The organism is Agathobaculum hominis (assembly GCF_014288055.1).
In the GTDB taxonomy this organism is placed as follows: Bacteria; Bacillota; Clostridia; order Oscillospirales; family Butyricicoccaceae; genus Agathobaculum; species Agathobaculum hominis.
Window position 1 is genome coordinate 1 of the sequence record NZ_JACOPK010000007.1, and the last position, 56,562, is coordinate 56,562.

Annotated in this window: 55 protein-coding genes, 1 tRNA gene and 3 riboswitches (1 of these 59 only partly in view); of the genes, 17 read left to right on the forward strand and 39 right to left on the reverse strand. The window is 56.9% G+C overall.

The features are described from left to right. The coding region (locus H8S02_RS08275; protein ID WP_186968681.1) for an electron transfer flavoprotein subunit alpha/FixB family protein at positions 1–417 on the forward strand (417 nt) is incomplete at its 5' end. A 182-nt stretch (positions 418–599) separates the two neighbouring features. Here the strand turns inward: H8S02_RS08275 and glgX are convergent. The 3 genes from glgX to typA form a co-directional block, all read right to left on the reverse strand. Continuing rightward, a complete protein-coding gene (glgX, locus tag H8S02_RS08280) occupies positions 600–2,675 on the reverse strand; it encodes a glycogen debranching protein GlgX (RefSeq protein WP_186970245.1) in 2,076 nt (691 codons plus the stop codon). Positions 2,676–2,828: 153 nt separating this feature from the next. Further along, positions 2,829–3,215, reverse strand: coding sequence for a RidA family protein (locus tag H8S02_RS08285; RefSeq protein ID WP_118684924.1), 387 nt, complete (start codon positions 3,213–3,215; stop codon positions 2,829–2,831). A gap of 68 nt (positions 3,216–3,283) precedes the next feature. Next, on the reverse strand, positions 3,284–5,110 hold the full coding sequence (gene typA / locus H8S02_RS08290; RefSeq protein WP_186970133.1) for a translational GTPase TypA: 1,827 nt from the start codon (positions 5,108–5,110) through the stop codon (positions 3,284–3,286). Between the two features lie 248 nt (positions 5,111–5,358). On the opposite strand from typA, the gene rfbA reads away from it, so the two are divergent. Both rfbA and H8S02_RS08300 read left to right on the forward strand, forming a co-directional pair. Beyond that, on the forward strand, positions 5,359–6,216 hold the full coding sequence (gene rfbA, locus H8S02_RS08295; RefSeq protein ID WP_186970134.1) for a glucose-1-phosphate thymidylyltransferase RfbA: 858 nt from the start codon (positions 5,359–5,361) through the stop codon (positions 6,214–6,216). Between the two features lie 36 nt (positions 6,217–6,252). Next, a complete protein-coding gene (locus tag H8S02_RS08300) occupies positions 6,253–6,705 on the forward strand; it encodes a YjbQ family protein (RefSeq protein ID WP_118684930.1) in 453 nt (150 codons plus the stop codon). A gap of 91 nt (positions 6,706–6,796) precedes the next feature. Here H8S02_RS08300 and acpP read toward each other — a convergent pair whose 3' ends face one another. The 10 genes from acpP to H8S02_RS08350 are packed head-to-tail and all read right to left on the reverse strand — an operon-like array spanning position 6,797 to position 15,089. Continuing rightward, positions 6,797–7,021, reverse strand: a complete 225-nt coding sequence (acpP, locus tag H8S02_RS08305) for an acyl carrier protein (RefSeq protein WP_118684932.1) — start codon at positions 7,019–7,021, stop codon at positions 6,797–6,799. Between the two features lie 5 nt (positions 7,022–7,026). Next, positions 7,027–7,818, reverse strand: coding sequence for an acetyl-CoA carboxylase carboxyl transferase subunit alpha (accA, locus tag H8S02_RS08310; protein WP_186970135.1), 792 nt, complete (start codon positions 7,816–7,818; stop codon positions 7,027–7,029). A 19-nt stretch (positions 7,819–7,837) separates the two neighbouring features. Further along, a complete protein-coding gene (gene accD, locus H8S02_RS08315) occupies positions 7,838–8,716 on the reverse strand; it encodes an acetyl-CoA carboxylase, carboxyltransferase subunit beta (protein WP_186970136.1) in 879 nt (292 codons plus the stop codon). Positions 8,717–8,774: 58 nt separating this feature from the next. Then, positions 8,775–10,121 carry an acetyl-CoA carboxylase biotin carboxylase subunit gene (gene accC, locus H8S02_RS08320; RefSeq protein WP_186970137.1) on the reverse strand — a complete coding sequence of 449 codons (1,347 nt, stop codon included), beginning with the start codon at positions 10,119–10,121 and terminating at the stop codon, positions 8,775–8,777. 15 nt (positions 10,122–10,136) lie between these two features. Next, a complete protein-coding gene (gene fabZ / locus H8S02_RS08325) occupies positions 10,137–10,562 on the reverse strand; it encodes a 3-hydroxyacyl-ACP dehydratase FabZ (RefSeq protein ID WP_118684938.1) in 426 nt (141 codons plus the stop codon). A 49-nt stretch (positions 10,563–10,611) separates the two neighbouring features. Next, entirely contained in the window at positions 10,612–11,082 is a 471-nt protein-coding gene (accB, locus tag H8S02_RS08330) for an acetyl-CoA carboxylase biotin carboxyl carrier protein (RefSeq protein WP_186970138.1), read from the reverse strand. Positions 11,083–11,091: 9 nt separating this feature from the next. Continuing rightward, the gene (gene fabF / locus H8S02_RS08335) at positions 11,092–12,321 is read right to left on the reverse strand and encodes a beta-ketoacyl-ACP synthase II (protein WP_186970139.1); all 1,230 of its coding nucleotides are present in this window, start codon (positions 12,319–12,321) and stop codon (positions 11,092–11,094) included. Between the two features lie 57 nt (positions 12,322–12,378). Then, positions 12,379–13,107 (reverse strand): 3-oxoacyl-[acyl-carrier-protein] reductase, encoded by a 729-nt coding sequence (gene fabG / locus H8S02_RS08340; protein WP_186970140.1) that lies wholly within the window; start codon positions 13,105–13,107, stop codon positions 12,379–12,381. A gap of 25 nt (positions 13,108–13,132) precedes the next feature. Beyond that, positions 13,133–14,080 (reverse strand): enoyl-[acyl-carrier-protein] reductase FabK, encoded by a 948-nt coding sequence (gene fabK / locus H8S02_RS08345; RefSeq protein ID WP_118722365.1) that lies wholly within the window; start codon positions 14,078–14,080, stop codon positions 13,133–13,135. 19 nt (positions 14,081–14,099) lie between these two features. Beyond that, positions 14,100–15,089: a beta-ketoacyl-ACP synthase III gene (locus H8S02_RS08350; RefSeq protein ID WP_243030896.1), complete on the reverse strand. Its 990-nt coding sequence runs from the start codon at positions 15,087–15,089 to the stop codon at positions 14,100–14,102. A gap of 201 nt (positions 15,090–15,290) precedes the next feature. Here H8S02_RS08350 and fabD point away from each other — a divergent pair, with 201 nt between their 5' ends. After that, positions 15,291–16,211 (forward strand): ACP S-malonyltransferase, encoded by a 921-nt coding sequence (gene fabD, locus H8S02_RS08355; protein WP_186970141.1) that lies wholly within the window; start codon positions 15,291–15,293, stop codon positions 16,209–16,211. A 50-nt stretch (positions 16,212–16,261) separates the two neighbouring features. Here fabD and H8S02_RS08360 read toward each other — a convergent pair whose 3' ends face one another. The 3 genes from H8S02_RS08360 to H8S02_RS08370 form a co-directional block, all read right to left on the reverse strand. Continuing rightward, positions 16,262–17,038 (reverse strand): sulfite exporter TauE/SafE family protein, encoded by a 777-nt coding sequence (locus tag H8S02_RS08360; RefSeq protein WP_186970142.1) that lies wholly within the window; start codon positions 17,036–17,038, stop codon positions 16,262–16,264. A gap of 1 nt (position 17,039) precedes the next feature. Next, complete coding sequence (locus H8S02_RS08365) at positions 17,040–17,474, reverse strand: MarR family winged helix-turn-helix transcriptional regulator (RefSeq protein ID WP_186970143.1); 435 nt, start codon at positions 17,472–17,474, stop codon at positions 17,040–17,042. 122 nt (positions 17,475–17,596) lie between these two features. Then, positions 17,597–17,672 (reverse strand) — tRNA-Ala (locus H8S02_RS08370). A gap of 152 nt (positions 17,673–17,824) precedes the next feature. Here H8S02_RS08370 and H8S02_RS08375 point away from each other — a divergent pair. Together H8S02_RS08375 and H8S02_RS08380 are read left to right on the forward strand one after the other, a co-directional pair. After that, complete coding sequence (locus tag H8S02_RS08375; protein ID WP_118684956.1) at positions 17,825–19,237, forward strand: glycine--tRNA ligase; 1,413 nt, start codon at positions 17,825–17,827, stop codon at positions 19,235–19,237. A 126-nt stretch (positions 19,238–19,363) separates the two neighbouring features. Further along, entirely contained in the window at positions 19,364–19,531 is a 168-nt protein-coding gene (locus tag H8S02_RS08380) for a DUF1540 domain-containing protein (protein WP_118684958.1), read from the forward strand. Between the two features lie 54 nt (positions 19,532–19,585). Here the strand turns inward: H8S02_RS08380 and H8S02_RS08385 are convergent, their stop codons facing one another. Together H8S02_RS08385 and H8S02_RS08390 are read right to left on the reverse strand one after the other, a co-directional pair. Continuing rightward, positions 19,586–20,887, reverse strand: coding sequence for a sedoheptulokinase (locus H8S02_RS08385; RefSeq protein WP_186970144.1), 1,302 nt, complete (start codon positions 20,885–20,887; stop codon positions 19,586–19,588). A 62-nt stretch (positions 20,888–20,949) separates the two neighbouring features. Beyond that, the gene (locus H8S02_RS08390; protein WP_186970145.1) at positions 20,950–21,840 is read right to left on the reverse strand and encodes a LysR family transcriptional regulator; all 891 of its coding nucleotides are present in this window, start codon (positions 21,838–21,840) and stop codon (positions 20,950–20,952) included. A gap of 143 nt (positions 21,841–21,983) precedes the next feature. On the opposite strand from H8S02_RS08390, the gene H8S02_RS08395 reads away from it, so the two are divergent. From H8S02_RS08395 to H8S02_RS08405, 3 genes are all read left to right on the forward strand, one after another. Continuing rightward, entirely contained in the window at positions 21,984–23,318 is a 1,335-nt protein-coding gene (locus H8S02_RS08395) for a sodium-dependent transporter (RefSeq protein WP_186970146.1), read from the forward strand. Positions 23,319–23,469: 151 nt separating this feature from the next. Continuing rightward, the gene (locus tag H8S02_RS08400; protein ID WP_186970147.1) at positions 23,470–24,672 is read left to right on the forward strand and encodes a class I SAM-dependent methyltransferase; all 1,203 of its coding nucleotides are present in this window, start codon (positions 23,470–23,472) and stop codon (positions 24,670–24,672) included. Positions 24,673–24,761: 89 nt separating this feature from the next. Continuing rightward, positions 24,762–25,691, forward strand: a complete 930-nt coding sequence (locus tag H8S02_RS08405) for a hypothetical protein (RefSeq protein ID WP_186970148.1) — start codon at positions 24,762–24,764, stop codon at positions 25,689–25,691. A gap of 157 nt (positions 25,692–25,848) precedes the next feature. Here the strand turns inward: H8S02_RS08405 and H8S02_RS08410 are convergent, their stop codons facing one another. The 12 genes from H8S02_RS08410 to nrdD all read right to left on the reverse strand — a co-directional run bounded on the left by H8S02_RS08410 (position 25,849) and on the right by nrdD (position 36,563). After that, complete coding sequence (locus tag H8S02_RS08410; protein ID WP_186970149.1) at positions 25,849–26,877, reverse strand: ABC transporter substrate-binding protein; 1,029 nt, start codon at positions 26,875–26,877, stop codon at positions 25,849–25,851. 98 nt (positions 26,878–26,975) lie between these two features. Next, complete coding sequence (locus tag H8S02_RS08415; protein ID WP_186970150.1) at positions 26,976–27,731, reverse strand: ABC transporter permease; 756 nt, start codon at positions 27,729–27,731, stop codon at positions 26,976–26,978. Next, the gene (locus H8S02_RS08420; protein ID WP_186970151.1) at positions 27,728–28,483 is read right to left on the reverse strand and encodes an ABC transporter ATP-binding protein; all 756 of its coding nucleotides are present in this window, start codon (positions 28,481–28,483) and stop codon (positions 27,728–27,730) included. Before H8S02_RS08420 ends, H8S02_RS08415 begins: the two co-directional genes overlap by 4 nt. After that, positions 28,484–29,155 carry a thiaminase II gene (tenA, locus tag H8S02_RS08425; protein ID WP_243166462.1) on the reverse strand — a complete coding sequence of 224 codons (672 nt, stop codon included), beginning with the start codon at positions 29,153–29,155 and terminating at the stop codon, positions 28,484–28,486. It abuts the gene before it with no gap. A 79-nt stretch (positions 29,156–29,234) separates the two neighbouring features. After that, complete coding sequence (gene thiM, locus H8S02_RS08430; RefSeq protein ID WP_186970153.1) at positions 29,235–30,035, reverse strand: hydroxyethylthiazole kinase; 801 nt, start codon at positions 30,033–30,035, stop codon at positions 29,235–29,237. A gap of 17 nt (positions 30,036–30,052) precedes the next feature. After that, positions 30,053–30,562 carry an energy coupling factor transporter S component ThiW gene (thiW, locus tag H8S02_RS08435; protein ID WP_186970154.1) on the reverse strand — a complete coding sequence of 170 codons (510 nt, stop codon included), beginning with the start codon at positions 30,560–30,562 and terminating at the stop codon, positions 30,053–30,055. Beyond that, positions 30,559–31,359 (reverse strand): bifunctional hydroxymethylpyrimidine kinase/phosphomethylpyrimidine kinase, encoded by an 801-nt coding sequence (gene thiD / locus H8S02_RS08440; RefSeq protein WP_186970155.1) that lies wholly within the window; start codon positions 31,357–31,359, stop codon positions 30,559–30,561. Before thiD ends, thiW begins: the two co-directional genes overlap by 4 nt. Positions 31,360–31,458: 99 nt before the next feature. Beyond that, a riboswitch (TPP riboswitch) is annotated at positions 31,459–31,560 on the reverse strand. A 76-nt stretch (positions 31,561–31,636) separates the two neighbouring features. Beyond that, positions 31,637–32,836, reverse strand: coding sequence for a cation:proton antiporter (locus tag H8S02_RS08445; RefSeq protein ID WP_186970156.1), 1,200 nt, complete (start codon positions 32,834–32,836; stop codon positions 31,637–31,639). A 46-nt stretch (positions 32,837–32,882) separates the two neighbouring features. After that, positions 32,883–32,956, reverse strand: a riboswitch (Fluoride riboswitch). Between the two features lie 199 nt (positions 32,957–33,155). Next, positions 33,156–33,305: a hypothetical protein gene (locus H8S02_RS08450; protein WP_186970157.1), complete on the reverse strand. Its 150-nt coding sequence runs from the start codon at positions 33,303–33,305 to the stop codon at positions 33,156–33,158. Positions 33,306–33,405: 100 nt separating this feature from the next. Then, entirely contained in the window at positions 33,406–33,918 is a 513-nt protein-coding gene (locus H8S02_RS08455) for a dCTP deaminase/dUTPase family protein (RefSeq protein WP_186970158.1), read from the reverse strand. Between the two features lie 17 nt (positions 33,919–33,935). Then, positions 33,936–34,436, reverse strand: coding sequence for an anaerobic ribonucleoside-triphosphate reductase activating protein (gene nrdG, locus H8S02_RS08460; protein ID WP_118684984.1), 501 nt, complete (start codon positions 34,434–34,436; stop codon positions 33,936–33,938). Positions 34,437–34,442: 6 nt separating this feature from the next. Continuing rightward, positions 34,443–36,563, reverse strand: coding sequence for an anaerobic ribonucleoside-triphosphate reductase (nrdD, locus tag H8S02_RS08465; RefSeq protein WP_186970246.1), 2,121 nt, complete (start codon positions 36,561–36,563; stop codon positions 34,443–34,445). A 383-nt stretch (positions 36,564–36,946) separates the two neighbouring features. On the opposite strand from nrdD, the gene H8S02_RS08470 reads away from it, so the two are divergent. From H8S02_RS08470 to H8S02_RS08490, 5 genes are all read left to right on the forward strand, one after another. After that, positions 36,947–37,204, forward strand: coding sequence for a TM1266 family iron-only hydrogenase system putative regulator (locus H8S02_RS08470; protein ID WP_118684988.1), 258 nt, complete (start codon positions 36,947–36,949; stop codon positions 37,202–37,204). Then, the gene (hydE, locus tag H8S02_RS08475) at positions 37,197–38,246 is read left to right on the forward strand and encodes a [FeFe] hydrogenase H-cluster radical SAM maturase HydE (RefSeq protein ID WP_186970159.1); all 1,050 of its coding nucleotides are present in this window, start codon (positions 37,197–37,199) and stop codon (positions 38,244–38,246) included. The genes H8S02_RS08470 and hydE overlap by 8 nt, the downstream gene beginning before the upstream one ends. 32 nt (positions 38,247–38,278) lie before the next feature. Next, positions 38,279–39,727: a [FeFe] hydrogenase H-cluster radical SAM maturase HydG gene (hydG, locus tag H8S02_RS08480; protein WP_118722374.1), complete on the forward strand. Its 1,449-nt coding sequence runs from the start codon at positions 38,279–38,281 to the stop codon at positions 39,725–39,727. 13 nt (positions 39,728–39,740) lie between these two features. Next, positions 39,741–40,955: a [FeFe] hydrogenase H-cluster maturation GTPase HydF gene (gene hydF / locus H8S02_RS08485; protein ID WP_186970160.1), complete on the forward strand. Its 1,215-nt coding sequence runs from the start codon at positions 39,741–39,743 to the stop codon at positions 40,953–40,955. Positions 40,956–41,111: 156 nt separating this feature from the next. Next, entirely contained in the window at positions 41,112–41,690 is a 579-nt protein-coding gene (locus tag H8S02_RS08490; protein WP_279287291.1) for a Crp/Fnr family transcriptional regulator, read from the forward strand. Here the strand turns inward: H8S02_RS08490 and H8S02_RS08495 are convergent. The 8 genes from H8S02_RS08495 to H8S02_RS08530 all read right to left on the reverse strand — a co-directional run bounded on the left by H8S02_RS08495 (position 41,665) and on the right by H8S02_RS08530 (position 50,996). Beyond that, positions 41,665–41,910 carry a hypothetical protein gene (locus H8S02_RS08495; RefSeq protein WP_186970162.1) on the reverse strand — a complete coding sequence of 82 codons (246 nt, stop codon included), beginning with the start codon at positions 41,908–41,910 and terminating at the stop codon, positions 41,665–41,667. The two genes, H8S02_RS08490 and H8S02_RS08495, sit on opposite strands and share 26 nt — an antisense overlap. Before the next feature lie 13 nt (positions 41,911–41,923). Continuing rightward, on the reverse strand, positions 41,924–43,549 hold the full coding sequence (gene groL / locus H8S02_RS08500) for a chaperonin GroEL (RefSeq protein ID WP_186970163.1): 1,626 nt from the start codon (positions 43,547–43,549) through the stop codon (positions 41,924–41,926). Positions 43,550–43,571: 22 nt separating this feature from the next. Next, positions 43,572–43,856, reverse strand: a complete 285-nt coding sequence (locus H8S02_RS08505; RefSeq protein ID WP_118685000.1) for a co-chaperone GroES — start codon at positions 43,854–43,856, stop codon at positions 43,572–43,574. Between the two features lie 197 nt (positions 43,857–44,053). Continuing rightward, a complete protein-coding gene (locus tag H8S02_RS08510) occupies positions 44,054–45,196 on the reverse strand; it encodes a THUMP domain-containing class I SAM-dependent RNA methyltransferase (RefSeq protein WP_186970164.1) in 1,143 nt (380 codons plus the stop codon). Positions 45,197–45,308: 112 nt separating this feature from the next. Beyond that, positions 45,309–46,841: an oligosaccharide flippase family protein gene (locus H8S02_RS08515; protein WP_186970165.1), complete on the reverse strand. Its 1,533-nt coding sequence runs from the start codon at positions 46,839–46,841 to the stop codon at positions 45,309–45,311. A 108-nt stretch (positions 46,842–46,949) separates the two neighbouring features. Then, a complete protein-coding gene (tgt, locus tag H8S02_RS08520; protein WP_186970166.1) occupies positions 46,950–48,092 on the reverse strand; it encodes a tRNA guanosine(34) transglycosylase Tgt in 1,143 nt (380 codons plus the stop codon). A 42-nt stretch (positions 48,093–48,134) separates the two neighbouring features. Beyond that, positions 48,135–49,160, reverse strand: a complete 1,026-nt coding sequence (gene queA, locus H8S02_RS08525) for a tRNA preQ1(34) S-adenosylmethionine ribosyltransferase-isomerase QueA (RefSeq protein ID WP_186970167.1) — start codon at positions 49,158–49,160, stop codon at positions 48,135–48,137. Between the two features lie 63 nt (positions 49,161–49,223). After that, positions 49,224–50,996: a SpoIID/LytB domain-containing protein gene (locus H8S02_RS08530; RefSeq protein ID WP_186970168.1), complete on the reverse strand. Its 1,773-nt coding sequence runs from the start codon at positions 50,994–50,996 to the stop codon at positions 49,224–49,226. 94 nt (positions 50,997–51,090) lie between these two features. Beyond that, a riboswitch (Lysine riboswitch) is annotated at positions 51,091–51,274 on the forward strand. A 191-nt stretch (positions 51,275–51,465) separates the two neighbouring features. Here H8S02_RS08530 and asd point away from each other — a divergent pair. Genes asd through dapB form a run of 3 tightly spaced genes read left to right on the forward strand, consistent with a single transcriptional unit; the run spans position 51,466 to position 54,251 of the window. Beyond that, positions 51,466–52,548, forward strand: coding sequence for an aspartate-semialdehyde dehydrogenase (gene asd / locus H8S02_RS08535; protein ID WP_186970169.1), 1,083 nt, complete (start codon positions 51,466–51,468; stop codon positions 52,546–52,548). 17 nt (positions 52,549–52,565) lie between these two features. Further along, entirely contained in the window at positions 52,566–53,456 is an 891-nt protein-coding gene (dapA, locus tag H8S02_RS08540; protein WP_186970170.1) for a 4-hydroxy-tetrahydrodipicolinate synthase, read from the forward strand. Between the two features lie 33 nt (positions 53,457–53,489). After that, entirely contained in the window at positions 53,490–54,251 is a 762-nt protein-coding gene (gene dapB / locus H8S02_RS08545; protein ID WP_186970171.1) for a 4-hydroxy-tetrahydrodipicolinate reductase, read from the forward strand. Positions 54,252–54,350: 99 nt separating this feature from the next. On the opposite strand, the gene H8S02_RS08550 is transcribed toward dapB, so the two are convergent. Further along, a protein-coding gene (locus H8S02_RS08550) for a homocysteine S-methyltransferase family protein (protein ID WP_186970172.1) crosses the window boundary here: on the reverse strand, positions 54,351–56,562 show its 3' portion. The gene runs 164 nt beyond the window's last position; only the last 2,212 of its 2,376 coding nucleotides appear in the window; its start codon lies off the right edge, out of view; the stop codon is at positions 54,351–54,353.

Below are 56,562 nucleotides of genomic sequence, written 5' to 3' on the forward strand. Positions count from 1 at the left end.
GTCGTTAAGGAAGCTAAGGAGCTGGTCGACCTGACCGGCGCTGAGGTAGTCGTATCCGTAGGCCGCGGCATCTCCAAGGACGTTGACACCGGCATCAAGCTGGCTGAAGAGCTGGCTGGTCTGTTCGGCGGCGTTGTTGGCGGTTCCCGTGCTGCAATCGACTCCGGCTGGCTGTCTGCTGACCATCAGGTTGGTCAGACCGGCAAGACCGTACATCCGAAGCTGTACGTTGCTCTGGGTATCTCCGGCGCGATCCAGCACAAGGCTGGCATGCAGGATTCCGAGTGCATCGTAGCAGTCAACAAGTCTGACTCCGCTCCGATCTTCGACGTAGCTGATTACGGCATCTGCGGCGACCTGTTCAAGGTTGTTCCGATGATGATCGACGCGATCAAGGCTGCTAAGGAAGCTAAGTAAGCTAAGTAATTTAGCTGTACTTTTAGACAATGAAAGACCGCAGAGATTCTCTGCGGTCTTTTTATCTGTATCTGAATTGCAGAGTAGCAGCAATGCCCAAAATGTAGAACCGCACCCCATTTCATGGCGGCAGGTGTTCCCTGCTGCCTGAGAGATGGGGTGCGGTTTTGTATCAGCTTTAGTTATACTGCGCTGTCCATTTCTGCCGTCACAACAGCGACCGAGCGTGCGCCGAGTGTAAAGCATTGCCCGTCAAAGGGTATGTCGGGCGTAAAGGCGTTCTGCGCAAATGTGTGCAGTGTCAGAACCCAGTGCATACCTTCGGGAGGCTTCGGCACCTGCTGTTCGTGCGTTTCCCAGTGCGAATTGATTGCAATCAATACTAAATCATCAGCTGTATCATCCGCATTTCGGCCGGAAAAGAGTACACCGATCTGTCTGGTATCGTCATTCATTTCGTTATTCCATGCCACGCCCAGATTGTGCAGCGAAACATCTGGCCAGCCGCAGCGCGCTGGTGGTGTCGAACCACGCAGCACCGGATGCGCATGGCGCAGTGCGATCAGACTGCGGACATACTGGAACATATCGCGGTTCGTCTCAAGCAGTGACCAGTCAAGCCACGAAATTTCATTATCCTGACAGTAGGAGTTATTGTTTCCGTACTGCGTATTCCCGAATTCATCGCCCGCCAGAAACATTGCCGCGCCGCGGCTGCAAAGCAGCACGGTAAAGGCGTTTTTTCGCAAACGGTCACGAAGCGCATTGATCTTTGGATCATCGGTCTCCCCTTCTGCACCGCAGTTCCAGCTGTGATTATCGTTCGCGCCATCCGTATTGGCCCAGCCGTTGGCTTCGTTGTGCTTTTCATTATAAGCATACAGATCGTGGAGTGTGAAACCGTCGTGGCAGGTAATGAAGTTCACAGAAGCGTTCTGTCGCTTATCCGGCGGATACAGATCAGGAGAGCCACAGATGCGCTGTACGGCGGCGTATGCAAGGTGGTCATCGCCCTTGAGAAAGCGGCGCAGATCGTCGCGGTATTTTCCATTCCACTCTGCCCAGCGATTCCATGACGGGAACGAACCGACCTGATACATGCCGCCGGCATCCCATGCCTCTGCAATCAGCTTGACGCGGCCGAGAATGGGGTCGAATGCCAGACTTTCCAGCAGCGGCGGTTCGGAAAGCGGACCGCCGTCTTCATCGCGTCCGAGAATGCTTGCAAGATCAAAGCGAAAGCCGTCTACGCGGTATTCCACGACCCAGTACCGCAGACAGTCGAGGATAAACTGCCGTACCATCGGCTGATTGCAGTTGAGGGTATTGCCGACGCCGGAGAAATTATAGTATTTGCCGTCCGGAGTGAGCATGTAGTAGATATTATTATCCATGCCCTTGAAGGAGAAGCATGGCCCGTGTTCGTTTCCCTCGGCAGTATGATTGAATACGACATCAAGAATCACCTCGATGCCATTGGCATTGAGCGTACGGATCATGGTCTTCAGCTCAGTTCCCTCGCGGTTGTATTCCAGAGCTGCTGTATAGCCTGTGTTCGGCGCGAAGTAGCACACTGTATTGTAGCCCCAGTAATTGAGAAGCTGCTTTCCGTCGATCACCCGTTCATCCGCCAGTTCATCGAACTCGAATACCGGCATCAGCTCGACTGTATTGATACCGAGCTCCTTCAGATACGGCAGCTTTTCCATCAGTCCAGCAAAGGTGCCGGGATGTTCGACCTGAGAGCTTTCATGCATGGTAAAGCCGCGGACGTGCATTTCATAGATGATCATATCCTGAAACGGGACATGTGCATCTTCAAAATCCCCCCAGTCAAACACATCCTCGACCACGCGCGCATGATAGGAGCTGTCGGATGCTGGGCGGACGCCCCATCGGCTCTGACCAGTCACAGCACGCGCGTACGGGTCAAGCAGAAATCTGCTCTTGTCGAACAGCAGACCACGTGCCGGATCGTACGGCCCGTCCATACGGTAGGCATATTCGAATTCCGTGATGTCGAGACCGAACACGATCATTGACCACGTGTTACCGATGCGGAACTGCTCGGGAAACGGCAGCACGGCATAGGGCTGCTGCTCGGTGCGGCGGAACAGGCACAGCTCACAGCCTGTTGCTCCGACAGAATGAATGGTAAAGCTGATGCCACCGGGCACGATCGTTGCTCCGTTGGTCAGGAACAGTCCCGGACGTACAGAAAAGCCGTTGATGACATTAGTGGCATTCATTTCGCGCATGCCGCAGTGCAGTGTTTTTCCGCAGCAGGGCTCTGAATTTATCATAGTCCTTCCTCCTCCCCTGTTTCAGGAAAGCAAAAAGCCGCAGCAGAGATGCGCTGCGGCTTTTGAAACAGGTAATGTGGGTTCTGCCTCGGGGACAGATGCAGATCCTTAGCCCTGAACAGCTACGACCTCAACCTCGACCTTGGCGCCGAGCGGCAGAGCCGCAACCTGTACGCAGGAGCGAGCAGGAGCCTGTTCGGTGAAATACTTAGCGTAAACGCCGTTGAATGCTGCAAAATCGTTGATGTCAGACAGGAAACAGGTGGTCTTGACAACGCGGTCGAAGGATACGCCGCCCTGCGCCAGAACGTACTGAAGGTTCTTCATGACCTGCTCAGTCTGCTCCTCGATGGTAGCAGCCTCGATCTTGCCGGTAGCCGGGTCGATCGGAATCTGACCGGAGGTGTAGATGAAGCCGTTAGAAGCGATTGCCTGAGAGTACGGGCCTACTGCTGCCGGTGCGAGGTCGGTGTGAAGGACTTCCTTGATAGCCATGATAATGGTTCTCCTTTTATATCTTTTATTTTTGAAACTAATTTAGAAATGTGTATCCACGCAGCAGCTTACTTCTTGCCGCCCTTGGTCTTTTTCAGACGCTCGGTGTTGGACAGAACGCGCTTGCGCATACGGATGCTCTCCGGGGTGATCTCGAGCAGCTCGTCGTCCGAAATGAACTCAAGCGCAGCCTCGATGGACATCTGACGCGGCGGAATAAGGCGCAGCGCATCATCCGAACCGGCAGCACGCATATTGGTCAGCTGCTTCTTCTTGCATACGTTTACAGCCATATCCTCACCGCGCGGGTTCTCACCGACGATCATGCCTTCGTATACCATCGTGCCGGGGCCGATGAACAGCGGGCCGCGCTCCTGCGCGTTGAACAGACCATAGCCAACTGCCTCACCGGTCTCAAAGGCAATCAGCGAACCGGTAGTACGCTTCTGGATGTCGCCCTTGTACGGCTGATAGCCGTTAAAGACAGAGGACATAACGCCCTCGCCCTTGGTATCGGTCAGGAATTCGGTTCGATAACCGAACAGGCCGCGCGCCGGGATAATGAACTCGAGACGCATACGGTCAGCACCCTTCGGATTCATGGAGACCAGCTCGCCCTTGCGGGAGCCCATCTTCTCCATGATGGAGCCGACAGCGTCAGCCGGGACATCGGCGATCATGCGCTCCATCGGCTCGCAGGTCTTGCCGTCGATCTCCTTGAGCAGAGCCTTCGGTGCGCCGACCTGGAACTCATAGCCCTCACGGCGCAGGTTCTCGATCAGGATAGACAGATGCATCTCACCGCGGCCGCATACGCGGAATGCGTCGGTGGTATCGGTTTCGTTAACGCGCAGGGATACGTCCTTGAGCAGCTCACGGAACAGACGCTCGCGCAGATGACGGGAGGTGACAAACTTGCCTTCGCGGCCGGCGAACGGAGAGTCATTGACCATGAAGGTCATCTCGACCGTCGGCTCGGAGATCTTAACGAACGGCAGAGCCTCAACGTGCTCCGGGTCGCACAGGGTCTCGCCGATGGTGACGCCTTCGATGCCGGAGAAGCAGACGATCTCGCCGGCCTGTGCCTGTTCGATCGGCTGACGGCCCAGCTCCTCGATGGAGTACAGGGTAACGAGCTTTGCGTTATACGGCTTGGTGTTGCCATGGTAGTCGCAGACCGTGACCTGCTGACCGACCTTCATCGAGCCGCGCTCGATACGGCCGATGCCGATGCGGCCGACATATTCGTTGTAGTCGATAGAGGAAACGAGCATCTGGGTCGGTCCCTCGGTGTCAACGTGCGGCGCCGGGATATGCTCGAGGATCTGCTCGAACAGCGGGGTCAGATCCTTGCCCTCTACGTTCGGAGACATGGATGCAGTGCCGGCACGGCCGGAGCAGTATACGATCGGGCTGTCAAGCTGCTCGTCGGTTGCATCGAGGTTGAGCAGCAGCTCGAGAACCTCGTCGCCGATTTCGTTCAGACGGGCGTCCGGACGGTCGATCTTGTTGATCGCGATGATGATCTTGTGGCCGAATTCAAGTGCCTTCTGAAGAACGAAACGGGTCTGCGGCATCGGGCCCTCTGCTGCATCGACCAGCAGGACAACGCCGTCTACCATCTTGAGGATACGCTCTACCTCGCCGGAAAAGTCCGCATGGCCCGGGGTGTCGACGATATTGATCTTGACGCCCTTGTAGTGTACCGAGGTGTTCTTGGCCAGAATGGTAATGCCGCGCTCACGCTCGATGTCGCCGGAGTCCATGACGCGTTCCTCTACCACCTGATTTTCGCGGAAAGCACCAGCCTGCTTGAGCATCTGGTCAACCAGAGTGGTCTTGCCGTGGTCAACGTGCGCGATGATGGCGATGTTGCGTAAATCGTTTCGGATCATATATATTCCTCCATTATTAAAGGTCATTTTCGTACATCGTCTATTATACTTGTTTTTCTGCTGGTTTTCTACCTGTTTTATCGTCAAAATTATGATAATTTCTGCGTGAAATTCTGTAAACTTTTGCGTGCCACCTTTTGCACATTGTTTTTCATTTCCGGTTCCGCAAAAAATGTACGCGAAATGTGGAAATTTTCTGCGGCTTATGCTATAATGACAGTGCAATCTATGAATAACGAGGAAATAACATGAAAGGTATTATTCTTGCCGCGGGCAAAGGCTCACGTCTTTACCCCATGACACGCCCGGTCTGCAAGCCCTTGCTTCCGGTATACGATAAGCCGATGATTTATTATCCCCTTGCCGTGCTGCTGGAGGCAGGGATCCGGGACATTCTGATTATCATTCCCCCCGGAGAGGAAGGCCCGTTTTACCGTCTGCTCGGCTCGGGCGGACGTCTCGGCGTTAACATCACCTACGAGGTACAGGAGGTCGCGCGCGGCATTGCGGACGCCCTGTTGATCGGCTCGCAGTTTATCGGAAACGATGATGTCTGCCTTGTACTCGGCGACAACATCTTTTACTCTCCGAAATTCGGCGGCTATCTCAAGCAGGCTCTTCAGCACCGTGAGGGCGCCTGCGTATTCGGCTATTATGTGGATGATCCGCGTGCGTTCGGCGTGGTTGAGTTCGATGCACAGGGCCGCGCCGTCTCCATCGAGGAGAAGCCGCGCTATCCGAAGTCGAACTATATTATTCCGGGTCTGTACTTCTATGACAACAGTGTCGTAGAGATTGCGCGCAATCTGGAGCCTTCCGCACGCGGTGAGCTTGAGATTACGGACGTCAACCTGGAGTATATGCGCCGCGAACAGCTGCATGTAGTCAAGCTCGACCGTGATTTCGTCTGGCTCGATGCCGGCACGGCGGACAGCCTGCTCTACTCCGCGCAGGAGGTCAAGCGTGTACAGGATGCGACCGGACGCTATATTGCCTGCCCCGAAGAAATCGCATACCGCCGCGGCTATATCGACCAGAAAACCGTTCTGCGCCATGCCGCAGAGCTTGATAAGACGCTGTACGGACGCTATCTGGAATGTCTGTAACCTACACCGGGATCTGACAGGATTGGAGAGATTATAATGCCGGTTTACACAGAAACAAAAACCTACCGCACCAAGGCTCACATGGGTATGATCGATGTGACCGATGACTTCCGCGCAGCGGTGCAGAATGCCTGCCGCAACACCGGGATGAAGTCCGGCACGATCACCGGCTTTACGACCGGCGGCGTTGCAGGTCTGACAACGCTCGAATTTGAGCCGGGCATGGTCTATCACGACCTCAAGGCTGCGATGGATGTCTTTTCGCCCTATCGCGACGAAAACGGCCGTGTGATCTATTACCATCATCATGATACCTGGCACGATGACAACGGCTCGTCGCATATTAAGGCGGCCCTCCTCAGCCCGTTCATCGTCATCCCTTTCGTCAACGGCGAGATTACGATCGGCCCGTGGCAGAATCTGACGCTCGTTGAGTGCGATACGAGAGATCGTACGCGCGACATCGTTTTTCAGGTAATGGGCGAATAAAAGCATATCGGAAACGCGAAAAGGCACGCCGGACGGCGTGCCTTTTTTACTTTGCGAAGCAGCGAATGCTTCAAAAGCAAACGCTTTTGAATTACTGATGTGCCTCGATGTAGTTTACGATGTCACCGATGGTGCTCATCTTTGCAGCTTCTTCGTCCTCGATGGTGACACCGAAGTTCTCCTCGAGATCCATCATCAGCTCAACTACGTCCAGAGAGTCAGCGTTCAGATCCTCCTTGACCTTGGTCTCCATGGTCATGGTGGAAGCATCAGCGTCGAACTTGTCAGCGAGGATTTCGCATACCTTTTCAAACATTGGGGTTACACTCCTTCATTTTGATCTTGATTTATTGTTCTGAAAACTCCGATTTTACGGAATTTTTCATACCGTTTCTCGAGCATCACTTCGATGCTCGGCTCTGCGGACAGCTCTGCGAGCTGGTCGCGCAGCGTGCGCGCAACATTGCGCATCAGCTGGGCATTCGACGAGCCTTCCTGAATAATGCCTTCGATCATGCCGAAGCTGTGCAGATCCTGCGCGGTAATATGCAGGGTATCTGCGGCCTCCGCCTCGCGCGTCGGGTCCTTCCAGAGAATAGAAGCGCAGCCGCGCGGCGAAATGACCGAATACAGCGCGTTTTCAAGCATGAGTACGCGGTCAGCAACCGCGAGCGCAAGTGCGCCGCCGGAGCCGCCCTCGCCGGTCACGATCGAGATGACCGGAGTCTTGAGCTCGATGAACTCGTACAGGCAGCGTGCGATCGCTTCGCCCTGGCCGCGCTCCTCCGCGCCTACGCCGCAGAATGCACCGCCGGTATCGACAAAATTGATGACCGGCCGATGAAATTTCTCAGCCTCATGCGCGAGACGCAGCGCCTTTCGATAGCCCTCAGGATGTGCCATGCCGAAGTTCGCGTCCATGTTCTGCTCGATGGTGCGGCCCTTGCGATGACCGATCACGGTCACAGGGGTACCGCCGAAATAGCCGATGCCGCCCAGAATCGCGTGGTCGTCACCGAAATAACGGTCACCGTGCAGCTCGATGAAATCGTCAAACAGCTCGTCGATATAATCGGTCAGCATCGGTCGTTTGGTATCATGAATGATACGCATTTTTTCGCTTGCCGGTCTGTCAGTCACGTTTCCACACCTGCCATTTCTTTGCCTTGGGACTGCAATGCAGTCGGAGCAGCTTTTCAAGCGTTTCCTTTAATTGATTACGCGGAACTATTTTATCACAGAAACCGTGTGAAAGCAAGAATTCCGACGATTGAAAATCATCCGGCAGCGTCTGGCCGATCGTGCCCTCAATAACGCGGCGGCCGGCAAAGCCGACGACTGTGCGGGGCTCTGCGAGAATGATGTCGCCGAGCATGGCGAACGACGCGGTTACGCCGCCCGTTGTCGGGTCGGTCAGCACGGTGATATACAGTAGACCAGCGTCCGAATGACGGCGCGCCGCTGCACTTACCTTCGCCATCTGAAGCAGAGAAAACATGCCCTCCTGCATACGGGCGCCGCCCGAGCAGGTAAACAGCACGACCGGCAGTCCCTTTTCAGTGGCATACTCGAACAGACGGGTCAGCTTTTCACCCACGACCGAACCCATGGATGCCATCATGAAATGACTGTCCATCACACCGAGCGCAGTTTCCACACCGCCGATCTTGCAGACACCGGTCTTGACTGCATCAGGCATGCCGACCTTTTCGGCAAGCTCCTTTGTCTTGTCCGCATAACCCGGGAAGTGAATCGGGTCTGCGGATGCAAGATCGCCGTACAGCTCTTCGAAGGTATCCTTATCCGCGATCTGACGGATGCGGGTGCGGGCCAGCAGACGGCCGTAGCGACCGCAGTGCGGGCACACATACAGATTTTTGCCGTAGGCGTAGGCCTTCAGCTCTGCGCCGCAGCCCTTGCAGGTGACGACCTTGTTGGTGGTCTCTTCCTCCTGCGGTTTGAGTTCCATGGAGGTCTCGCGCGTTTTCTGGAACAGGTCGATCAGACCCATACTTACTCCCTCCCTATTCATCTGCGGTCAATCGCTGATAAGCGAAAGAACCGCCATTTTATTGATCGAAATCGCCATTTGCGATTGAATTAACGTTGAAGTTGGCGTCAACGAACGCTTTGGAGCACAGAATGTGCATCTGGTAGTCTGTGCCGGTTACGACGCCCTCAAACAGCGTTTCCGCGAGTGCGCGGCGCATGCGGTCGATGGCCTGCGTGCGATCCGAACCATAGACGATCAGCTTGCCGATCATCGAGTCGTAGAACGGCGGGATTTTATAGCCCTGATATGCTGCGGAATCCACGCGCACGCCCGGTCCGCCCGGCAGATGCAGGGAGACCAGAGTGCCCGGACAGGGCGCAAAGTTGCGAGACGGGTCCTCGGCATTGATGCGGCATTCGATCGCATGACCGCGTATAACGAGATCCTCCTGCTTGAAGGAAATCGGCTCGCCTGCTGCGATGCGTAGCTGCTCGCAGACGAGATCAACGCCAGTCACCTGCTCGGTGACCGGATGCTCGACCTGAATGCGGGTATTCATCTCACAGAAATAGAAATTGCGGTCGTTATCGACCAGAAATTCGATCGTGCCTGCGCTGCGGTAGCCGACGCGCTTTGCCAGCGCGACAGCCGCGCTCGTCATCTTTTCGCGAAGCTCGGGCGTGACGAATGCCGACGGGCATTCCTCAATGAGCTTCTGATGGCGGCGCTGTACCGAGCACTCACGCTCGAACAGATGAACCACATTACCCAGACTGTCGCCCAGGATCTGCACCTCAATGTGGCGCGGATTGTGGATATATTTTTCCATATACAGACGGCCGTCGCCGAAGTTCGCTACTGCCTCAGCCGCTGCACTGTCGTAGGCATCCTTGAGATCCTTGACGCTGAGCGCCACACGAATACCCTTGCCGCCGCCGCCGGAGGCCGCTTTGAGCATGACCGGATAACCGATGCGCTCCGCCTCACTGATCGCTTCATCAAAGTCGCGCAGAGGTCCGTCCGTGCCGAGCGCGACCGGAACACCGGCCGCGATGGCGTTGCGCTTGGCCTCCGACTTGTCGCCCATGAGACGGATGGTCGCAGCAGTCGGGCCGATAAACGCAAGGCCTGCCTGCGTAGTCCGCTCTGCAAAATCCGGATTTTCGGATAGAAAACCGAAGCCGGGATGAATCGCCTGACAGCCGGACGCAAGCGCCGCCGAAATGATGTTGTCCATGTTCAGATAGCTTTCCGCCGCGCGCGCAGGACCGATGCAAACTGCCTCGTCCGCGATCTGCGCATGGAGCGCCTCGCGGTCAGCCTCGGAATAGACCGCGACCGAAATGATGCCGAGGTCACGGCAAGCCTGTATGATGCGAACTGCGATCTCGCCGCGGTTCGCTATGAGTACCTTTTGAAACATTCGTTTAATCCTGCCTTAGTCCATGATTACCATGCACTTGATTTCTGCTTCCGCAGCCTTCTGGTCGCCGACCCATGCGACGCCCTCCGCTACGGCCATCGGGCCGCGGCGCTTGGTGAAGTGCACTTCAAGGCGCAGCGTATCGCCAGGCTTGGCCATGGCGCGGAACTTGGCCTTGTCGATGCCGGTGTAAACCGCAGTCTTGCCCTTGAACTCGGGCATGGAGAGCAGAGCGACGCCGCCCGCCTGCGCGAGCGCTTCCAGACGGAACACCGCCGGCATGATCGGATTTCCCGGGAAGTGTCCCTGGAAGAAGAATTCGTCGCCTGTCAGGTGCAGCAGACCAATGACATGCTCCTCGTCCATCTCGACGATCTCGTCAACGAGCAGCATCGGCGGACGGTGAGGAAGGATCTCCATGATCTGTTCTTTGTTCAGCATATTATAATCCCTCTTTCATAAAAATGCAAGAGCCACTTAGTGATTTAAGTTACTCGATGATGCAGAGCACCTGATTATACTCCACCATATCGCCCGGCTGCGCCATGATGCGGACGACCTTGCCGCTGCACGGAGCCTTGATCTCGTTCATGACCTTCATGGCCTCGATGATGCAGAGGGTGTCGCCCTCCCTGACCTCCTGGCCGACCAGAACGAACGGCGGTTCATCCGGCGAGGGAGAAGAATAAAACGTGCCGACGAGCGGACTCTTGACCTGCGTACCGGCTGGAAGATCGTCCGCCGGCGCCGTTTCGGTCTCTGCTGCTGCGGCTGCCGCCGGTGCAGCGGATGCTGCCGGAGCAGCTGCCGCGGAAGGCGCAGCTGCGATGACGGGCGCCGGAGCGGCCGCCTTGATCTTGATCTTGACGCCCTCGAGCTCGATGGCGACCTCGCCCAGCTTCTTCGAAGCGAGCGCATCCATCAGCTCAAGCGCGACATCCTTGATTTCATTGATTTCCATAATACCTCGTTACACCTTCTTGATCAGGATACATGCGTTGTGACCGCCGAAGCCAAGCGAGTTGGAGATGGCAACGTTGATCGGCATTTCGACCGCCTTGTTCGGGGTGATGTCCAGATCGCATTCCGGATCGGGCTCCTTGTAGCCGATGGTCGGCGGAACGATGCCCTCGCGGATGGCCATGACGCACGCAATCGCCTCGACCGCAGCCGCGCCGCCCAGCAGATGGCCGGTCATGGACTTGGTGGAGGATACCTTTACCTTGTATGCTTCGTCACCGAACGCTTTCTTAATGGCGATGGTCTCGTATTTCTCGTTGAGCGGCGTGGACGTACCGTGCGCGTTGATATAGTCAACGTCGGCCGGAGTCAGACCGGCATCCTCAATGGCACCGCGGATTGCATGCGCCGCTGCCTCGCCGTCCGGAGAGGGGCTGGTGATGTGATATGCGTCGCCGGATGCGCCGTAGCCCGCAACCTCTGCAAGGATGGTCGCGCCGCGCTGCTGCGCATGGGTCAGGCTCTCGAGTACGAGACAGCCCGCACCTTCGCCCATGACAAAGCCGGAACGGCGTGCGTCAAACGGGATGGATGCTGCTGTCGGGTCGTCGCCCATGTGAACAGCCTTCATATTCTGGAAACCTGCCATCGAGATCGGGATGATGCCGTTCTCCGTGCCGCCGCAGATAACAACGTCCTGATAGCCGTGACGGATGGCGCGCATTGCCTCGCCGATGGAATGGTTGCCGGTCGCACATGCGGAAACCGGGCAGAAATTCTCACCCTTGAAGCCGAAGTGCATGGAGATATAAGCTGCCGCGATGTTGGCGATCATCTCCGGGATAGCGAACGGCGAAACACGGCCGGGACCCTTTTCGAGCAGCTTCGGGACTTCCTGCTCGGCAACATGCAGACCGCCTACGCCCGAGCCAAAGATCACACCCGTGCGATAGGGATCGAAATTGCCTTCCTTGAGGCCCGCCTGCTCGACAGCCTGAATCGCTGCCGCCATTGCATAATGCACATTGGCGTCTGCGCGGCGCGCCTCACGCTTCTCCATATACTGAGTCGGGTCGAAGTCCTTGACCTCAGCACCCAGCTTTACCTTGAAATCGGACACATCAAACTTGGTGATCGGGCCGATGCCGCATTTGCCGGTCTTGAGCGATTCCCAAAACGTCGGCACGTCATTGCCGACCGGAGTGATAGCGCCCATGCCGGTGATTACTACACGTTCCATATATTTGCTCCTTCATTCCAATATCGTAACTGTGCAGCCACTGCACAGTGTCAAATCTTAGTAGAGTCCGCCGTCCGCAATAATGGTCTGGCCGGAAATATAGCTTGCGGCGTCAGAGGCGAGGAAGGAAACCACGCCTGCGATCTCCTCCGGCCTGCCGAAGCGGCCGAGAGCGATCTGCTTTTTCGCATTCTCGCGGATCTCCTCAGGTACCTTGTCGCTCATTTCGGTCGCGATCCAGCCCGGAGCGACCGCGTTGACCGTGATGCCGCGTGCGCCGAGTTCCTTGGCGGCGGTCTTGGTCATGCCGACCATGCCGGCCTTGGCTGCGGTGTAGTTGATCTGACCGTAGTTGCCCGTGAAAGCAGAAACCGAGGTGATGTTGATGATGCGGCCCTGCTTTGCGCGCATCATCATTGCGCCGCACTGGCTGAGCATGTTGAACGCGCCCTTGAGATTGGTGCGGATAACGGCGTCGAACTGATCCTCCTTCATGCGGATCATCAGACCGTCGCGCGTAATGCCTGCATTATTGACGAGGATATACGGCACGCCGATCTCAGCCTTGATCTCTTTGAGTGCAGCGGCGCAGGCGTCATAGTCTGCAACATCCCACTGCTTTACATATGCCTGAACGCCGTATGCGCGGCATTTTTCGGCAACTGCCTCTGCCTTTTCGACCGAGGAGGCACAGTTGATAAGGACGTCATGACCGTCCTGTGCCAGCTTTTCTGCGATGGCCGCGCCGATGCCGCGCGAGCCGCCGGTTACGATTGCAAGTCCCATTTTTGTTCTCCTGTGATCGGGTTATTTATTCAAATCTCTTGTAAGCATTTTTCAGCAGCTCCTCCGCCTCGGCGGTCATGCCCTTGAGGATGTCCTCGCACGGACGGAGTTCCCTGAGCATGCCTGCGATCTGGCCGGACATGAAGGTGCCTTCCTCATAGTTGCCATCCTGCACAGCCTTGCGCAGCGAACCGGCGGTTGCCTTTTCAAGCTCCTCGAGCGAAGCGTCGGTATTCTCTTTTTCCAGTTCAAGGCACTTGCGCGCCATCGGGGTCTTCAGCGAACGAACCGGATGACCGGACGGACGGCCGGTGACAACGGTCGAAATGTCGGTCGCCTTGAGAACAAGCTCCTTATATTTGTCCGAGATGCAGCACTCGTTCGACGCGAGGAATACCGTGCCGCACTGAACGCCCTCTGCACCGAGCATAAAGGATGCTGCCATGCCGCGGCCGTCTGCGATACCGCCGGCAGCGATGACAGGAATGCTCAGCGCGTCCACGACCTGCGGCACGAGCGGCATAGTCGTCAGCTCGCCGATATGGCCGCCGCCCTCCATGCCTTCTGCGATGACTGCATCCGCGCCGGCACGCTCCATGCGCTTTGCCAGTGCGACCGATGCAACGACCGGCATGATCTTGATACCGGCGTTCTTCCACGCGGCCATATATTTGCCCGGGTTGCCTGCGCCGGTGGTCAGCACCTCGATTTTTTCATCGATCGCGAGCTGCGCCAGATCATCGGCGTTCGGGGAGAGCAGCATGATGTTCATGCCGAGCGGCTTGTCCGTGATCTCACGCGCCTTGCGGATCTCGTCGCGGATATAATCTACCGGCGCGGCGCCGCCTGCAATGATGCCGAGACCGCCTGCCTTGGATACGGCAGCGGCGAGATGATGCTCGGCGATCCACGCCATCGCGCCCTGCACGATCGGATATTCGATGCCGAGAAGTTCTGTGATCTTGGTTTTCATAATAAGACTCCCCTTTTCTTTACAGTTTCAGTACAAATGCGCCATAGGTAAGGCCGCCGCCGAAACCGGTGCAGACGATGGTCTGACCCTCGCGCAGCAGTCCGTTTCTGCGCATCTCATTGAGGCAGATCGGCACGCTTGCCGAGGAGGTGTTGCCGAAGCGGTCCATGTTGACGTAAACCTTTTCCTTGGGCAGATGATAACGCCTTGCGATAACGTCCAGAATGCGCAGGTTGGCCTGATGCGGAACGACCCAGTCGATGTCATCAGCGGTGATTCCGGCGCGCTGAAGCGCGGTATCGATCGCCTGCGGTACTGCGCGCGCGGTGAAGCGCACAACAGCTGCGCCCTGCATTTTCAGAAAACGCGCCTTGGGATCTACTGTGCGGTCCTCCGCGAACGGGTCTTCGACCGGCAGCGCTTCCATGCGCAGATATTCCGCACCCGAGCCGTCTGCCGCGATAAAGGTGGACTGGATGCCGAGATTATCGTCCTCAGTCGCGCGGTAAACCGCCGCCGCTGCGCCGTCGCCGAACAGGATGCAGGTGCCGCGGTCGGTGTAGTCGACGATACGGCTGAGCGTTTCTGCCGAAACGACGAGCACAGTCCTCGCCTTACCCGACTTGATGTAGCAGTCCGCGATATCGGTCGCGGAAACAAAGCCGGTGCAGGCATTGTTGATGTCGAACGCACCAATCGCGCCAGCGCCCAGCTTGTCCTGAAGGATCGCGGCGGTGTTCGGCGTGTTGGTATCGGGCGTGCAGGTGCTGACCAGAATCAGGTCAAGCTCGCCTGCGTCGATCTTCGCATCCGCGAGCGCATCCTGCGCTGCGCCGAGCGCAAGCTCCCATGTATGCATGTTTTTTGCAATACGGCGTTCGCGAACACCTGTGCGCTGTACGATCCATTCATCATTGGTATCGACCATGTGCTCAAGCATTGCATTGGTAAGGACAAAATCCGGCAGGCATGCGCCCGTGCCGATCAGTTGACTGTTGATGATTTCCACGCTCCCCAAAATTTTCGAATCGCTCTCCCCGAAAGCGTGGAAAAGCGACAATAGTTTGATTGACAAAGTAATCTCTGACTATTATAATAAAAGCACACGAAAATGTCAAGGTAACACCGCATAATTGACAGCACGGCGCGTAAAAAAAGCACCGTTGTCCGTGCGGCAGACCGAGACAGCTTTATTTTTGGAGGAACAGACATGGAATACGGTTTTGCATTTTTCCCCGGTCAGGGTGCGCAGGCTCCCGGCATGGGCAAGGACCTTTATGAGAATTCCAAGGCGGCGCGCCTGGTATTCGAAGAAGCCAGCGACGGCGCAGGCATCGACGTCGCAAAGCTGTGCTTCGAAAGCGACAAGGAGACCCTTTCGCGCACCGAAAACAGCCAGATTGCTATTTTTACGCACTCTATGGCTGCTCTGGCCGCTCTGCGCGAGAACGGAGTAGCGTTCAAGGCTGCGGCCGGTTTTTCGCTTGGCGAGTACACCTCCCTTGCAGCGGCAGGCGTTGTTACACTCGCGGACGGCGTTAAAATTGTTTCCAAACGCGGCAAGCTGATGCAGCACGCAGCAGACACGATCGACGGCGGCATGGCTGCGATTCTCGGCCTTGAGGACGCGAAGATCGAAGAGGCCTGCGCAGCAGTCAAGAACGGCATTGTCCGTCCGGTCAACTACAACTGCCCGGGTCAGCTCGTTATCGCCGGCGAAAAGGCGGCGCTCGCAGAGGCGATCGAAAACTGCAAGGCAGCCGGTGCGCGGCGTGCGCTTCCGCTCGCTGTTTCCGGCGCGTTCCACACGCCGCTCATGGCAGAGGCGGCAGCTGAGCTTCGTGCTTTTGTCTCCGACTTCACCTTCTCCGCGCCGACTATGGATATCTACTCCAATCTGGACGGTCAGGTATACGATTGCAGCAATCTTCCGGAGCATCTTGAGCAGCACATGATCTCCCCTGTTCGCTGGACCCGTCTGGTTCAGAACGGCATGGCGGCGGGTCTGACCTCGGCGTGCGAGGTAGGCCCCGGCAAGACGCTGACCGGCTTCGCCGGCAAGATTAGCAAGGAGCTGACCTGCAAGCCGGTGCAGGACATGGCAGGCGTTGCGGCCGCAGCAGAAGTGTAAAGATCTGCACGATATGAAAAGGGATGGACCGAACGGTTCATCCCTTTCTTTTATGCAATCAGCTTGAACATCATGATGGCGGCGCCGAGCATAACGAGCACGATACCGGTTGCGCGGTTGAGTGTTTTCGGCTGAGCGCGGTTGGCGAAAACCGCCGCGATCCGCGCCCAGAGCAGCGTAAAGACAACACACAGCAGACAGACTCTCCAGTCAGGCATGCCGCCGATCATAAAATGTGAGGCAGCGCCCGTCAGTGCTGTGAATGTCATAATGAAAACACTCGTGCCGACCGCGGTCTTGAGCTCGTAACCGAGGACACTCGTCAGAATGAGCAGCATCATCATGCCGCCGCCTGCACCGATAAATCCGCAGATGAAACCGATCGTCACACCGCAGACCAGCGACTGGAACATCCGTCTGCGCGGCGAAACCTGCTGCATATCCTCCTTGGTTGTCATAACCGGGCGGACGATAAATTTGACACCGAGCAGGAAGGTCATGAATACCGAAAACGATCCCATTGTCGCAGACGGAAGCAGGCTTGCGATATAGCTGCCCGCGACTGTGAACACAAGAACGCTCGCCATCATGATGAGGCCGTTGCGAATATCCAGATTTTTGTTTTTATGATAGGTGTATGCAGAGACGGCACTCGCGAGCACATCTGAGGACAGTGCGATACCGACTGCCATATAAGGGTCCATTCCGAGAAACGTGATAAGTATCGGGCTGATGACTGCCGCCGCACTCATGCCGGCAAAGCCGGTGCCAAGACCGGCACCCATACCGGCGAAAAACGTCACGAAAATCATGTAAAGTCCGCTCATCTTACTTCATCTCCTTCAGCAGTTCATCCATATTGCGGTCGATGATGGTGATGGCGGAAAAAAAGGCAGCCTGCGTCGTCTCATCCATCCCTCGCAGCAGATTTTTCATAAAGTTATCCTGCACCGCTCTCCCCTGCTCGATCACAGGCTGTGCGAGTGCCGTGCAGATCAGTTCGGTTTTTCTGCGGTCGCCCTTCACCGGCTGCCGGAGCAGATACCCTTCTCTCACCAGACGGTCTACATTTACCGAAACAAGATTCGCTTTGATATGGCGGATTTCAACGATCTCACTCGCCGTTTTGCAGCATGGGTTATTCGCCAGAAACATCAGAATATCAAATGCTGTCTGCGTCAGCTTGAGTTTCTGACACAGTGGCCTGCACGCCGCACTGTATGCAAGCATGCTTTTATGCACAAATTCCAGTCCTCGATTCATGCCGCACCTCCAGAATTCCATATATGGATTATTCAAATTTGAAGCAATTATAGCACGAACGAATTTTGATGTCAAGAAAATAAAAAAACGAAGCTGAATCATTGCTTTCAGCTTCGTTTTTGTGGTGGACCTGGAGGGATTCGAACCCTTGACCTCTCGGATGCGAACCGAACGCTCTCCCAACTGAGCTACAGGCCCAAACATTTCTTTTGTCTGGTAAAGTTCTTTGTACAAACTTCCCTTGACAATTACTAATTATATATGTAGAATAAATCTATGTCAAGACCTTTTTCATCTGGTCGGGCAAAAAACTTCGTGCAGCAGCCAGCTGTGCCAAAAGGAGATTGAAAATGAACAACAGCGAAAAAACAATGGAAAAAATCGTCGCCCTGTGCAAGGGCCGTGGCTTCGTGTACTCCGGCTCGGAGATCTACGGCGGCCTTGCGAACACCTGGGACTACGGTCCGCTCGGCGTTGAGTTCAAAAACAACGTCAAGGCGGCGTGGCGCAAGAAGTTCGTACAGGAAAGCCCGTACAACGTCGGCCTCGACTCTGCTATTCTCATGAACCCCATGACCTGGGTTGCCTCTGGTCATGTAGGCGGCTTCTCCGACCCTCTGATGGACTGCAAGGAGTGCAAGGAGCGCTTCCGTGCCGACAAGGTCATCGAGGACTGGTGCCACGAGAATAACTTCGACCTTGGCAAGAGCGTTGACGCGCTGAGCCAGGCCGAGATGAAGCAGTTCATCGATGAGCACGAGATCGCCTGCCCGACCTGCGGCAAGCACAACTGGACGGACATCCGTCAGTTCAACCTTATGTTCAAGACCTTCCAGGGCGTTACCGAGAACGCAAAGAACGAGCTGTATCTCCGTCCGGAGACCGCACAGGGTATCTTTGTTAACTTCCAGAATATTCAGCGCACTACCCGCAAGAAGGTTCCGTTCGGCGTCGGCCAGATCGGCAAGTCCTTCCGCAACGAGATCACCCCGGGCAACTTCACCTTCCGTACTCGCGAGTTCGAGCAGATGGAGCTTGAGTTCTTCTGCAAGCCGGGTACCGATCTTGAGTGGTTCGCATACTGGAAGGATTACTGCCACAAGTTCCTGCTGTCCCTCGGCATGAAGGACGAGAACCTGCGCCTGCGCGACCACGAGCCGGAAGAGCTTTCCCACTATTCCAAGGCGACCACTGACTTCGAGTTCCTGTTCCCGTTCGGCTGGGGCGAGCTGTGGGGCATTGCCGACCGCACCGACTTCGACCTGACTCAGCACCAGAAGACCTCGGGCGTTTCCATGGAATATTTCGATCAGGAAGCAAACGAGAAGTACATCCCGTACGTTATCGAGCCGTCCCTCGGCGCGGACCGTGTCGCACTGGCATTCCTTATCGACGCTTACGACGAAGAGGTTGTTGGTCAGGACAAGAACGGCAAGGACGACGTGCGCGTTGTTCTCCGCCTGCATCCGGCTCTCGCTCCGTTCAAGGCTGCGGTACTGCCGCTGTCCAAGAAGCTGACCGACAAGGCCATGCCGATCTGGCATGAGCTGGCTAAGCAGTTCCCTGTCGATTTCGACGATGCCGGCTCCATCGGCAAGCGTTATCGCCGCGAGGACGAGATCGGTACTCCGTTCTGCGTCACCGTCGATTTCGAGACCGAGCAGGATGGCTGTGTTACTGTTCGCGACCGTGATACGATGCAGCAGGAGCGCATCAAGATCGAGGATGTTGCCGCCTACATCGCAAAGAAGATCGAATTCTGATTTTCGCTGTCTGTTTTCTGCCGCCGCACTTCATTTTGAGGTGCGGCGGTTTTTTGCTTTTCGAACGCATAAAGCACGCAGAAGCACGCCATACTAAGCAGGAAATCTTAAAAGGAGGTCCTGTTCATGGACAAGAACCATTGCAACACCGCAATTCACTGTACGGTTGAACAGTGTGCAAACCACTGCTGCAGCGCCGAATACTGCTCGCTTGACAGCATCCATGTCGGCACGCACGAAGCATCCCCCTCGGTCGATCAGTGCACCGACTGCATGAGTTTTAAGCGCAAGTAAGCAGAAAAGGACGCAGCGTATGCAGAAAAATGCGTACACTGCGTCCTTTTATTATCAGTCTGCGGCATAGAGTGCAGCACCGCAGGCCGCCTCTTCCCTGCCGTCTGACAGGGTGATCTCGGAGTCGAACGCTCTCGAAAAGCTCTCGCACAGAAAACGGTTGTTTCTCAGTCCGCCGCCCGAGCCGATCAGTTTTTTTGCTGTGCCGCCGGCGGCACGATATGCCTGATACATCTGATGCAGCTCGTGAGCCATGCCATCCATCATGCCGTAGATCAAGTGGAGCGGTGTGAAATTCTCCGCCGTGAGGCCGGTGATGCTGCCGGTCTGCGTGCTGTCCTGCCGTGTGCCCTCAAACAGCGGCAGGACCGTCGGGACGTCTTCCGGGCGGCCAGCACTTTTGAGCAGACCTTCCATCGCCGCATATGGAGCATTCGTATCCACACCCATCATGCGCGCTGTCTGCGCGAAAAAGTCCGCGAGCAACGCATAGGCTCTACCGCCGCAGAGCGCCGCTCCGGCGAGCAGCCATCCCCCGCCCGGCATGGGACGTGTCTCGAGTCCCGGCACGGTCATGCAGCGGGACGAGAAAACGGAAAACTGGCTGCCGGTGCCGACGTTCACGAGCATCTCGTGCTCGCGATCCCGAACTGCCGAAAGAAAGCTCGCCTGATTATCCCCGATCGCTGCGGCAACACGCGCCCTGCTGCGGCAGATGCCGATAAAACGATCCTCCGTGAGACCCGGCAGAAACGCCGGGTCAATGCCGATGCCGCGCAGTACCGTTTGGTTAAACGTGCGCTTTCCTGCGTCAAAAAAGCCAAGGCCTGCGGCATTGCTCGCGTCCATAACTGGCGTTTGTCTGCCGCAGAGCTTCATGGCGATATAATCTCCGATCGTGCACAGCGTGACCGCGCCCGTCGGCACGAGACCGTGTGCAAGATTATAGGCATGAGTAACGAGACCATAGCCTGTTGCAGCAGAGAGCCCGGTCTCGCTGTTCAGATATGCAGTCCACGACTGTCCGTCTGTGCTTTTTTCACATGGCGTATCGCCGCGCGCGTCCTGCCACGTGTACAGAGGACTTACTGCATTTCCCTCACCGTCGAGATAGAGGATGCCGTGCATCTGTCCGGTTACACCGATGCGTTCGATGTCGGGATAGCGTGCGAAAAGCATATCCGCCGTGCGAAGCGCGGTGTCAAGAATGAGCTGTGCGTCCTGTATGCGCTCTCCGGGCAGCGTCGGCGCGAGAAAGCTGTTGTTTTTGCAGGTTTCACTCGTGATAAAGCAGCCGTCCTCGAGCACGGCTGCACTGATCGTCGTTGTTCCGATATCTATTCCCAGACTTTTCATGGTATTCCCTCATTTCGGCTTGGCAGCTTTTTCTTTCATTATAGGAGAACGAAAAATGAAAATCAAGCGTCTTCTTCCAGCCGCTTCCGGTAAAAGTCAATCAATGCCTGAAGTGCCGGAGAGCGCCATTTGTTTTTGTGGATGAGCAGCTGTGTCCAGACCGAGACAGTGCAGTCTGTCACCGGCAGGCGGCACAGCATACCGTTTTCTACAAAGGCCTGCGTGATGAAATCGGGCAGGAAGGTGAGCATATCACTTTTGGAAACGAGACTGCAAAGCTGCGTCGGATTGCCGAGCTCAATGAGCGGCGTGATCGCTTCAGAGCGCGCCGCGAGCAGCTTGTCGAGTATCCTGCGGTAGCTCATGCTTTCGGTCATCGCGAATGGCTGGTCGATGATCTCTGCAAGGGAAAGTGTCTTGCTTTTCTCCAGAGCGTTCCCTGCCGCCGCAACAAAATGCACCTGCTCCTCTTTTTCCGCGCAGATCTCGAAATCCGGTTCATAGATATGCGTATCGAGGGTGAAAACGAGATCGGCCTCGTTTTTTCGCAGCATACTGAACATATTTTCCGTTCCGGCTTCGGTAATGGTCAGCCGGATGCCGGGATAGCTGCGCTGAAAGTCGATGAAATCGTCATCAAAATAGCGTGAGCACATCGAGCTGGACATGGCAAGGTGCAGATCGCCTGTCACCTCGTCCGCATGATGGAGCGCCACCATCAGCTTTTCCTGTGCGGTCAGCACATCGCGCGCATAGCGCAGCACCAGACTGCCTTCCTGCGTCAGCACGATGCGATGATAAAAACGGTCGAACAGCGCCACATTCAGCTCTTTTTCGAGCTGCCTGATCTGCGAGGATACGGTGGACTGCGTATAGCCGAGCCGTTCACCGGCCGCCGAAAAGCCGGAATATTCGCACACAGCCACGAATGTCCGCAGCACATTGAGATCCATAAAAAGCTCTCCTTCCACAAACGATATTTTCGTTATTATACCGCATTATTATCAATTTTACAAATGCTTCTTTTCATAGTAAGATAAACAGTAAGAGTATTATGCAGAAAGAGCGTTCCTGCCCTTTCGGAAAGAGAGTATCAATGAAACGTGAGCGTCTTGGAAGCCGCATGGGCTTCATCATGCTTTCTGCCGGCTGTGCGATCGGCTGCGGAAATGTATGGAAATTTCCGTGGATGTGCGGTCAGAACGGCGGAGGCAGCTTCATGCTGGTCTATTTCATCTGTCTGATCGTGCTCGGAATCCCGGCTATGGTCATGGAATTTTCGGTCGGCAGAGCCGCGCAGACCAGTCCTGTCCGTATGTACCGCAGGCTCGAAAAGCCCGGTCAGAAATGGCATCTTTGGGGTGCGGTCTGTCTGATCGGCAATATCGCCATCATGGCATTCTACTGCGTCGTTACCGGCTGGATCATCTATTATTTTGTGAAATTTCTCACCGGTCAGAACGCATCCTTCGGCTTTGCTTCCATGATCGCCAACCCTGTTATCAACGTGGTATTTCTGTTTGTCACGGTCGCTGTTGCCTTCCTCATTCTGAGCCGCGATATTCAGAAGGGTCTCGAGCGGATTACAAAATATATGATGAGTGCGCTGCTCGTGCTCATGCTCGTGCTCGCAGTTCACAGCGCGCTGCTCGACGGCGCGGCGGACGGACTTGCCTTCTACCTTACGCCGGACTTTTCCAAGATCAACGGTTCGGTTATCGTCGGCGCGATGAATCAGGCGTTCTTCACCCTGTCCACCGGCATGGGCGGCATGGCGATTTTCGGCAGCTACATCGACAAGGACCACTCGCTGATGGGTGAGTCGGTCAACGTCATCGTGCTCGATACGTTTGTTGCCATTCTTGCAGGCTTCATCATCTTCCCGGCGTGCTCGACCTATGGTCTGGAGGTCAACGCCGGCCCGAGCCTGCTGTTTGACACCATGGCAAGCGTTTTCAATCACATGGCAGGCGGCCGTATCTGGGGCACGATGTTCTTCCTGTTCATGATCTTTGCTGCGCTGTCCACCGTTCTCGGCGTGTGCGAGAACATTCTTGCGATGGTCCGCGAACTGACCGGCTGGTCTCGCCCCAAGGGCTGCATCATCTGCGGCACAGGCATCTTCCTTCTCGCACTGACTACCGCTCTCGGATACAGCGTCATTCATTTTCAGCCGTTCGCGGAAGGCACCGCCTGGCTTGATCTGTGGGACTTTATCGTTTCGAACAACGTCCTGCCGCTCGGCTCGCTTGTGCTGACGCTGTTCTGCTGCAACAAGTTCGGCTGGGGTTGGGATAATTTCGTCCGTGAGGCAAACACCGGCAGAGGTCTCAAGATCCGTCCGTGGATGCGTCCGGTTTTTCAGTATATCACTCCTGTCATTATCGTTTTCATCTATGTCTACGGCATGGCAACGTTCCAGTGGCGGTAAAATGAACTTTTTAGAGAGCATAGTCTAATCTATGCTCTCTTTTTTCGCCTTAGCGTATTGCGCACGCCCGTCTGTTTATGGTACTATAATACAGCAAAGAAAGACATTTGCACCGCCCCGGCGGCGCAATACAGAAAGGGACTGATCTACTATGCAGAAGGGCGATATTGCCAAGCTGAAGCTGCTGCTCGCAGGCATTTCGGCGCGAATGACGAAAAATCGTGATTATTTTATCCGTGCGGTCTGCACATTCACTTCTGGAAAGAAAAAATTTGATGCCGAACTTTCGCTCGACGGGCAAAACTGGGCGCTTCGTTTTCAGGGCAGTACCTCGCCCACGGATGCCGCTGCATTCTGTGCATTTTTTGCCTCTGAGGCTGAAAAATTTGACGAGAGCGTGCTTGTCTATACCGAGCGCAGCGCTGTCGTGACGCTCTCCGCTACTGCACGCGGCGTGCAGATGAAGCAGGCGGAGCGTGAGGCGAGTGATGAAGAAAAGGCGAACGCCGCCAATCCCCTGCTCGACAGCGGCCGTCAGTATTTGATCCGTGTCGATCAGGCCGCCGCGCTGCTGCGCGAGATCGGTATTCTGACCGCAGACGGCAAGCTGAAAAACGATATGATCCGCAAATACAATCAGATCGACCATTATGTCGAACTGGTTGCACCGATGTTTGAGCAGGATGACAGCGACGAGATCGTGCTGCTCGACTGCGCCTGCGGCAAGTCCTATCTCAGCTTTGTCATGAATTACTATCTGCACGAGGTGCTCCATCGCCGCTGCCGCGTGATCGGCGTAGATATCAAGGAGCATGTCATCGACGAGAGCCGCGCGATGGCGAAGCGTCTCGGCTATCATAATATGAGCTTCCAGTGCGCCGATCTGCGCGTGTATCAGCCGCCGAAAAACGTTACCGCTGTCATTTCGCTCCATGCCTGCGATATTGCGACCGATCTTGCCCTTGCGACCGCGCTCCGCGCCAGAGCGAAATACATCGCGTGCGTGCCCTGCTGTCACAAGGAACTGCTCGATCAGTATACCATGCCCGGCCTCGAACCGCTGACCCGTCACGGCGTTTTCAAGGCGCGGTTCAATGATGTGCTGACCGACAGCATGCGTGCACTTAAGCTGGAGGCTGAGGGTTATAAGGTATCGGTCGTCGAGTACTTCTCGCCGCTCGACACGCCGAAAAACCTGCTCATCCGTGCCGTTCGCACAGGCCGTGAAAATCGTCGTGCGAAGGCGGATTACGAAGCTGTGCGCCGCACACTCGGCACAACTTCTGAGCTTGATCGCCGCTGCATGGACATGGAAAACGAATTCTTCGTTACAGACGAGGATCTGATACCGTAACATAATGATCCCTCCGGAATACACTGATAATACAGGCGGCTGAGGCAAAACGCCGCCTGCGCAAATCATGTGATCCGGAGGGATAAATCATGGCTGAAAAAATCTGCTGCCCCGGTCCTCTCGGCACGTCGGGCGGCAACACCGCATCCGGCGGCGCGTTCCGTGAGGCTGTGTGCGTACACACGAGCAAGGTCTATGATTCCTGCCGCAGCAAGGAATGTCTGCGTGACATCCGCGTTTATCTGACACGCGACGCGCAGGATATGCTCGATTCCGGCGGCATCGTTTCGGTAAAGCCGCGTACAGCTGATCTGCTCTGTGTGAAAATCGACGTTGAACCGGTGCAGTTCAATCGTGGTCTGTACAGTGTGGACAGCCGCTTCTTTTACCGCATTGAGTGCGAGGTGAGCTGTGCGGTCGGTCGGCCGCGCATTGTAGACGGTCTCGCTGTATTCGACAAGCGCGTCATGCTGTTCGGCGGCGAGGGCGGCGCGCGGATCTTCTCCTCGCACTATATCGAGGACGGCACGGACGTACAGCTTCGTCCGAACTCCAACCGTCCAACCGCAGTGATCGAGGTCGTCGACCCCGTTATGCTGGATGCCCGGGTCGTTGCTCCCGAAACGAAATGCAACTGCTGCTGCTGTGCCCTGCACGAAGTGCCGAAGCAGCTCTGCTCGTGCTTTGACGGGGATGATCTTGTGCTTGCGAACGACGGCTACCAGCTGTTCGTAACGCTCGGCCAGTTCTCCATCATTCGCCTTGAACGAGACATTCAGCTGCTTATGCCTGCCTACGATATCTGTCTGCCGCGCCGCGACTGCTCGAACAGTAATATCGGCGGTGAGACCGACCCCTGCGAGGTTTTCTCGAACTTCGATTTCCCCATTGACGCTTTCTTCCCGCCGCGCGGAGAGCGTGCAGACTGCCTTTTCACGGGCGCGAACGGCGTGAACGGTGCAAACGCAAATTCCGGCTGCGGCTGCCGTGCAAACGCCGCGAACGGCTGCAATAAATAAGGGGCAGCACTGAGAGATTCAATCTGCGGCGCTTTGCGGAAATCCTGTTCGCTGTCTTTGATGGAGTCTCATGGTAATTCATCAAGTATTGCTGCAAAACCGTAAATGAGAAAACGGCATGGACGTATGTCCATGCCGTTTTGTATTGCGGAGTGTATCAGTAAGCGATCGTTGCCATAACGTCGGAAACCTCCGGCTTGGCAGAGATCAGACCCTCATCGTACATCCAGTCGATATTCTCCTGCCAGCAGGCCTCAGTCTGAGACAGGAACTTTGCATCTGCGGTCTCCATGAGCGGAAGCAGCGTTTCACAGGACTTCTTCTCTACATCCGGGTCCAACGCAAAGTTCGCCTCATCCTGATTGTCGAGCAGAACCTGCAGAACCTCATCCGTGCTGTTCTTGAAGTCCTCGAAGCCCTTGCTGCATGCAGTCAGAAAGCCTGCAAGCACATCCGGCTCGTTATCGATCATCTCATCGCTTGCAAGGAAAATGCCCTCATAGTATTTCGGCACACCGAAATCATCCGGGAAGAAGTAATTGACCTCAAAGCCCTCCTTCTCGAGCTGCGGCACCTCATGGTTGACCAGGCAGCCGATGGTTGCGTCTACATTGCCGGTGGTCATCGAGCTCATCAGATCAAAGCCGACATCTACCAGTTTTACGCTGTCCGGGTCTGCGCCGGAGTTCTTCATGATGCTGCGGATCAGGGCCTCAGAAAGCTCCGTACCGGCATAACCGACCGTCTTGCCCTCCAGATCCTTCGGAGAGGTGATATTTTTATCCTTGAGCGAGAGCACGATATTCAGCGGGCCCTGCACAACCGCACCGATCGACTTGATCGGCACGTTCTGCTCAGCGCGCGCCTGAATGACATCCTGCTGATAGTACAGGCCAATATCAGCCTTGCCTGCTGCAACCATACTCATCGCATCGTTAACACCAGCCGGAGACTGAATATCAACATCCAGTCCCTGCTCAGCAAAGTAACCCTTCTCCTGTGCTTCATACAGAAATGCGTGCAGAGCATTCGGATACCAGTCGAGCACAACGGTCAGATGGTGCAGATTGTCCTCCGCACCGCCGTCTCCGCCTGCTTCGGCATTGCTGTTTGCAGCGCCCTGTGCGCCGCAGCCGGTCAGCAGCAGTGTGCCTGCTGCCAGAAGTGCAAGAAATCGCTTTTTCATAGGTAATTTTCTCCTTGAATATTCAAAAGTTCGTTTTTCTGTTGTTTGCTGATTGCACGATACGTGTGCATGAAATCAGCATAACGCCTCGAGCGTCGTTACAGGCTGCTTCTCCATGTCACAATCTTCTTTTCGAGCCAGCTGACAATGCCGACTGCGATCATTGCGACCGCGCTCAGCAGGACGATCGGCGCGAAAACGCCTGCGCCGTCCAGCTGCGTCATCATGCGGCGGCTGAAATATCCGAGACCCGCCTGCGCGCCAAGCCATTCACCGATCGCAGCGCCGATGATCGACATCGGGATTGCCATCTTTATGGCTGAGAAGAAATACGGCAGCGCCGCCGGCAGCTTCAGCTTGAGGAATATCTCCTTTCGGCCTGCGCCGAACGTGCGCAGCATGTCCACCATATCGGTCTTAGCCGAACGAAAGCCGTCGAAAACCGTCATCGCGATCGGAAAGAACGTGATGAGCACGGTCACGAGCACCTTGCTCCAGATCGTATAGCCGAACCAGAGCACAAATAACGGCGCGAGCGCGGTCGTCGGAATGGTCTGCGACGCGATGATGAGCGGATAGAGCATGCGTTCCGCTGCCGGACTGGCGTCCATTACGATGGCAAGCAGCAGGCCGAGCGCGACCGAGATCGCGAGGCCTACGCCTGTGCACAGCATGGTTGCCGGAAGATGTGCGGTGAATAGCGGCTTCCGCAGCTCCCACAGGCGCACGAGAATCTGCGTCGGAGACGGAAGAATGTATGCTGCGTTCATACCCATCGCGCCCGCCTGCCAGATGATCAGCAGCGCCAGCATGAAAATAAGGACGGGCAGATTTGCATTCGTTTTCTTTTTCATTCCGATACCTCCCTGCGCAGCAGCGAGATAAGGTTTTCGCGCAGCTCGAGCATCCGCGGCTCGGTGAGGCACGCACGGGTGCGCGGGTACGGCGCCGGTACCTCAAAGGAACGCAGCCTGCGGATGGGCGTATCTTCGACCACGAGCACGCGGCCGGAAAGGAAGATCGCCTCTTCGACATCATGCGTGATAAACAGCACAGTCTTGCTGTCGCGCTCCCACTGGTCGAGCAGCCATTCCTGCATGGTGATGCGCGTGAGAAAGTCGAGCGCGGAAAACGGCTCGTCCAGCAGCAGCAGTTCGGAGCCGGTCAGCAATGTGCGCGCAAAGGCCGCCCGCTGCCGCATTCCGCCCGAAAGCTCCTCCGGACGCTTGTCACCCCAGCCGGCAAGGCCGACATGCTCCAGCGTCTCTGCCACACGGCGGTCCATTTCCGCACGTGGAATTCCGCCGCGCACCTCCATCGGCAGACGCAGATTTTCGTTCACTGTGCGCCACGGGAACAGCAGGTCGCGCTGAGGCATATAGCCGCAGTAGCCTCTCCTGCCGTCGATGCTCTCTCCGCCGACCAGGATGTCGCCGCTCTTGCGCGTGAGCAGCTGACCGGTCAGACGGAAAATCGTAGATTTGCCGCAGCCGGAAGGGCCGATGACCGAAACAAATTCGCCTTTTCCGATGTGAAAGGACAGATCGTCAATGATATTGAAATCCTCGACGTCATATTGAAAGGTAACGTTGCGAAACTCAAGCATTTACAGTTCCCCGTTCCATGCCATTTCCCAGAACATACCCTCGTAGAGCGAGCAGTCGACAAAAATGTCGGTGAGGCGCTCGAGCTGCGGATCGGTATAGTGTTCGGCCAGCTGCTCCATATATGCGATGAGGCGGCGGTTCTCTGCGGCGTAATCTTCGGAGGCATAGCCCTGTATCCATTCGCCATAGAATTCATGCTTTTCCGCATTTGGATAATTCGAGACGATCCATTTTGCGATATACTCATAGCTGAGCGCGCAGGAAAGCACCGCTGCCATGATCTCCGCCGGGCCTTCCTCCGCCGCGACAGCGCGCATGTAGGCAGTATATGAGCTGTTCGGGAGCGACGGCTTGACGCGCTCGGCGTCCTCCTCCGTGATGCCGAGACGCTTCATGTAGCCGCGGTGAATGTTCATCTCGCCGCCGAGGATATTCGCGACCGAGGACGCAAACATGCGCATGACCTCGGGATCGCGCGACTTGACAACGCCCTGTGCAAAGACCTTGGCATAGTCAAACAGGTAAACGTAATCCTGCAACAGATAAAAACGAAATTTCTGAATTTCGAGGCTGCCGTCGGCAATACCGCGCACGAAAGGATGCTTGAGATAGCCCTCCCAGATCTCGCGCGTTGCATCGAGCAGTCTTTGGGTTGTTTTGTTGTTTTTCAAGGTGGTACCCCCAATGAATTGATGTTGATTGTATCCTAAGACCGTCGGCATACTCTGCCGGCAGCACTTTCCGTCTGTATCAGATCAGACGGATGCGCGACGTCAGTTCGTCTGCTGAAAGCAGGCTGACTGCGTCGATCAGGCGTGTCCGAAAGGAAGCGGTGCCCTCCATCTCTTTACGCACACGCGCCTCTGCGATTTCTCCGCAATGCTTCATCACCTCCGATGCCGTGACTGTGGCTTCAAATAATCTATCGGGTGCAGCGCCGCAGTACACGCCGGCAAGCGAGGTGAGCATACACCCTGCCCCGGTGATGCGGCGGAGCAGCTCGCTGCCGCCGCACAGCACTGCGGTGCGTTTTCCGTCTGTGATCACGTCCATCGCACCGGTCAGCAGCACGACCGTGCCGGTACGATGCGCAAAATCGCGCAGCCAGGCTGCGGATTCCGCAAGATTGTCCTCGTCAATGCGGTCGCTGAGGTCGGCCTCTACACCGCTCTCCTGCCCCGTTCCGCCGGCCAGCGCACGGATTTCAGACACGTTGCCGCGGATGACTGAGACAAGGCCTTCCGCGAGGAGCTTCGCGCACATATCACCACGCAAATGGCTCGCGCCTGCGGCAACCGGATCGAGTACGACCGGATGGCCGAGCTTTTTTGCGGTTCCTGCCGCGCGCAGCATGGCTTCCTGCGCGCGCACCGCGCCCATGTTGAGAACGAGCGAGGAGGCGTGCGCCGTGATCTCCTCGACCTCGCGCTCATCCTGCGCCATGATAGCCGTTCCGCCGGCCGCGAGAATGATATTCGCGCAGTCGTTAACTGTCACCGGATTGGTGATGCAATGGGTCATCGGACGGCACGAGACCGTTCTCTCAATCACTTTTTTCAGTTCTTCGATCAACGCAGAGCCCCCTCAAGGCTGCTGAACACATGCGTGCGCTTGAGCGCGGACAGCACGAGGACAGAAATCGCCGCGCCGACCGCAGTCGAGATAAGGAAGCTCGGTACAAAGGTGAACAGCGCCGCCTTGGTGTTGCCCATGAGGACAGCGGCGATCGGGTAGGACGCAAGGCCGCCCAGAATGCCGGTGCCGAATACCTCGCCTGCATATGCCGCAGGCAGCTTCGGGCACAGCCTGTATGCCACGCCGCACAGCAGCGCGCCGATCATGGAACCCGGAAAAGCGAGCAGGCTGCCCAGACCGAGGAGATTGCGGATGAGCGCTGCGGCAAACGCCATGCCGACCGCATAACCGGGGCCGAGCAGGACCGCACCGAGTACGTTTACCATATGCTGTACGGGCGAGCACTTCGCGCCGAAAACTGGGATGGAAAACAGGCTGCCGACAACGGCAACAGCAACAAGCACGCCTGCGATGGTCAGTTTACGGATGTTTTTCTCTTTCATTTTGATTCACTCCTGTTAAAAATACGGCAAAAATGGTCGAGCGGTCCGCAGCCGTGTCCGAGACCGGGCGCGTGACGGATTGCATCGGTGACATACTCCTTCGCAAGGCGGACTGCCTCGGGCACGCTTTTGCCGAGTGCGAGGTTGGACGCGATGGCAGAGGACAGCGTGCAGCCCGTGCCGTGCGTCGAGGTACTGTCGATCTGCTCGATCTCGATACGATGGCAGGTCTCACCATCGAACAGCACATCCACGGCGCCAGGAATGTTTTTTCCGCCCTTGACCAGTACGTTTTTACAGCCGAGCGCGCCGATTTTGCGCGCTGCGGTTTCCATATCTGCGGGCGTATGGATCTCCATGCCTGCCAGATACTGTGCTTCGGGCACATTCGGCGTCAGCACATCGGCAAACGGCAACACGGTCTCGATCAGCGCGCCGACCGACTTCGGGTCCATCAGCGGATCACCGTTCTTGGCAAACATGACCGGGTCGATGACAACATTCGCCGGGCGATACTGGCGCAGCTTGTCTGCGACTGCCTTCATGCATTCCGGCGAGGAAAGCATGCCGATCTTGACCGCATCCGGCGCGATGTCCTCAAACACCGCATCGATCTGTTCCTCGATCATCCTCGGACTGATGTCCTGAATGTCGATAACGCGCGCGGTGTTCTCTGCGACGACCGACACGATGACGCTCATGCCGAACACGCCGTGCGCCGCCATGGTTTTGAGGTCAGCCTGCACACCTGCGCCGCCCGAGCAGTCCGAACCGGCAATCGTAAGCACTTTTTTCATAGAATTCTCCTCTTTTCCGGAACAGCACCGCAAGTCTGGATACCGTTCCTGCATAAAAATGCCGCAGTCCTCATTCTCTGACGAAAACTGCGGCATTGTAATTTCGATGCGACAGCTCCCTACGATGGTTCTAACCAACAGGTTCAAAAGGTTGGGGGTATTCCCTCTCAGCCGCAGCCTGCGGCACCCTTGCTTCTCTGTCCAGTATAGACCTGTGTCGCCCTGTTTGTCAAGTATTTGTCAGTGTTCGCTCTGTTTTTCTCGTGAAAATGGCTGTTCAGCCTTCATATTTCAGCAGTTTCCGGTATGCTGCATCCATGCCGAGTGCGCCGAGGGGCGCAGTGATCAAAATCGCGAGCACCGCCACGGACAGCACGATCTTGCCGCACGGCAGCCCCATCGCAAGCGGCACAGAGCCGATCGCTGCCTGTACGGTTGCCTTCGGCAGGTAAGCAATGACGCAGAACAAGCGCTCGCGTCGACTGAGCTTCGTGCCTGCGAGGCAGAGTACAACACCCGCTGCACGGAAAATCAGTGCTGCAAACACCATCAAAACCGCTGCGAGACCGGTCTCGGATACATATCTGATGTCAACTGCGGCACCGACGAGCACAAACAGAATGAGCTCCGCTGCAATCCAGAGCTTTCCGAACTTTTCGCTGAGGCGTGCGCGAACTTCGCCGGTCGTTTTTCGTGCAAGCATGCACGCCATGCTCGTGACCGCGAGCAGGCCGGACAGCGCGATCTTTCCCTTGAGAACAGTCTCGAGCGCCACAAGCAGGAAGGAAACGCTCAGCACGATGATAACTTTGACGCTGCCGCGAACCATGTGGTTGCGGGCAAATGCCGCTTCAAAGAATCTCGACAGAGCATATCCGGCTGCTGCACCGACTGCGATACCAAGCAGGACCGAAACCGGGATGTTCAGAAAGTCTGCCGCCCTCGCATTTCCTCCCTGCGCGATACCAGTGAAAGTCGTAAACAGTACGATAACGTAGATGTCGTCACATGATGCACCGGCCAGCAGCATTTGGGGAATGCTCTTGTCCGTGCCCCATCGATTTTCCATAAGAAAGACCATGCGCGGCACGACAACGGCCGGAGAAACAGCTGCGAGTACGGCCCCCATAACAGCGGCCTCGATGCGGTTGACACCGAGAAGATACGGCGCGAGCAGTATGTATCCGGCGAGTTCGCAGGTCGCAGGCAGGCACGAGAGCAGGACGGCAGGACGGCCAACCTGTCTGAGGTCGGACAGGTTGAGCGACAGACCGGCCTTGAGCAGAATGATGATAAGCGCCATCTGCCGCAGCTCGGACGAGATCGACAGGATCGAGTCGTCGAGTACATTCAGTATGTGCGGGCCAAGAACAATGCCGACGAGGAGCATTCCGATGATACGCGGCAGCTTGATTGCCGAACAGACTGCTGCGGCAGCCAGTCCGGCAAGAAAAACGAGAGCAAGTGATGTTAACATAGTTTTTCTCCTTCCGGGGGCATAAAAAAAGCTGATACCCCTGTGAAATATCACAGAAGTCATCAGCAGTAACTGCGGTTTCGGCATGCGCCGCGGGAGAACTTCATTCCCTTTTTATTTGCAGACATATTATAGCATAAATATAACGGCATGGCAAACTTTTTCTTGACCAGTTGAAATGCGATGTTTTCGGCAGCCTCAAAAGGCCGGTTTGATCCGGCCTTTTGAGATTATCTGATATGGAAAATGTATCTGAGAATGCCGCACAAACACTTCGGGCTCTTCCAGACAGCAACTTTCATCATGCTCTCCTCCCTTCTCACAGGCTTTGACACAGGAGCAGACCCGCTGCAATGACTGCCGCCGCCAGCAACCGTACCGTCCAGCACGGCGGCAGCAGACTGCCGATGAGTACGCCTGCGCCGAAGAACAGCACCGCAAGGCCGATAGCCTGACCGCGGCAGAGCATTCCGCATCCCCCCTGCTTTCAGTATAAGCGCGGAGAAGGAAAAATGTGCATAACAAAGGGAAACCACCTTTCGAGCGGTTTCCCTTGCTGTTCTTTTGACTTATTTTCCGGTGGTCGAGCCGAAGCCGCCTTCACGCTGACCGTCTGCGTCATCGTCTACCGTGATGCCGTAGGGCAGAAAAATGCCCTGCGCGAACGCATCGCCGGACTGTACAGACAGCATCTTGCCGTTCAGATCATCGCTTGTCATCTTGATCAGGATATGGCCCTCGTTTTTTGCCTCGAAATAGTCGCTGTCGATGACGCCGACCGTGTTATCGAGCTGAAGGCGATGACGGAAGCCCAGACCCGAGCGCGGGTAAAGCTGAAGCACCCAGCCGTCCTCGATCATGACGCGGATACCGGTCGGAATAAGGATCGTCTCGTGCGGGACGAGCGTGAAGCTCTCGGGCGCGAAGAAATCGTAGCCTGCGGAGCCTTTGGTCGCGCGGCGCGGCAGACGGATGTTCGCATAGACCGACTTTGCCTCTTCGATGCTGCTGCCGGTCGCGGCGCGCCAGTCGTTGATGAACTGTTCTTCACTTACCTTATAAAACTGTGCGATTTTTTCCATCGTTCATGCTCTCCTGTTTATTTGTCAGTATTTTCATGCAGACAGACCGTGCCGGTCTCCCGGGTACGCCGAACATCGATCACGCGCTGATTGGCGCTGCCGCGCCAGCAGAGCTGTGTGTTCTTCTGCGATTCGATGAACGGCCCGTCCACGATAACATCTATGGCATCAAGGAACGGCAGATCTGCGATCTGCTCCCAGCGGTAGCCTGTATACAGCCAGATGGTCTTTTCCGGAAAACGCGCATGGACTTCGCGAGCGAGCGCACCGACCTGCTCCCGGTTTGCCGGATAGAGCGGATCGCCGCCCGAAAACGTCACGCCGGACACATAGTCCTTGGCGAGTTCGGTGAAAATCTCTTCCTTTGCCGCCTCGTCGAACGGCAGACCGCCGTTTTCGTCCCACGTGATCGGGTTGTGACAGCCGGGGCACGCATGACCGCAGCCCGCGACCCACAGCACAACGCGGAGTCCGTCGCCGTTCAGCATATCGTCCTTGGTGATATTATGATACTGCATGGTGTGTTACATACTCTTTCTTTCTGCAATTTCTGCCATTTTTGCATCGTTCAGGCGTGTGTCGCCCTTGACGCGGGAATAGGACAGATACCCGTTCATTCGCTCGATCTTGGTGAGGTTGCGGCTGCCGCACTTCGGACAGACATCCATCGCGAGCTCCTCATGACCGCAGTCGTCGCAGTATGCGAGCGAGAGATTGACGCCCTCATAGAATCCCTTCTTCATTGCACGGCGCACGAGCGAGCGGATGGCCTCGCGGTTATAGCTGATGGGATACTTGACATACTGGATCTTGCCGCCGTTGCACAGATTCCAGAAACGGCCCTCGAGATCCTGCTTTTCGATCGGAGTCAGATCCTCGGTAACGTGGCAGTGGAAGCTGTTGGATACATACGGACGGTCGGAAACGCCCTCGATGATGCCGTATTTTCTGCGGAACTGCTCGACCTGAAGGCCGCACAGGCTCTCGGCCGGCGTACCGTAGATCGCATACAGGTTGCCGTCCTCGTGCTTGAACTGCTCGACCTTTTCGTTGATGTACTTGAGCGTTTCGAGCGCGAACGCACCGTCCTCGGCAAGCGACTTGCCGTTATAAAGCTCCTGAAGCTCGTTCAGCGCCGTAATGCCGAACGAAGCCGTCGCAGTCTTGAGAATAGGCTTGATCTTATCGCCCGGCTTGAGGTGGCCGCCGTAGAAGCCGCCCTCGCAGTATGCGAGCGGATTGGTGGAGGCACGCATTTCACCGAGGTACGCATAGGTACGGATGTGCAGTCTGCGGATCAGCTCCAGATAGTAGTCGAGCACCTCATGGAACGGACGGTTTTCCTGCTGCGACTTGGCGTAGATCATCGGCAGATGCAGCGATACTGCGCCGATATTCCAGCGGCCGACGAACACCGGCCTGTCCTTCTCGTCCGCCGGCTCCATGCCGCCGCGTTCAAACCACGGAGACAGGAACGCGCGGCAGCCCATCGGGCTGATGATCGCGCCGTATTTTTTGTATATGGAGGGCACGTAGCCTTCGCCGGTCAGCGACAGCCAGTCCGGGTACATCGCGCGTGCAGAGCATTCGATGCCGGCCTCAAAGACGTCCTCGAGCTCGCCGCCGGGACCGTGCAGGTTCTCGTCGTACAGAAATACGATCTTCGGGAACAGAACCGGCTTTTTGTTGCCCTTCCTGCCCTGACCCTTGCGGCGGACGTTGAGCATGGTGATGGAAGCGAGCTTTGCAAAGCGGCTTGTGCCGGTGCCCATCGTCATGGTGATAAACGGATAATCGCCGCGGCTGGATGCGACCGTGTTGAATTTGTACTCCCAGCCCTGGAAGCCCTGCTCAAAATCGTTCAGGATATCCGCCATGACGGCTTTTTCGACCGTCTCCGGATCGAGGCCGAGCGCACTGTATTTTTCGGTCAGCATTTTATAGCTGCGCTCGGCATACGGCTCGAGCAGCAGATCAACGCTCGGCACAGTAAAGCCGCCGTACTGCTGACTTGCCGCCGAAAGCACGATATCGCCGATGACATCGAACGCGACGTTGAGTGTTTTCGGCTCATTGTACCACAGATTGCCCATCTCAAAGCCGTCCTTCAGCACGTGCTTCACATCGAACAGACAGCAGTTCATCGTGTCGCGGCGCGCAGACATGTCATGGATATAGATATAGCCGTCGCGGCAGGCCTGCAGCTCCTCGGTATTCATGAAGAACTTCTGATACAGCTCCTTGTTGAGCTGATTAAAGATCAGACTGCGCTTTGTAGAAACGAGCGCGGAATCAGTATTGGAATTTTCACGGTCGCCGATGTACATGATAGACTGGCTCTTTTTATAGACGCTGTCCAACATGCCGACGAAATCCTGCTTGTAGTTGCGGTAGTCGCGGTAGCTTTTCGCGACCTCGGGGCGCACGGCCTCGAGGGCAGACTCGACGATGTTGTGCATCTGCCAGATCTGTACATCTGTCATGGCATGGTCACGGATATAACCCTCGACATGATCGCAGATCGATTTCAGCTCGTCGTCGGTAAACGTGTAAAGCACGCGGTTCGCACTTTTATTGACGGCGGTCACAACTTTCTGGATGTTGAACGCCTCTCTGGTATGGTCTTTCTTGATGACGCGGACCATCGTCGTCACTCCTTCTCTTCCTATTTTGTAGCAGTGACTATTATAACACACAAGATATTGCGATGGTAGACCAAATCCGCCGAAATCTGTCACAAAAATTCGGCCGTAAAATCGGCGATTTTCTGCTTGACGGATTTTGGACCGTCTGAAATTTCCGCTTGCGCACCGCGTTTTTCGACGTTATACTATATTATAAGTAAGAGATGCGCGTTTTCAGACGCGCTTCCCTGCGCCTGACATTAAGCCGCCCTGCGGGCGACTGCGTGAAAGGTGCAGCTGACAGAAAATAGCGCCCTGCCCCGTTCCATTTTTTCCGGGCAGGACTCTCTGCGGCTGTGCCTGCTTTCGGGCGCAGCCGCAGTTTTTGTCTCGGAGGAAAAGTTATGCAGACAAGAGTCGCCGTCATGGGCATCATCGTAGAAAACACGGATTCGGTCGAGCAGCTGAACCATCTGCTGCACGAGTACGGTCATTATATCATCGGGCGCATGGGTATCCCCTACCGCGCGCGCAGCATCAACATCGTCTCCATCGCCATCGACGCGCCGCAGGATGTGATCTCTGCGCTTTCCGGCAAGATCGGCAGTCTCGACGGTATCAGCGTCAAAACCGCCTACTCCAATGTGCTTGCCGATGAATAACGACGCAAAAAAACTCATCGACCGTCTCGCGCGCGAGCACAGTCTCTCAAAGGAGGACTATGCGTTTCTCGTGCGCGCACAGGACGAAGAGACCGCAGCGTATGCAGGGGCGCTTGCCGCCGGTGTCCGGCGTGAGGTCTATGGCACGGACGTTTATATCCGCGGCCTGATCGAGATCGGAAATATCTGCCGCAACGACTGCCTGTACTGCGGCATCCGCCGCTCCAACACGCACGCCGACCGCTACCGTCTGACCGAGGACGAGATCTTCGAATGCGCGTGCGAGGGTTATACGCTCGGCTTCCGCACCTTTGTCATGCAGGGCGGCGAGGACGGCGCGTTCGGCGTCGATTCCATCTGCCGCACGGTACGCCGCATCAAGCGAAAATTCCCGGACTGTGCGGTAACGCTTTCGCTCGGTGAATTCCCGCGGGAAGATTACGAGGCCATGTTTGCCGCCGGCGCAGACCGCTATCTGCTGCGGCATGAGACAGCAGACCGGACGCACTATGAAAAGCTGCATCCGGCGGAAATGTCGTTCGAAAACCGTATGCGCTGTCTGCGCGACCTGAAGGACATCGGCTTCCAGACCGGCTGCGGCTTTATGGTCGGCTCGCCGTTCCAGACACCTGAAACGCTCGCTGAGGACCTTAAATTCATCGAAACCTTCCGCCCTGCGATGTGCGGCATCGGCCCGTTCATCCCCCAGAAGGACACACCCTTTGGCGACAGACCCGCAGGAACGGCGGAGCAGACGGTCTACCTGCTCTCGCTGCTGCGGCTCATGCAGCCGAAGCTGCTGCTCCCGGCTACGACCGCCCTCGGAACCATCCTCCCGGACGGACGCGAGCGCGGGCTTGCCGCCGGAGCGAATGTCGTCATGCCCAATCTCTCGCCGCTTTCTGTGCGAAAAAAATACGCACTCTATGACGGCAAGCTGTGCACCGGCGAGGAGGCGGCGCAGTGCATCGGCTGCCTGTCGCGGCGTGTGCAGTTGGTCGGCGCGAATATCGTCATCGACCGCGGCGACGTAAAATCGTAAAATCTGTTCTGAGCAAGAAAGGATATAATAAAATGGCTGTTTATAACCCGAAATCCATGTATGCTGATGATTTCATCAACCATGAGGAGATTCTTGAAACGCTCGAATACGCCGAGCGCAACAAAAATAATCTCGAGCTGATCGACAGTCTTCTCGAGAAGGCGCGTCCGAAAAAGACCGCCGGCGGCGTTCACTGCGCCGGTCTGACCCACCGCGAGGCATCCGTACTGCTCGCCTGCGAAAACCCGGAGAAGATCGCCGAGATGTACAGGCTCGCCGAGGAAATCAAGCTCGCCTTCTATGGCAACCGCATCGTTATGTTTGCGCCGCTCTATCTGTCCAATTACTGTATCAACGGCTGCGTTTACTGCCCGTATCATGCGAAAAACCGTCATATCGCGCGCAAAAAGCTGACGCAGGATGAGGTGCGCGCCGAGGTTATCGCGCTTCAGGATCTTGGCCACAAGCGCCTTGCCATTGAAGCCGGAGAGGACCCGAAGAACAATCCGATCGAATATATTCTCGAATGTCTGGACACGATTTACAGCGTCAAGCATAAAAACGGCGCGATCCGCCGCGCGAATGTCAATATTGCTGCAACGACGGTCGACGAGTACCGCATGCTCAAGAATGCCGGTATCGGCACCTACATCCTGTTTCAGGAAACCTACCATAAGAACAGCTATCTTGAGCTGCACCCGACCGGTCCCAAACACGACTACGACTACCACACCGAGGCGATGGACCGCGCGATGGAGGGCGGTATCGATGACGTTGGTCTGGGCGTACTGTTCGGTCTGGAAAAGTACAGATATGAATTTGCCGGTCTGCTGATGCATGCTGAGCATCTCGAGGCGGTGCACGGTGTCGGTCCGCACACCATCAGCGTGCCTCGCATCAAGCGCGCCGACGACATCGACCCGGACGTATTCGACAATGGTCTTGCCGATCCGCTGTTTGAAAAGGTTATCGCGTGCATCCGCATTGCCGTTCCGTATACCGGCATGATCATTTCCACCCGCGAGAGCGAAAAGGTGCGCGCGCGCGCACTGCATCTCGGCATTTCTCAGATCAGCGGTGCGTCCCGCACCTCGGTCGGCGGCTACACCGAGCAGGAACGTCCGCACGACACCGAGCAGTTCGATGTTTCCGACCAGCGTTCGCTCGACGAAGTCGTCCGGTGGCTGATGGAGATGGGATATATTCCTTCCTTCTGCACAGCATGCTATCGTGAGGGACGCACGGGCGACCGCTTCATGAGTCTGTGCAAGTCCGGTCAGATCCTCAACTGCTGCCATCCGAACGCACTGATGACGCTTGAAGAATTTCTTGTCGACTACGCGAGTGAGGATACACGCCGCGTCGGCATGGAGCTGATCGACCGCGAACTGCACAAGATCCCGAATGAAAAGGTCCGCACGCTTGCAGCTCAGCACATCAGCGACATCCGCTCGTCCAACCGCCGCGATTTCCGCTTCTGAGGAGGGCTGAGCCATGAGTCTCAATGCACAGGTATCTGCGGAGCGCGTACACATCGGCTTTTTCGGTCTGCGCAATGCAGGCAAATCCAGTCTGGTCAACCGTGTGACCGGGCAGGAGCTTTCCGTAGTCTCCGAGGTGCGCGGTACAACGACCGACCCTGTCCGCAAGGCGATGGAGCTGCTCCCCCTCGGTCCGGTCGTTATCATCGACACGCCGGGACTGGATGATGAGGGAACGCTCGGTGAAGAACGGGTGCGCCGGGCGCGCCGCGTGCTCGACCAGACCGATATCGCGGTTCTCGTGGTGGATGCGGCCGCAGGTCTCTCACAGGCCGACCGCGGCCTGACGCAGCTGTTCGAAGAACGGCACATCCCTTACGTTATCGCAATGAACAAGGCAGATCTGGTAACGGTTCCGGAGAATATCCCGGAAAATATGATTTTTGTCTCGGCACGCGAAAACGGAAACATCCATGCGCTCAAGGAAAAGATCGCTGCTCTTGTACGCTCTGTGCCGCCGGCACGCGAGCTCATCGCCGATCTTGTATCGCCCGGTGATGCAGTAGTTCTCGTCACCCCGATCGACTCCGCCGCCCCCAAGGGACGTCTGATCCTGCCGCAGCAGCAGACCATCCGTTCACTGCTCGACGCAGGCTGTATTCCGGTTGTCACACGCGAGACCGAGCTCGCACGCACGCTCAGCCTGCTGCGCGAGCCGCCGGCGCTCGTTGTCACCGACTCGCAGGCCTTCGGCATGGTCAGCCGGATCGTGCCCGATTCCGTTCGCCTTACCTCGTTTTCCATTCTTTTTGCACGGTACAAGGGCGACCTGCGCACGGCGGTGCTCGGCGCGGCCGCACTGCGTCAGCTGAAGGACGGCGATACTGTGCTGATCTCCGAGGGCTGCACCCACCACCGCCAGTGCGGCGACATTGGCACGGAAAAGCTGCCGCGATGGGTCAGACAGTATACCGGCAGAGACATTCGCTTTGTCTTTACCTCCGGCGGCGAGTTCCCGGAAAATCTCTCGCCCTATGCGCTCATCATCCACTGCGGCGCATGCATGCTGGGCGAGCGCGAAATGCAGTCGCGTCTGCGTCGAGCAGCGGAACAGTGTATCCCTGTCACCAACTACGGCATTGCCATCGCGCAGATTCACGGCATTCTCGACCGTGCGCTGCGCCCGTTTTCCGCGCTTCACGCAGAGTGGAAGAAACAGCAGCAGTAAGAAGGGGTTCCGCTTGCTTTTCGCACGTTTTTATAGTATAATGCAGGCATACAGGTGTGTCGAATTGGAAGCGAGGTGCGCATGAATCTTTTAGAATTACCGTTCTTTTCCGGCTTTACTGCCCAGGAGCTGCGGCTTCTCCGCAGTCTCGGCTGCATGCGCACAGACCGTTTTCCTCATGGTGCGCTCATTCTGCGCGCCGGAAGCCGTACACGCGAAATGGGTATTGTCGTTTCAGGCTGTGTGCACATTGAAAGCAGCGATTTCTGGGGAACACACAGTATTTTGAGCAGCGTCGAAGCCGGAGGCGTGTTTGCGGAGACTTATGCGCTCTGCGGTGAAGCGCTTATGGTGGACGCCGTTGCGGCGAAGGACTGCGAAATCCTTTTTCTCAGCCTGCTCCCCCTGCTTGACGGAGACAATGCAGCTGAAAGCTGGCACAGCAAACTGATGCAGCGCATTCTTCTGCTTACCGCGCAGAAAAATCTGACGCTGTCGACCCGCATTTTCTGTACATCGGCCAAAAATGTGCGCGGCAGGCTGCTGACTTATCTTTCCGGCGAGGCTGCACGGCAGGGCCGGTATGAGTTCGATATTCCCTTCAACCGCCAGCAGCTCGCAGACTACCTCAATCTCGATCGCAGCGCCCTGTCCAAGGAGCTGAGCCGTATGCGCGATGAGGGAATGCTTGCATACAGACGAAATCATTTCATACTGTATAAAACCGAAAACTGATTGCAGAAAAGCCGTTCGGGTCAGCATCCGAACGGCTTTCTTCTGTATGGACTGCGCGGCAAAAGCTGCGCAGCATTTTTATTCCTGCAAGAGAAAAAGCCGACGCCTGCATTTTGCAGGCGTCGGCCTCATACATATCTGACACTTTTCCACTGACGATTGTCGTAAGTTTATGGTAAGTTTGCCTTTTAACCCTCGAAATCCCCAGTGTTTTCAGCATTTTTCGGCACTTCTTAGTACATGCCGCCCATATCCGGAGCAGCCGGAGCCGGAGCGACAGGCTCCTTCTTGTCAGCGATCAGGCTCTCAGTGGTCAGAACCATGGAAGCAACAGATGCTGCGTTCTGGAGTGCAGAACGGTTAACCTTGGTCGGGTCAACGATGCCGTTTGCGATCATGTCGCCGTAGGTCTCGGTTGCAGCGTCGAAGCCGTAGCCGACCTTGTCGGAATTCTTGACCTTGTCGAGAACAACTGCGCCCTCGATGCCTGCGTTGGCAGCGATCTGCTTCATCGGAGCTTCCAGACCGCGTGCAACGATCTGCATGCCGGTCTTCTCGTCGCCAGCTGCCTCTGCTGCCAGAGCCTCAACTGCTGCGATCGCGTTGACGTATGCAACGCCGCCGCCTGCTACGATACCTTCTTCGACTGCTGCACGAGTAGCGTTCAGCGCATCCTCGATGCGGAGCTTCTGCTCCTTCATCTCGGTCTCGGTTGCAGCGCCGACCTTGATTACTGCAACGCCGCCTGCCAGCTTAGCCAGACGCTCCTGCAGCTTCTCACGGTCAAAGTCAGAGGTGGTGCGCTCGATTGCACCGCGGATCTCGGCAACACGGTTTGCAATAGCCTGCTTGTCGCCTGCGCCGTCAACGATCGTGGTGTTTTCCTTGGTGACCTTGATCTGACGAGCGGAGCCCAGCATATCCATGGTAGCGTCCTTCAGCTCGATACCGACCTCCTCGGAGATAACGGTACCGCCGGTCAGGATCGCGATATCGCGGAGCATATCCTTGCGGCGATCGCCGAAGCCCGGAGCCTTGACAGCTACACAGGTAAAGGTGCCGCGCAGACGGTTTACGATCAGGGTGGACAGCGCCTCGCCCTCGATGTCCTCTGCGATGATGAGCAACTTCTTGCCGCTCTTTACGACCTGCTCGAGAACCGGCAGCAGCTCCTGAATATTGGACAGCTTCTTGTCGGTGATGAGCACCAGAGCGTCGTCCAGGTTTGCTTCCATCTTCTCGGTGTCGGTGCACATATACGGAGTAACATAGCCGCGGTCGAACTGCATGCCCTCTACGACCTCAGAATAGGTCTCAGCGGTCTTGGACTCCTCAACGGTGATAACGCCGTCGGTGGAGACCTTTTCCATAGCCTCTGCGATCAGAGCGCCGATCTCGTCCGAACCGGAGGAGATAGCGCCTACGCGGGCGATGTCGCCGGTGCCGTTTACGGTCTTGGAATTCTTTGCGATCGCTTCAACAGCAGCCTTGACTGCCTTGGAGATGCCGCGGCGCATAACCATCGGGTTTGCACCTGCTGCAACGTTCTTCAGGCCCTCGCGAACGAATGCCTGCGCCAGAACAGTAGCGGTGGTGGTGCCGTCGCCTGCAACGTCGTTGGTCTTGGTTGCAACTTCCTTGACCAGCTGTGCGCCCATGTTCTCGAATGCGTCCTCGAGCTCGATCTCCTTGGCGATGGTAACGCCGTCATTGGTGATGAGCGGACCGCCGTACTTCTTGTCGAGTACAACGTTGCGGCCCTTCGGGCCGATGGTTACCTTAACGGTATCAGCGAGCTGATCAATGCCGCGCTGCAGAGCCTTGCGCGCGTCCTCGCCGTAAATAAGCTGCTTAGCCATGATGAATTACCTCTTTCTGAAATTACTCTACGATTGCAAGAATATCGCTCTGGCGAACGATGATATACTTCTCGCCGTCGAGCTTGACCTCGGTGCCGGAGTACTTGCTGGTGATGACCTTCTGGCCCTTCTGGACCTCCATCTTGATCTCCTTACCGTCAACGACGCCGCCGGGGCCGACCTCGATGATCTCCGCTACCTGCGGCTTTTCCTGAGCGGATGCGGTCAGAATGATACCGCTTGCGGTGGTCTCCTCTGCCTCTACCATTTTAACGACAACACGGTCGCAAAGGGGCTTGAGTTTCATAATGGATTACCTCCTATGAAAAATAAAAATATACATTGTCGGGAGCTTAGCACTCAAAATACCGGAGTGCTAACTCGAGTATTATATTACATCAACTCTCGCTATTATGCAAGGGGGTAACGCCAAAAATTTTTGAATAATTTATGAATTATTTCTTTCAGAAAATGGCAATTTTAGCACTCGATGTCTGTAAGTGCTTAAACCTGCGGGCGCGGTTTGCGCGGCGCATTCTTGAAATACATATGAAGTTCGCACTTTATCATGCCGTTATACAGCTTGCGGCGTTTGTCTGCCGGACGGCCGTAGCAGCGTTCAAAGAGCGGGTCCGAGCTGAGGATATACTGCTTCATCGGCGAATTTTTCGTCGCGCGGCCGAGCGCCGTATAAAGCTGCTCTGCCTGCTGCTGGTCAAGCAGCCGCTCACCGTAGGGCGGATTGGCGAACAGGATGCCGCCGCCGCTGTAATCGCGCTTCGTCGCGTCCGCCTGCTCGAAGAATACCGTGCCTGCGACGCCTGCCTTATGGGCATTAGAGATAGACAGCTTGACGCATTCCGGGTCGATGTCGCTGCCGACAATATCAAAACGGGCGGCCGCATCCGCCATGCAGAGCGCGTCCTCACGCGCCTGCTGCCAGACCTTTTTATCGAAGCAGCTCCATTTCTCTGCATCGAAGCGGCGCAGCAGACCGGGAGCGCGGCGCTGCGCGATCATCGCAGCCTCGATGGCGATCGTGCCCGAACCGCAGAACGGATCGAGGAACGGCTCCCGGCCGCGCCAGCGTGCGAGCTTGACCATTGCAGCGGCGAGCGTCTCGCGCAGCGGCGCGGCATTGCTGTTCGCGCGGTAGCCGCGCTTGTGCAGACCGGCGCCCGAGGTATCCAGATAAATTTCCGCAGTATCATGCATGATGGCGAACTGGATCTGATACTTCGCGCCGCTCTCCTCAAACCAGCCCTGGCCGTATTTCTGCGACAGGCGCGAAACGACCGCCTTCTTGACGATCTTCTGGCAGTCCGGGATGGAATGCAGCGCCGAGTCCAGGCTGTGTCCCTTGACCGGAAATGCGCCGTCCGCCGGGATGAATTCCTCCCACGGCAGCGCCTTCACGCCTTCGAAAAGCTGGTCGAACGTCTTTGCGCGGAACGCGCCCAGTCGGATGAGCACGCGCTCTGCGCAGCGCAGATTAAGGTTCGCCCACGCAAGCGTGCTCTCGTCACCCTCGAAAAATACACGGCCGTTTTCCGCACGCACATCTGTCAGCCTGCCGCCGAAGCGCAGCTCGTCCGCGACGATGCCCTCAAGCCCGAACAGCGTCGGGCAGCACATGGTAAGTTCCATTTTTACTTCCTCCAAAAAGGCCCCTGCCTCCGAGGCAGGAGCCGCTATCTCGATATTATTTCTTTCTTATGATAGCTTTTTTACGCGCATTTGTCAAGATTTGCTGCGTTTTCTATTCTCTCCGAGCGGCAAGATAACGCAGCGGATGCAGGCCGCACAGCCGCAGCAGCGCAAGACAGAGCATTCCAGCTCCGGCGAGCGTCATCGCAAGCGCAAGAACAGGACTTGCCACGTGCTCAGAAAACAGAAGCGCAAACAGCCGCGTCCAGAGGCCCGCCGCCGCGCCGCACATCAGCGGCAGTCCGAGACGCCGCATCGGTCGCAGCGCAAAGCCGGTCGCATGATGCAGAACGGCAAGATTAAAAAAGGCCGCTCCGGCGCCGCTCAGCAGCATCGCGAGAAGATACCCGTAAATGCCGAGCGCTGGGCGCGAGCACCATCGAAGCACAAGTGCGAGCTGTACGAATTCTGCCAGAACGGCGGTCAGAACGCTCCGATTCTGCAATCCGAGCGCGTTCAGCAGGCCGGAAGTGATCATCTGGTAGTACATGGCAACTGCCGCTGCACCGGTGAGCGCTGCATACCGCAGCGTGAGCGGCTGCGCGAACAGCAGCAGGCTGAGTGAGGGTGCGAGCGGAATGAGCACAGCGGTCGCCGGGATGCCGATCAGTCCGACCGTCATGACCGCCCGGCCGACGAGGGCGCGCACACGGGCGCGGTTCCCCGTAGCGTGCGCCGCCGTCACAATCGGCAGCAATGCAGTGCCGATCGAGCCGATGAGCGCCGAGGGCAGCAGCATGAGCGGCAGCACCATGCCGGAAAGCGTTCCGAGCGCAGCGAGCGCCTGCTCTGCGTCCATTCCGGCCGCCATCAGCCGCCGCGGCAGGATGACCGAACCTGCCGCCGAAAGCAGATTGGCCGCGAGCGCGGACAGCGAAAGCGGTATGGCGATTGCCGCAAACTGCCGCGCAAGCGCAGCATCGACCCTGACAGCCGTGCGGTGCGCCTCTCCCCGTTCCCGACGGAACAGAAGGCTGAGCAGCAGCACGCTGAACACCTCGCTGACTGCCATTCCGGCGAAGATCAGCTTCGCCATTGTCCCGCAATCGCCGCCGACTGTGTGCAGCAGCACGCCGACGGCTGCAATGCGCACCAGCTGCTCTCCTGTTTCACTGATCACGGTGTACTGCACGCATTCCAGTCCGATGAACAGCGCCTTGAGGATATTTTCAATCCCGGTCAGCATAAGACAGAGCAGCATGAACGGAAACGCCTGTGCCGCGTGCGGATTGCCGAGAATGCCTGCTGCAATCTGGTCGCCGCACAGCAGCAGCCCTGTCGCGCTTGCGAACGCAAGCGTAAAAAACACTGAAAATGCGAGACGAAGCACCGCACCGGTCTTCCCCTTCTCCCCTGTTGCCTCGCACGCCGCCGACAGCCGCGAGCACGCCATCGTCACACCCGAAAGGCAGCCGGTGTGCAGTACCAGATACACCGAATTAGCGAGTCGGTACATGCCGAGACCCTCTGCGCCTGCAAAGCGGCTGAGCATCACGCGATAGACAAAGCCGAGCGCCTGCAGGGCGATATTCCCGCACGCGAGCACCCCGGCCGCATACAGCACTGTCTTTTTCCGAAACCGCACCTGCCTGCGCCTCCCCTCTCGGGTCAGCATATGAGCGAACACAGTTCCGTAAAACCAGAAAAGCGCCTGCCCTCACAGCAGACGCTTTCTGTTGTATCCTGCGCGGCCTTAGATGCGCTTGGACATTTTTTCGCTGTATTCTGCACGGAATTCCTCGAATCGGCCCTCGTCGAGCGCATCGCGGATCTCCTGCATCAGATGGTTGTAGAACCAGAGGTTGTGCATGACCAGGAGACGCTGCGACAGCATCTCGCCGCTCTTGAGCAGGTGGCGCAGATAGGCGCGGCTGAAGCGGCGGCAGGTCGGGCACTGACAGCCCTCCTCGATCGGGCGGTCGTCGGTCTGGTACTTGGCATTCATAAGGTTCAGGATGCCGCTGTGCGTGAACAGATGACCGTGGCGCGCGTTCCGGGTCGGCATGACACAGTCGAAGAAGTCGATGCCGCGAGCAACACCCTCGATGATGTTGCTCGGTGTGCCGACGCCCATCAGATAGCGCGGCTTGTTCTGCGGCGCGTGCGGCAGGACGACATCAAGAATATGGTACATGACCTCGGTGCTTTCGCCGACGGCCAGACCGCCGATCGCGTAGCCCGGCAGATCAAGTTCGGAGATCGCCTGCATGTGCTCGATGCGCAGGTCATCATAGGTGCCGCCCTGATTGATGCCGAACAGCAGCTGATGCGGATTGACGGTATCAGGCAGGCTGTTGAGACGGTCGAGCTCGGCCTTGCAGCGCTTGAGCCAGCGCGTCGTGCGGTCGATGGAGTTCTTGACGTACTCGCGCGGCGCCGGGTTTTCGATGCACTCATCAAACGCCATGGCGATATCCGAGCCAAGATTGGACTGGATGCGCATGCTCTCCTCGGGACCCATGAAGATCTTGCGGCCGTCGACGTGCGAATGGAAGGTCACGCCCTCCTCCTTGATCTTGCGCAGCGTCGCAAGCGAAAAAACCTGAAATCCGCCCGAGTCGGTCAGCATCGGACCGTCCCAGCGCATGAACTTGTGCAGGCCGCCCATCTGACGGACGATCTGATCGCCCGGGCGAACGTGCAGATGGTAGGTATTGGACAGCTCGATCTGGCAGCCAAGCTCCTTGAGGTCGAACGCATCGACCGCGCCCTTGATCGCGCCGGCCGTGCCGACGTTCTGAAAGACCGGGGTCTGCACCACGCCGTGTGCCGTGCAGAATTCGCCGCGGCGCGCGCGGCCTTCGGTTTTGATTAGGTTAAATTTTCCGATTTCCATATATTCCTCACAAATTACATATTACATACTGGGTTTGCGGCATCAGTACAGCATCATGCTGTCACCGAACGAGAAAAATCTGTATTCTTCCCTGATCGCTTCCTGATAAGCGTTCATGACCATTTCGCGGCTTGCGAATGCGGAAATAAGCATCATCAGCGTGCTCTCCGGTAGATGGAAGTTGGTGATCAGATGATCGACTGCCTTGAAGCGATAGCCCGGATAGATGAAGATCGCTGTCCAGCCGGACTGTGCGCGGACATGACCGGTCTCGTCTGCGATGGTCTCGAGCGTGCGCGTCGCCGTCGTGCCGACCGCCCAGATGTCGCCGCCTGCATCACGTGTGTCGTTGATGATCTTCGCGGTCTCCTCGTCCATGACATAGAACTCGGAGTGCATGACATGATCGGTGATCTCGTCCTCCTTGACCGGGCGGAACGTACCCAGACCAACGTGCAGCGTGACGAACGCGAGCTTTACGCCCTTGTCCTTCAGCGCTTCGAGCAGCTCCTTCGTAAAGTGCAGACCTGCGGTCGGCGCGGCAGCCGAGCCGGGTGTCTTGGAGTAGACGGTCTGATAGCGCTCCGGGTCTTCGAGCTTTTCCTTGATGTACGGCGGCAGCGGCATCGTGCCGAGCTTGTCGAGAATCTCAAGGAAAATGCCCTCATAGTGGAAGCGGATCAGTCGGTTGCCGTCCGGCTGCACCGCCTCGACCGTCGCGGTCAGCAGGCCGTCGCCAAACGTCAGCTCAACGCCCGCGCGGGTCTTTCTGCCCGGACGGGTCAGGCATTCCCACAGGCCGTCGCCCTTGTCGGTCAGCAGCAGCACCTCGATCGGCGTCACATGGCCGACTGCGTGGCCCATCAGACGGGCCGGAATAACGCGCGAATTGTTGAAGACAACGCAGTCGCCCGGTTTTACATACTCGAGCATATCATGAAAATGGCGGTGCGTCACCGAGCCGTCCCTGCGGTCGAGCACCATCATCCGGGATGCATCGCGCTGCTCGAGCGGATGCTGTGCGATCAGCCGTTCCGGCAGATCAAAATAAAAATCACTCTTTTTCATCACAAAAGCATGGGCGCAGACAGTTTTTCTGCCCTGCGTCCACGCCGTACCTCCTGTCTCATATTATTTCGATATTTCGATACCGGTGAAGTAGAATTTCAGAATATCCTCATAGCTGAAGCCCTGCTTCGCCATCGCATACGCGCCCCACTGGCTCATACCGACGCTGTGGCCCCAGCCTGCGCCGCTGAACGTCCAGCTTGCAGCAGTTTCTGCGGTCTGCCCGTCATTTCCGGTATTATTATTGCTGTTATTTTGGTCGCTGCTGCTGTTTCCGCCGTTATTGCCGTCAGACGTATCATTCTTGCTGTCATCGGTCGTCTTGTCGGCCGAGCGGATGACGACCACGCCCTCCGGGTCCCAGTCCACCGCAAAGCCGAGCGCGTCGCCGATGTCGCGCAGCTTGTAGTAGTTATTATCGTTTACATTATAGCCGGTCAGCTGCACGGTCTTGTTCCCCACAGCGACCGCCGCTGTCGAGGGTGAGAGCTTCTTGACCGCCGCGACGGTATCGCTCATCTCGCCGCCCACCTTGACATAGGGCGCGTTCGGACTGAGCAGGATGCGGTTGTTCGCGCCGTCCCAGGTCACGTTGAACTCGCTGCCCGTACCGTTCAGGATCCACGCCACATCGCGCAGCTTGTAGTAGTTATTGTCGTTGATGTTGTAGCCCTGCGGCTTCACCACCTTGCCGTCAACCGTGACCGTATGTACCGACGGGGAGATTTTAACGCTCGTCTTTGTCGCGGATGCGGTTTTCTGCACAGCGGTTTTTGTCTGTGAACTCGTCGCCGCAGTGTTTGCGGTGATCGAGTAGTTGATGCTCTTGAGACCGAAAACCGTGCGCACGCTGCTGCGCGTCAGCGTTACCTTCTTGCCGTCGGTGTCGGTAACGGTCACTTCGGCAACATTGTTCGTCGCGGTGCGCTTTGTGACCTCGACCTTCGCGACCGTGCCGATCGAATAGCCGGCATTCGTCAGTCTGGTCTTGACCTCGGCCGGCGTCAGCGTCACACTCCACTTGTCCTTGTCCTTTTCCTCATAGGGGTCAGCCTTGCCCTTGAGGTAGCTGTATTCGCCGCCCCATACATTGGCCGCATCCTCGGTCGCGCCGCCGTCCGACGAAAAGAAGTAGCCGATGACCTCCTTGCCGTCGCAGGACAGCGTTTCGCCCGCCGTTGCGCTGACCGCAGCATCCGACTCGCTCGTCGCGCGTGTCGCGCCGAGATATACCTGACAGTTGGTGGTATTGCACAGGTCATAGCCGCTGTCCGTATGCTTGTGCGTACCGAGCGCGAACGAGCGCGTGCAGATCGCCTGCGCCTTCTGTGCGTCGGCCGGCCAGTCCGGGTCGATCTCATACGGCAGCACGCCCTTCACATAATCCTCGACATTCACATAGTTTATAACGGTGATGTTTCCGTTCGAGGCGCGGCGATAGACAAAATCGCCGTACCACTTATAGCCCTTGAACCAGGTCAGACGGCTGTTCGGTCGGATCGCCAGCTGCTCGAGACCCTCGGCGGACGTAAACAGCACCTTGCCTGTCTCGGTATCGCACACCTCAAAGGCGTTTTTATCATTCAGCCGGATGGTCAGCTGAGAAGAAGCCAGCGAAGCGGCGCTCTTGAAGGTCGTGCCGCTTACCGTTCCGACCGTATAGCCGGTGCTCTCGCCGGAGACATTTTCCAGCATGGGCGTGGCGAACGAGGACGCTCCGCCGACCGTCAGACCGACACGAAGCGTGGTATCCGTGCTCGCAGCACCCGCCGCAGGCACGGCCAGCGTGCCGGTCAGCGCCGCCGCGCACAGCAGCGCCGAAAAAAAGCGTTTCATTTTCTGTTCAACTCCTGTTAGAAATCATGTTTATTTTGCCGCCTTCTATTGACAAATATATCGCCTTATCTTAAAATAAGAAGGAAAAGTATCTGATACAGATAGAGGCGCGGTTTTCATCAGTATCGCCTGACAGGGTCCGCAAACCCGTTCATCAGCCGAAAAAGGGTCTTCCGCCGAAGTCGGTCGTTCTGTTGCGGCAGGACCGGACTGGATGCTGCGGATAAGATCCCTGCGTCTGTCATCAGCAGAAATGCCGGTGGAGAGCTAAGCTGTGTTAGAAAGCGGCGGCGATTTTCCGCTCTTTCTATTATAGTATAGGTCATACCGGTTTTTCAACCGGTATTTTTCATATTTCGGCACGCAGCGTGATATTTCTCACAGAAAACACCGCTGCCGGTGAAAATTGCAGTGTATCCGCCGGATGCACACACACGTTATTACACCTTTCTGGAAGGATCTGATAAACATGAAGCAGTACAAAGTAGGCATCGTCGGCGCGACCGGCATGGTAGGTCAGCGTTTCTCCCTGCTGCTGGAGAATCATCCGTGGTTCGAGGTCGTTGCTCTCGCAGCATCTGCGCGCAACAAGGGTAAGACCTATGCCGAGGCTTGTGAAGGCCGCTGGAAGATGACCGTTCCGATGCCCGACAAGTACAAGGACATGGTCATGTACGACGCAACCGCAGACGCAGAGGAGATCGCCTCCAAGGTCGATTTCATCTTCTGCGCGGTCGACATGAAGAAGGACGAGATCCGCGCCCTCGAGGAAAAGTATGCGAAGCTCGAGTGCCCGGTCTGCTCCAACAACTCCGCTCACCGCGGCACCCCGGACGTTCCGATGATCATTCCGGAGATCAATGCCGACCACGCTGAGATCATCCCGGCACAGCGCAAGCGTCTGGGCACCAAGCGCGGTTTCATCGCGGTCAAGTCCAACTGCTCGATCCAGTCCTATGTTCCGGCTCTGTCTGCTCTGATGGACTTTGAACCGACCGAGGTTTCCGTCTGCACCTATCAGGCAATCTCGGGCGCTGGCAAGACCTTCGAGACCTGGCCGGAAATGGTCGACAACGTTATCCCGTATATCGGCGGCGAGGAAGAGAAGAGCGAGAAGGAGCCGATGAAGATCTGGGGCCACATCGAGGGCGACCACATCGAGCCGGCGACTGTCCCGGTCATCTCTGCGCAGTGCCTGCGCGTTGCCTGCTCTGACGGTCACATGGCTGCGGCTTCCGTCAAGTTCAAGAACAAGCCCTCCAAGGAGGTCATGATCGAGCGCTGGAACAGCTTCAAGGGCCGTGCACAGGAGCTGAAGCTCCCGTCTGCTCCCGAGCATTATCTCACCTACTGCGAGGAAGATAACCGTCCGCAGACCAAGCTCGACCGCATGACCGAGAACGGCATGGGCGTCACCATCGGCCGTCTGCGCGAGGACACCATTTTTGATTACAAGTTCGTCAGCCTGTCGCACAATACTCTGCGCGGCGCTGCCGGCGGCGCTGTTCTGATGGCAGAGCTGCTGTGCGCCGAGGGCTATATGGACCGCTAAGGAGGAGCATTCTTACTATGAAGAAGCCTGTTTTTACCGGTGCGGGTGTTGCGATCATCACCCCGTTCAAGTCCACCGGTGAGGTAAACTACGAGGAGTTCGGCCGCATTATCGACTACCAGATTGCACATCATACTGATGCGATCATCGTCTGCGGCACGACCGGCGAGGCCTCTGCCCTGCACGACAAGGAGCACCGCGAGGTTCTGTCCTGGTGCTGCGAATATGTCAACCACCGCGTTCCCGTCATTGCCGGCACGGGTTCCAACGACACCGCATACGCCATTGAGCTGACCAAGTTTGCAGCTGAATGCGGCGCTGATGCCGGTCTGTCGGTTACGCCGTACTATAACAAGACTACGCAGCGCGGCCTGATCGCACACTACACCGCAATCGCAGACTGCTGCGATCTTCCGATCGTTCTGTACAACGTGCCGAGCCGTACCGGCGTTTCCTTCACCGCCGATACCCTGTATGAGCTGTCTAAGCACCCGAATATCAACGGCCTCAAGGCTGCTTCCGGCAACTTCTCGCTGCTGGCTGAAACCATGGCGAAGTGCGGCGACAACCTGAACGTATGGTCCGGCAACGACGATCAGATCGTTCCGATGATGTCGCTCGGCGCAAAGGGCGTTATTTCCGTCCTTTCCAATGTTGCGCCGCAGGAGACCCACGATCTCACGCAGCTCTGCCTTGAAAATCGTTATCCCGAGGCCGCTCAGATGCAGTTCAAGTATCACAGCCTCATCGATGCGCTGTTCTGCGAGGTCAACCCGATCCCGGTCAAGAAGGCAATGGAGCTGCTCGGCTGGAAGGTCGGCGATCTCCGTCTGCCGCTCGTTGAGCCGAGCGAGGAGCACATCGCCTATATCAAGCGCGAGCTGGAGAACGCAGGCTGCAAAATCTAATTTCTTCACAGACAGACAGGAGAACAGAGAAAGATGTTAAAAATCGCGCTTTCCGGCTGCAGCGGCCGCATGGGCCGTGTAATCAGCGATATCGTCAGCAGCCGCGACGGCATGGAAATCGCTGTCGGCTTTGATATTCGCACCGAACAGTACGCAGATTTCCCGATCTACAAGGATTTTGCGGAGTATCAGGGTGACTGCGATGTTGTCATCGACTTTTCGAACGCCGCGCTGACCGAGCGTCTGCTCGATTACTGTGAGGCGCGCCGTCTGCCGGTCGTGATCTGCACCACCGGCCACAGCGCCGAGCAGCTTGACCGCATCCGCGCAGCCTCCGCCTCCATTCCGGTGTTCCGTTCGGGCAACATGTCCATCGGCATCAACCTGATGAGCGAGCTGCTCAAGAAGTCGGCTTCCGTTCTCGGCGACAAGTACGACGTTGAGATCATCGAGAAGCACCACAATCAGAAGCTCGACGCGCCGTCCGGCACGGCGATCATGCTCGCAGACGCAGTTGCCTCCGCCCTGCCCTACAAGGCTGAATATGTCTACGACCGCCACGAGCGCCGCGAAAAGCGTCCGGCGCACGAGATCGGCATTTCCGCTGTCCGCGGCGGCACGATCGTCGGCGAGCACAGCGTGCTGTTCTGCGGCCGCGACGAGATCATCGAGATCAAGCACACCGCGCTTTCCCGTGAGGTTTTCGCGGTTGGCGCTGTCGATGCAGCCGAGTACATGGCGACTCGCACGCAATCCGGCATGTATGATATGAACGACGTTATCGCGTCCAGATAAACAAAAACCATGCGCCCCTTCGTTCGGGAGCGCATGGTTTTCTTTTTATGAGAAAGGCATATCCGAGAGTTTTCCCCGTCGGATATGCCTCTTTTCTGTTTATACGCCGAAAACGCTGTCCGCAAAGTGAACGGTCGCCATCGCGTCCTTCGCGTAGCAGTCCGCGCCGATGGAGTCCGCATATTCCTGCGTCAGCACCGCGCCGCCGACAACGACCTTGGTGTCCGGTTTTTTCTCGCGCAGCTGCCTGATGGTCTCCTCCATGCTGACAACGGTCGTCGTCATCAGCGCACTCAGGCCGACTACCTTGATGTCCTCCCTAATAGCGGTGTCAACGATCACCTCGGGCGGAACGTCCTTGCCGAGGTCGAGGACCTGATAAGCATAGTTTTCAAGCAGGACCTTGACGATATTTTTGCCGATGTCGTGGATGTCGCCCTTGACCGTCGCGAGGATGATCTTGCCCTTGGTCTGCTGATCCTCGCCCTTCATCGCTTCCTTAACGACCTCGAACGCAGCCTTGGCCGCCTCCGCACTCATCAGCAGCTGCGGCAGGAATACCGTTCCCTTCTCGAAGCCCTTGCCCACGCGGTCAAGCGCCGGAATGAGCTCGCCGTTTACAACATCGAGCGGCGCTGCCGTCTGAAGCATTTCCTTCGCGGCCTGCACCGCGCGCTCGCCCAGACCGCGTTCAATGCTTTCGCCAAGCGGCATGACTGCACCACCCGCCGCTGTCGGAGCAGCAGAAGGCGCAGGCTGGTTTCCGTAGGCTGCAATATAACCGGCGCACTGCTCGTCCAGGTTTGCAAGCGCAAGATACGCGCGGTAGGAGCGCATCATTGCGTCCATATTCGGGTTGATGATCGCACAGGACAGACCGCTCTGGAGCGCCATGGTGAAAAAATTCGAGTTGACGATCTCACGCTGCGGCAGGCCGAAGGAAATGTTGGAAACGCCGAGAATAGAGTGTCCGTGCAGCTCATCGCGCACGCGGCGCAGCGTTTCGAGCGTGACGAGCGCCGAGCCGCTGTCCGAGGAAATCGTCATTGCAAGGCCGTCGATCACGATGTCTTCATGCGGAATGCCGTATTTTTCCGCGGTCTCGTAGATCTTCCTTGCGACCTGAATGCGTCCCTCGGCAGTCGCCGGAATGCCGTTTTCATCGAGCGCCAGACCAACCACAACGCCGCCGTACTTGCGCACGAGCGGAAAGACCGCTTCCATGCTCTCCATCTTGCCGCTGACCGAGTTGATCATCGGCTTGCCGTTATACAGACGCATGCCGCGTTCCATTGCCTCGGTATTCGAGGTATCGATCTGAAGCGGCAGTGCAATAACGCTCTGAAGGCGCGTCACGACGCGCTCCATCATTGCCGGCTCATCGATTTCTGGCAGGCCAACGTTTACGTCAAGGATGTGTGCACCGCTGTCCTCCTGCGCCATGCCCTCACCGAGGATGTACTCGATGTTGTTCTCGCGCAGCGCCGCCTTGAACCTGCTCTTGCCGGTCGGGTTGATGCGTTCGCCGATGATGACCGGCTTAGGGCCGATCTCGACCGTCTGCGAGAACGACGAAACCACCGTTCTGTGCTTGGGAACCGGCGCGGCGAACGGCTTTTTGCGGCACACCTCGATCATTTTACTGATGTGCGCCGGTGTCGTGCCGCAGCAGCCGCCGAGCGCGTGCACGCCCATGCCGGCAATCTCTCCCATGAGAGTCGCAAACTCCTCTGCGTCGATATCGAATACCGTCGTGCCGTTTTCGCTGCGCGGCAGACCGGCATTCGGATTGACAACGATCGGAAGCGAGGAAACCTCGGTCAGGCGCTTGATGATCGGCTTCATCTGTACCGGGCCAAGGCCGCAGTTGACGCCGAGCGCGTCTACGCGCAGACCTTCGAGCATGGCAACGACCGAATCCACCGTGCCGCCGGTGAGCAGCTTGCCCTTTTCGTCAAAAATGGTGGTGACAACAACCGGCAGCTCGCAGCTTTCCTTAGCTGCGAGCACCGCTGCCTTGGCCTCGTAGCTGTCGCTCATGGTCTCGATCAGAACAAGGTCGGCGCCTGCCGCCGCACCGATGCGAATGGTCTCGGAAAACAGCTCGACCGCCCGCTCGAACGGCAGATCGCCCATCGGCTGGAGCAGCTTGCCGGTCGGTCCGATGTCGAGTGCTACAAAAGCCTCCTCACGTCCTGCAAGGCTGCGTGCGGTCTTTGCATGGCTCACCGCCGCCTCGACGATCTCGCGCAGGTTGTCCGGATACTTGAGCGCATTCGCGCCGAAGGTATTGGTATTGACGACATCACAG

Bases quoted from the DNA above. Each gene is read 5' to 3' on its own strand.
- glgX (WP_186970245.1), bottom strand. From the start codon at position 2,675: ATGCGCGAAATGAATGCCACTAATGTCATCAACGGCTTTTCTGTACGT.
- H8S02_RS08285 (WP_118684924.1), bottom strand. From the start codon at position 3,215: ATGGCTATCAAGGAAGTCCTTCACACCGACCTCGCACCGGCAGCAGTA.
- typA (WP_186970133.1), bottom strand. From the start codon at position 5,110: ATGATCCGAAACGATTTACGCAACATCGCCATCATCGCGCACGTTGAC.
- rfbA (WP_186970134.1), top strand. From the start codon at position 5,359: ATGAAAGGTATTATTCTTGCCGCGGGCAAAGGCTCACGTCTTTACCCC.
- H8S02_RS08300 (WP_118684930.1), top strand. From the start codon at position 6,253: ATGCCGGTTTACACAGAAACAAAAACCTACCGCACCAAGGCTCACATG.
- acpP (WP_118684932.1), bottom strand. From the start codon at position 7,021: ATGTTTGAAAAGGTATGCGAAATCCTCGCTGACAAGTTCGACGCTGAT.
- accA (WP_186970135.1), bottom strand. From the start codon at position 7,818: ATGCGTATCATTCATGATACCAAACGACCGATGCTGACCGATTATATC.
- accD (WP_186970136.1), bottom strand. From the start codon at position 8,716: ATGGGTCTGATCGACCTGTTCCAGAAAACGCGCGAGACCTCCATGGAA.
- accC (WP_186970137.1), bottom strand. From the start codon at position 10,121: ATGTTTCAAAAGGTACTCATAGCGAACCGCGGCGAGATCGCAGTTCGC.
- fabZ (WP_118684938.1), bottom strand. From the start codon at position 10,562: ATGCTGAACAAAGAACAGATCATGGAGATCCTTCCTCACCGTCCGCCG.
- accB (WP_186970138.1), bottom strand. From the start codon at position 11,082: ATGGAAATCAATGAAATCAAGGATGTCGCGCTTGAGCTGATGGATGCG.
- fabF (WP_186970139.1), bottom strand. From the start codon at position 12,321: ATGGAACGTGTAGTAATCACCGGCATGGGCGCTATCACTCCGGTCGGC.
- fabG (WP_186970140.1), bottom strand. From the start codon at position 13,107: ATGGGACTTGCAATCGTAACCGGCGGCTCGCGCGGCATCGGCGCGGCC.
- fabK (WP_118722365.1), bottom strand. From the start codon at position 14,080: ATGAAAACCAAGATCACAGAACTTCTCGGCATCGAATATCCGATCGTG.
- fabD (WP_186970141.1), top strand. From the start codon at position 15,291: ATGGAATACGGTTTTGCATTTTTCCCCGGTCAGGGTGCGCAGGCTCCC.
- H8S02_RS08360 (WP_186970142.1), bottom strand. From the start codon at position 17,038: ATGAGCGGACTTTACATGATTTTCGTGACGTTTTTCGCCGGTATGGGT.
- H8S02_RS08365 (WP_186970143.1), bottom strand. From the start codon at position 17,474: ATGAATCGAGGACTGGAATTTGTGCATAAAAGCATGCTTGCATACAGT.
- H8S02_RS08375 (WP_118684956.1), top strand. From the start codon at position 17,825: ATGAACAACAGCGAAAAAACAATGGAAAAAATCGTCGCCCTGTGCAAG.
- H8S02_RS08380 (WP_118684958.1), top strand. From the start codon at position 19,364: ATGGACAAGAACCATTGCAACACCGCAATTCACTGTACGGTTGAACAG.
- H8S02_RS08385 (WP_186970144.1), bottom strand. From the start codon at position 20,887: ATGAAAAGTCTGGGAATAGATATCGGAACAACGACGATCAGTGCAGCC.
- H8S02_RS08390 (WP_186970145.1), bottom strand. From the start codon at position 21,840: ATGGATCTCAATGTGCTGCGGACATTCGTGGCTGTGTGCGAATATTCC.
- H8S02_RS08395 (WP_186970146.1), top strand. From the start codon at position 21,984: ATGAAACGTGAGCGTCTTGGAAGCCGCATGGGCTTCATCATGCTTTCT.
- H8S02_RS08400 (WP_186970147.1), top strand. From the start codon at position 23,470: ATGCAGAAGGGCGATATTGCCAAGCTGAAGCTGCTGCTCGCAGGCATT.
- H8S02_RS08405 (WP_186970148.1), top strand. From the start codon at position 24,762: ATGGCTGAAAAAATCTGCTGCCCCGGTCCTCTCGGCACGTCGGGCGGC.
- H8S02_RS08410 (WP_186970149.1), bottom strand. From the start codon at position 26,877: ATGAAAAAGCGATTTCTTGCACTTCTGGCAGCAGGCACACTGCTGCTG.
- H8S02_RS08415 (WP_186970150.1), bottom strand. From the start codon at position 27,731: ATGAAAAAGAAAACGAATGCAAATCTGCCCGTCCTTATTTTCATGCTG.
- H8S02_RS08420 (WP_186970151.1), bottom strand. From the start codon at position 28,483: ATGCTTGAGTTTCGCAACGTTACCTTTCAATATGACGTCGAGGATTTC.
- thiW (WP_186970154.1), bottom strand. From the start codon at position 30,562: ATGAAAGAGAAAAACATCCGTAAACTGACCATCGCAGGCGTGCTTGTT.
- thiD (WP_186970155.1), bottom strand. From the start codon at position 31,359: ATGAAAAAAGTGCTTACGATTGCCGGTTCGGACTGCTCGGGCGGCGCA.
- H8S02_RS08445 (WP_186970156.1), bottom strand. From the start codon at position 32,836: ATGTTAACATCACTTGCTCTCGTTTTTCTTGCCGGACTGGCTGCCGCA.
- H8S02_RS08450 (WP_186970157.1), bottom strand. From the start codon at position 33,305: ATGCTCTGCCGCGGTCAGGCTATCGGCCTTGCGGTGCTGTTCTTCGGC.
- H8S02_RS08455 (WP_186970158.1), bottom strand. From the start codon at position 33,918: ATGGAAAAAATCGCACAGTTTTATAAGGTAAGTGAAGAACAGTTCATC.
- nrdG (WP_118684984.1), bottom strand. From the start codon at position 34,436: ATGCAGTATCATAATATCACCAAGGACGATATGCTGAACGGCGACGGA.
- nrdD (WP_186970246.1), bottom strand. From the start codon at position 36,563: ATGGTCCGCGTCATCAAGAAAGACCATACCAGAGAGGCGTTCAACATC.
- H8S02_RS08470 (WP_118684988.1), top strand. From the start codon at position 36,947: ATGCAGACAAGAGTCGCCGTCATGGGCATCATCGTAGAAAACACGGAT.
- hydE (WP_186970159.1), top strand. From the start codon at position 37,197: ATGAATAACGACGCAAAAAAACTCATCGACCGTCTCGCGCGCGAGCAC.
- hydG (WP_118722374.1), top strand. From the start codon at position 38,279: ATGGCTGTTTATAACCCGAAATCCATGTATGCTGATGATTTCATCAAC.
- hydF (WP_186970160.1), top strand. From the start codon at position 39,741: ATGAGTCTCAATGCACAGGTATCTGCGGAGCGCGTACACATCGGCTTT.
- H8S02_RS08490 (WP_279287291.1), top strand. From the start codon at position 41,112: ATGCGCACAGACCGTTTTCCTCATGGTGCGCTCATTCTGCGCGCCGGA.
- H8S02_RS08495 (WP_186970162.1), bottom strand. From the start codon at position 41,910: ATGCTGAAAACACTGGGGATTTCGAGGGTTAAAAGGCAAACTTACCAT.
- groL (WP_186970163.1), bottom strand. From the start codon at position 43,549: ATGGCTAAGCAGCTTATTTACGGCGAGGACGCGCGCAAGGCTCTGCAG.
- H8S02_RS08505 (WP_118685000.1), bottom strand. From the start codon at position 43,856: ATGAAACTCAAGCCCCTTTGCGACCGTGTTGTCGTTAAAATGGTAGAG.
- H8S02_RS08510 (WP_186970164.1), bottom strand. From the start codon at position 45,196: ATGGAACTTACCATGTGCTGCCCGACGCTGTTCGGGCTTGAGGGCATC.
- tgt (WP_186970166.1), bottom strand. From the start codon at position 48,092: ATGGAAATCGGAAAATTTAACCTAATCAAAACCGAAGGCCGCGCGCGC.
- queA (WP_186970167.1), bottom strand. From the start codon at position 49,160: ATGAAAAAGAGTGATTTTTATTTTGATCTGCCGGAACGGCTGATCGCA.
- H8S02_RS08530 (WP_186970168.1), bottom strand. From the start codon at position 50,996: ATGAAACGCTTTTTTTCGGCGCTGCTGTGCGCGGCGGCGCTGACCGGC.
- asd (WP_186970169.1), top strand. From the start codon at position 51,466: ATGAAGCAGTACAAAGTAGGCATCGTCGGCGCGACCGGCATGGTAGGT.
- dapA (WP_186970170.1), top strand. From the start codon at position 52,566: ATGAAGAAGCCTGTTTTTACCGGTGCGGGTGTTGCGATCATCACCCCG.
- dapB (WP_186970171.1), top strand. From the start codon at position 53,490: ATGTTAAAAATCGCGCTTTCCGGCTGCAGCGGCCGCATGGGCCGTGTA.